Below are 55,820 nucleotides of genomic sequence, written 5' to 3'. Positions count from 1 at the left end.
CCATGAAAAAGCGTGATGCAATGAAAAAGGGCGCACGACCGAGCGTGCGCCCCCAACATCGCGCGTAGGCGATTCGCGCGATCAGTAGATGTACCAGGTCACGACATCGGTATCGAATTCACCGACGTTGATCTGGTCATCGTCATCCGCGTCGGCCTGATTGAACAGGCTTTCGCAGAACTCCGACTTTTCGATGAACAGGGTGTTGTTCGCGTCCCAGTCGGCGTAATAGGAGGTCTTGCCCAGACCGGCATCGAACTCGCGGTATTCGAGAAAGCCGTCGCCGTCGGAATCCCAGGCGCTGAACTCGACGCTGTATTCGTTGAACCAGTTTTCGTTAGCCTTGCTCCACTCGCTTTCTTCGAGCACGCCGTTGTCGTTCTCGTCCCAGTGGCGGAACAGGCCGGTGCTGTATTCGTCGTCGTCGATCAGCCCGTCGTTGTCGGTGTCCCAGTTGCTGTAGATATTGCTGGCCGGGCAGCTCTCGTTCCATTCGCTATGGCTGATATGGCCGTCGCCGTTGCTGTCCCAGTCCGACATTTCGATGGGCGTGGCCGCATTGGCGGCGGCCATGACGCCGGTCAGGCCGGCGGCGATAAGCAATTGGTTTCGCATTTTCTGCTCCGTTGATGCTTTGAAGTGCAAGCACACAGTCGGGCAGTTTCCTTAAAACAGTCTTAGGGCGTGTCAGGCAAGGCCGCGCGCCGCCGATGCGCCGCCTTGTCTCATGACGACACGCCCTAAAGCAGATCCTGCGGATCGACGTCGATCGACCAGCGCACCCGGCGCGCGCCGGGTAGTTCGCCGAGCACGCGCTGCCAGTGGTCCAGGGCCGGATGCAGACGTGCCCGATGGCTGGCATGCAGCAGCAGATGGGCCCGAAAGCGCCCGGCACGGCGCTGCATGGGCGCGGGTACGGGCCCCAGACAGGCGATCTGCTCATCGGCGCGGATCGTGGCCGCGGCCTGTTCGAGAAACGCCGTGGGCGATTGCAGATCGTGGGCTTCGGCACGCAGCAGGGCGAGATGGCCGAAGGGCGGCAGCGCGGCCTCGCGACGTTCGGCCAGCGCCGCCTGCGCGAAGGCATCGTAGCCGCCGGTGAGCAGGCGATGCAGCAGTGGATGCTCGGGATGACGGGTCTGCAGCCACACCTCGCCGGGCAAGTCGCCGCGCCCGGCGCGGCCGGCCACCTGGGTGACGAGCTGGGCCATATGCTCGGCGGCGCGAAAATCCGCCGAGAACAGGCCGCCGTCGACGTCGAGTACGGCGACACAGGTCAGGCGGGCGAAGTCGTGGCCCTTGGCCAGCATCTGGGTGCCGACCAGCAGCTGGGTCGCACCGCTGGCCACGTCGGCGAGCTGGCTTTCAAGCCGGCCCTTGCGTGCGACGCTGTCACGATCGAAACGCGCCAGCCGCACGTCCGGAAAACGGCTGCGTAGCGCGCCCGCGACCCGTTCGGTACCGGCGCCAAGCGCAATGAGTTCTTTCGAGCCACAGCTCGGGCAGCGTGCGGGGCTCGCGTCCTGGGCGCCGCAGTGGTGGCATTGCAGGCGGGTGCCGCCGCCATGCAGGGTCAGCGGCGCATCGCAGCGCGCGCAGGGCGCGATCCAGCCACAGTCGTGGCAGGACAGCGCCGGCGCATAGCCGCGACGATTGATGAAAACCATGACCTGATTGCCGGCGCCGAGATGGCGTTCGATATGGCCGAGCATGGGGTCGGACAGCCCGCCCAGCAGCGGGCGCGAACGGATATCGATGACCCGTACCGGCGGCAGGGCCGCGCCGGTGGCGCGTTCGGGCAGTTTGAGGTGGGCGAACCGGCCTTGCTCGGCGTTGTGCAGGCTTTCAAGCGCCGGCGTGGCGCTGCCGAGCACGATCGGGATATCGCGCTGCTGGGCACGGCGCAGCGCCACGTCCCGGGCGTGATAGCGAAAGCCGTCCTGCTGCTTGTAGGAGCCGTCGTGCTCTTCGTCGACCACGATCAGCCCCAGTCGCGGCATGGGGGTGAATACGGCCGAACGCGTGCCGATGACGATATCCGCGTCGCCCGCGCGCGCGGCCCGCCATACGTCGGCACGCTCGCCATCGCTGCGCTGCGAATGCAACACGCCGATACGCGCCTCGAACCGGGTGCGCAGACGTTCGATCAGCTGCGGCGTGAGGCCGATTTCCGGCGCCAGGAAAAGAACCTGGCGATTCGCGGCCAGGGTCTCGGCCATTTGGCGGCAATACACTTCGGTCTTGCCGCTGCCGGTCACGCCTTCCAGAAGGGTCGGGTGAAAGCCGCTGCCACGCTGGGCGAGTTGTTCGACCGCCTCACGTTGGCGCGCGGTGAGCGTCGGCGCGGGGCCGGCGCTGCCGTGTTCGAGCGCGCCGGGCAGTTCGACCTCCTCGATCAGCCCGCGTCTTTGCAGGGCCTTGAGCGGCGCATGGATCGAGCCGAAGCGGGCAAGCAGATGCGAATGCGCCACAGCGTGGCTGCCGGCACGAATCGCTTCCAGCAGTTCATGCTGGCGTCGCGCATGGGCGGCGGGCTCGTTTTCGCCGGCGACGTCGCAGGCTAGCCAGCCGCGATGGCGGTTGGGTGTCTGGTCCGTTCTGGCACGCCGTAGCGCGGCCGGCAGGGCGGTCGCGAGCGCTTCGCCGATAGGATGGTGGTAATAGCGCGCGGCCCAGCGCAGCAGGCCCAGCAGCGCCTCGTCGAACACGGGCGCCTCGTCCAGGCGGGCTTCGATCGGGCGCAGACGCGCACGGGGCAGCTCGCTTTCAACTTGCGCCTCGAGCACCACACCGACCAGCCGGCGTCGGCCGAAACGCACCAGCACCCGACTGCCGATCGGCGTCGTGCCGTCGTCTTCCAGATCGAGGTAATCGAAGCCGCCGTATAACGGCACGGGCACCGCCACGCGCAGTATCGGAGTTGTTTCCAGACCGCTCGTCAACGGTTTACAGCCTGTGGATAAAATCGTGGATGAATTTTTGCACGGGTGGCGCGTCGACCTGGGAAAGCGGCTTGTTTGATCGAATTTTCGTATAAAAAATACGATAAAACAGGCGTGTACAAAAAATACAGACTAATGTGCGCCGCCGCAAAATCATGTGCGCGATCTTTTCCGTCCTGTGCATATGTGGGCAAAAAATCCCTGACCTGTGGAAAAGCCCGGCACGCCAGCGTTGTGAGCCTGCACGGGCCTGTGGATACGCTGCGCCTCATCGCACAAGCCCGCACAGTTCGTCGAGCATGGCTAGGGTCAGCCCCCACAGCCGCTGGCCGTTGCCGCAGTCATAGCAGGGCATGGACAGGTTGAGCCGGCCGACGCGCCAGCGCATGGTCTGGCGGTTCGCGGGCTCGTCCAGCCAGGCAAGAGCGAGCCAACGGGTGGCCGCGATCTCGTGGTTGAGCACCGGCTCGATACATTGTTCCAGCCGGTATACGAACGGGGAGACCACCATGGGCGCGCGGCGTCGGTGGTCGAGAGTGAGACGGTCGTTGAGGCGGCCGATACCCTGTGCGCGGCTGATCTTCAGGCCGACTTCTTCACCTGTTTCGCGACAGGCCGCCCGTGAAGCGCTGGCGTCATCGACGGCGTCCACGCGACCGCCGGGAAAGGCCATGTCGCCCGACCAGGGGTCGCCGGCGCGGTGCGCGCGCAGGGCGAGCAGTACTTCGGCCCCCTGACGGGATTCGCGCAGAATGACGGCAACGGCGGCCCGCTTGAGGCGCCGCCGCATGCGCAGACGCTTTGCGCGATATTGGGCCAGGGCATGGGTGATCGGCGCGAGTTCGTGCATCGCAAGAGCTTAACCGGTTGACCGAGCAGGCAAGAAAAAAGCCGCCCGAAGGCGGCTTTTTTCGTTACGGCCGGTGCAGCCCTAGAGCTGCTTGAGGCCGTTGGCCAGATCCGTACAGACCTGCTTCGCGTCGCCGAACACCATACGGGTGTTGTCGCCGAAGAACAGGGCGTTCTGTACGCCGGAGAAGCCGGTGCCCTTGCCGCGCTTGACGACATAGACCTCGCGGGCCTTGTCGACGTCGAGGATCGGCATGCCGTAGATCGGGCTGGATTCGTCGGTACGCGCGGCCGGGTTGACCACGTCGTTCGCGCCGATGACCAGGGCCGCGTCCGCGTTCGGGAACTCGGCGTTGATCTCTTCCAGGTCGAAGATCTTGTCGTAGGGCACGCCGGCCTCGGCCAGCAGCACGTTCATGTGGCCGGGCATACGACCTGCCACCGGATGGATGGCGAACTTCACGTCCACGTCGTGCTCTTTTTCGAGCATCTGCACGAATTCCCAGAGCTTGTGCTGGGCCTGCGCCACGGCCAGACCGTAGCCGGGGACGATGATCAGGCTGTCCGAGTAGGCGAAGGAGGCCGCCGCGTCGAAGGCTTCGACCGACTTCATCTCGCCTTCCGGCCCGTCGGCCTCGGCGCCGTCATCCACGCCGAAGCCGGCGAACAGCACGTTCGAGATCGAACGGTTCATGCCGTTGGCCATGAGCAGGGTCAGCAGCGTACCAGCCGCGCCCACCACGGTACCGGCAATGATCATCGCGGCGTTGCCGAGCACGAAGCCTTCGAACGCCACCGCCAGACCGGTGAAGGCGTTGTACATGGAGATGACCACCGGCATGTCGGCGCCGCCGATCGGGTTGGTCAGCAGCACGCCGAACACGAGGCAGAGCAAGAAGAAGATCGTGACCAGCACCGGGGCACTGCCCGTGGAGGTCAGAATCCACAGACCCAGCAGCACGATCACCAGAGCCGCGCCGCCGTTGATCATCTGTTGGGCCGGCAGGCGGATGGTCTTGCTCATCTTGCCTTCGAGCTTGGCCCAGGCGATCAGCGAGCCGGAGAACGACACGCCGCCGATCAGCGCGCCCAGCACGGCCAGGATGAGTACGGTGGTGCCATGATCGAAGGCCCGCCCCGAGTACATCTCGATAAGCGCAATGGCCGCCGCGGCGCCGCCGCCCATGCCGTTATACAACGCCACCATCTGCGGCATGCCGGTCATTTCGACCTTCTTGCCGGTATACCAGGCGCCGGCACCACCAATGCCAATAGCCAGCAGGATCAGCACATAGCGGAAGAAGCCGGCATCCATCATCGGATGCCAGAGCGTTACCACGGTGGCCAGCACCATGCCGATGCCGGCCCACTTGATGCCGCTCTTGGCGGTCTTGGGCGAGCCCATGCGTTTGAGGCCGATGATGAACAGTACGGCCGCAACGAAATAACTCGCGTCTACGGTAAATTCCCAGAAACTCATATTCGGTAACCTTTTCGTGTGCTCGTTCTTGTAATGGGATCAGCGAGGATCAATCCTTGGAGGACTTGAACATTTCGAGCATGCGCTCGGTCACGACATAACCGCCGACCGCGTTGCCGGCGGCCAGAATGACGCCGATGAAGCCGATCAGGACTTCCCAGAAGCCTTCGGCATGGCCGAGTGCGACCATGGCGCCGACGAGCACGATCCCGTGCACGAAGTTGGAACCCGACATGAGCGGGGTATGCAGAATGGCCGGTACACGGCCGATGATCTCGTAGCCGGTGAAGGCCGCGAGCATGAAGATATAGAGTGCGACAAAACCTGTAATCACTGTCTTTTCTCCCGAAAGATGATGAGCCGGTGGGCGAAGGCCTAGGCGTTGCCTTCGAGCGCCTTCTTGGCGGCTTCGTTGACGGTTTCGCCGTCGTGCGTCAGCGCGGATTTGGCCAGGATTTCGTCATCCCAGTTGATTTCGAGCTTGCGCGTCTTGTCGGCCGGCTTGGCGTCGTCCTGGCCTTCTTCCTCGACCACGATCAACTGCAGGAAGTTGAACAGGTTCTGGGCATACATCTCGCTGGCATGCTCGGCCAGCAGCGCCGGCACGTTGGACGGCCCGTAAATGGTCACGCTGCCGTGGGTGACGACTTCGTCGGGCTGGGTGAGCTCGCAGTTGCCGCCGCCGGAGGCGCCGAGGTCGATCAGCACCGAGCCGGGCTTCATGGCATCGACCATCGCCTTGGAGATGATCTTGGGCGCCGGCTTGCCGGGCACTGCCGCGGTGGTGATCACGGCATCGGCATCGGCCATGTTCTTTTCCAGCATCTGCTGCTGTTTCTTCTTTTCCTCGTCGGTCAGCTCACGCGCGTAGCCGCCTTCGGCCTCGGCCTTGACGCCTTCGGCCATGAGGAAGTCCGCGCCCAGCGACTCGACCTGTTCCTTGGTGTCGGTACGCACATCGTAGGCAAACACCTTGGCGCCCAGACGCTTGGAGGTGGCGATCGCCTGCAGGCCGGCCACGCCCGCGCCGATGACCAGCACCTTGGCCGGGCGGATGGTGCCGGCAGCGGTGGTCAGCATGGGCAGGAAGCGTTCCAGCGAGTTGGCGGCCATGAGCGCGGCCTTGTAGCCAGCCGCAGAGGCCTGCGAGGACAGGGCGTCCATCGACTGGGCACGGGTGATACGCGGCACCAGTTCCATGGCGAAGCTGGTCACGCCGGCATCGTTGAGCGCCTTGACCGTGTCCGGGTTGTTGTGGGCCTGGACGAAGCTGATCAGCACCGAGCCTTTCTTCATCTTGCCGATCGACTGTGCATCGGGGGCGTTGACCGCCAGCACCACATCGGCGCCGAACACATCGTCGGCGTTGTCGGTGATCTGGACCGGCTCCTTGAAGGACTCGTCCGGGATGCGGCTGCCTTCGCCGGCGCCCTTGGCGATCTTGAGATCGACGTTGAGTTTGGCCAGCTTGTCGGCCACCTTCGGCACCATGGCGACACGGGTTTCGCCACTGGCCGTTTCTTTCGGGACTGCGATAGTTACGCTCATGTCTTCCCTTGAATTTGTTCTAATGAATACCCGGCGCGGCGCGTTGCCAAGGCGCGGACAGGCGTGTCCACTCAGGTGCCGCAGGCCGGATTAACCCCGACTGCAGTCTAACCTAAACCATTAGGCTTTCGTAGCATGAGCCGCCTGGAGCGATTTCAGCGCCCCGGCGGGGTGACCGCGGTTTCGACATAGTCCTGCGGAATACTCAGGCGCTGCCTGGACACCTCTTTATGGCTCACATCCACCAGCTGGCGGCGTTCGCCGGTGTTGGTGTCGGTAAAGCGGATCGGCATGCCGGCCAGGCTGAGATAAGGCAGGCCGGCGGTTTCGAAACCGGTGCCGGCCAGCAGCGTCTGCATGAGCGAGAACATGGAGGTCACGCTGGCAAAGGTGTCCTTGCTGATGCCCAGTGCCTTGGGCGTGGCGACGCACAGCGTTTCGGCCGGCTGGCCGTCGCGTACCACCTGAACCACCTCGCACTCCACGCCGGCGACGTCTTCCTTGCGGCCGGTGCGGTCCAGGCCGATCTTCTGATTACGGGTATCCAGGCCGGGTACCGATTGCAGCATGGCCGCCCGGGCCGTGGCGCGCTGTGCCTCGGGCAGTTGCTGGACACGATCCTCGATCTGGGCACGCAGCGAGTCCACCTGCTCGCGAATGACGCTGGCGGAATTGCGATCCAGGCGCGTATAGGTACGTTCACGCGGGTCGACTGAAAAGATGGCCTTGGCATCTTCCTTGTAGAGCTGCCACTGCGGGCTCGCATCGTCGATACGCACCGCGCCCGGACGCATGTTGACGGTGAACGCGCCGCTGGCGCCCTGGTAGGTGAGAGTGGTGTCGGCCTGGGCGATGCCCGCGACGGTGCTCAGGCCGGCCAGCAATGCAACGGCGGCCGTACGGCGGATTCGAATCATGGGCAGGGTCCTTCTAAAGCGGGATCGATAAAATACCGTGTCTCGGGGTCGACACGCAGCAGAACGAAGGCATGGTGCAGTACACTAGCGCCATGCTGCTCGTGGATGCCAGTGTCTATATTTTTCGGGCGTTCCACTCGCTGCCCTCGAGTTTGACCGGGCGCGATGAGCAGCCGCTGAATGCGGTCTACGGTTATACGACCTTTCTCGTGCAGCTGCTCGAAGCCGATGACGATCCCCAGGTCGCGGCCGCCTTCGATGAATCGCTCACGAGCTCCTTTCGCAACGGGTTCTTTGCCGATTACAAGGCCAATCGCGAGCTGCCGCCGGCCGCACTCGAGGCCCAGATCGGCGCCTGTCGGGAAATGACCGAAGCGCTGGGCGTGGCGACCCTCTCCAGCCCGGTTTATGAAGCCGACGACCTGATCGGCACGCTGGCCCGAGATAGCGATACGCCGGTCAAGATCGTGACCTCCGACAAGGATCTGGCCCAGGTCATGGGCCCCGACGACCTTCTCTGGGACTACGCCCGCGAGACCCGCTACGACGGCGCCGCGATCGAAGCCAAGTTCGGTGTGCCACCGGCGCGTATTGCCGACTATCTGGCCCTGGTCGGCGACAACGTCGACAACATTCCCGGTGTGCCCGGCATCGGCGCCAAGACCGCGGCGTCGCTGCTGCAGCAGTTCGACGGCATCGATACGCTGCTGGGCGATCTCGACGGAGTGGCTGCCAGCGGTCTGCGCGGGGCGAAATCGCTGAAGGCCAAGCTCGAAACCCATGCCGAGCAGGTGCGCCTGTCCTATCGACTGGCCACGATCGTCACCGATATCGATCTTTCGCCCGAGCAGCGCGATATCCGTCGACGTGCGCCCGATCGCGAAGCGTTGGCGTCGATCTGCGACCGCCTGGGCCTGGGCGAGCGTCTACGCAAACGCCTGGGCGTGGCGAGCTCGTGATCGATTGGGCCGCGATCGACTCGGCTATCGCAAAAGCACGGGGTGCCCCGTTCGCCGGCGAGCGGCGCACCCGGCTGGGTGGCGGCTCGATCAATACCGCCTACCGAATCGAAAACGCCGAGCGGGCTTATTTCGTCAAGCTCAACCGCGGCGAACGCGAAGCCATGTTCGCCGCCGAGGCAGCCGGCCTGGCCGAGCTGGCCCAGGCGGTGGGGCTGCGCGTGCCGTGCGTGATCGCCCAGGGTCGTGCCGGCGCCCATGCCTATCTCGTGCTCGAGCACATTGCGCTCCAGGCGCTAACGCCCGCCGCGATGACCCGCCTGGGCGAGGCGCTGGCGGATATGCACGGCATCGTGGCCGCACGCTACGGCTTCGAGGGCGACAACACCATCGGCACGAGCGCCCAGCCCAACGCCTGGCATGCCGATTGGCTGGAGTTCTGGCGCGAGAATCGGCTGGCGGTCATGCTCGATGCGCTGGCGCCCCGGGATCGGGGGCTGGCGCGTGACGGCGATGCACTGTTGGCCGTGCTCGACCGGCTGCTGGCAGGCCATCGGCCCGAGCCGTCGCTGGTGCACGGCGACCTGTGGGGTGGCAATGTCGGCATGGATACATACGGCGTGCCGGTGCTGTTCGACCCGGCGGTCTATTACGGCGATCGGGAAACCGATCTGGCCATGGCCGAACTTTTTGGCGGCTTCTCTCCGTTGTTCTTCGAAGCCTACTGGGGCGCCTGGCCGATGAGCGAGGGCTATCGCCATATACGGCGTCCGCTCTATCAGCTCTATCACCTGCTCAACCATGCCCGTCTGTTCGGCGGCCACTACGTGGCCGAAAGCCGGCGCGTGATGCAGCAGTTGCTCGCCCACGCCTGAGCTGAGCGCGCCGCGCTGTGGTTGCCGGGGCGCATGCGTACAATGACGGCCATCGCTTTCGATTTATGGCAACGCCAGGCAACGCGCCATGTCCGATATTCCGGTACTCGACACCCGCCCGCCGGCCGGCCTGACCCCGGGCTCGGTGGGCGCGAACAAGCTCGCCAAGCGGCTCAAGCGCCTGACCGGCCAAGCCGTGACCGACTACGACATGATCCGCGACGGCGATCGCATCATGGTGTGTCTGTCCGGCGGCAAGGACAGCTACACCATGCTCGACATGCTGCGCTATCTGCAGGAAGTCGCGCCCGTGCGGTTCGAGCTGCGTGCGGTGAATCTGGACCAGAAGCAGCCCGGCTTTCCGGAACATATCCTGCCGGCCTATCTGGACGAGCTCGGCGTCGACTACGAAATTCTCGAGCGCGATACTTATAGTGTCGTCACCGAAAAGGTGCCCGAAGGCGCGACCATGTGCGGGCTGTGTTCGCGCCTGCGCCGCGGCATTCTCTATCGCTACGCGCGCGAAAACGGCTTCAACCGGATCGCGCTGGGGCATCATCGCGACGATATCGTGGAAACCATGTTCCTCAACATGTTTCACGGTGCGCGCATGGCCGGCATGCCGCCCAAGCTCAGATCCGACGACGGCGAGAACGTTGTCATCCGGCCGCTGTCCTACTGCAGCGAGCGCGATATCGAAAAATATGCGCGCCTGAACCAGTATCCGATCATTCCCTGCAATCTGTGCGGCTCGCAGGCCAACCTGCAACGCCAGAACATCAAGGCCATGCTGGCCGACTGGGAACGCATCGATCCGGGCCGCAGCGAGCGTATATTCCGATCCATGACACGCATTGCGCCGTCGCAGATGGCTGATCGGGATCTCTTCGATTTCGCGGCGCTGGATTGATCCAGAACAAACCGTTGCGGTAGTCGATACGGTATCAAAACGCGAAAACGAGGCCATGGGTGGCCCTTTTTCGGAACACGGTTTTATTGAAAATCGTTCCTATTTACCGCATAATTTGACTGTAGTGAACAGTTGTGCACTGCAACGTAATACCGCAATTCGTGAGGCGAACAACGCGATGTCCGCAGAAAGGAAGTATCCCGCCAACCCCGAGTTGGACGACAAGTTCAACTGGATTGAATTCATCCCGTTCGCGCTACTGCACGTCGCGCTGATCGGTATCTGGTGGACCGGCTTCACCGCGACCTCGATTGCCCTGTGCGTGGGGCTTTACGTGGCGCGCGTGTTTGCCATCACGGCGGGCTACCACCGCTATTTCTCGCACCGTGGTTACAAGACCAGCCGTGCGTTCCAGTTCGTGCTGGCCTTTGTCGGTTCGGCGGCCCTGCAGCGCGGCCCGCTCTGGTGGGCGGCCAAGCACCGCGAGCATCATCGCGATTCCGACATGCCGGCCGATTCGCACTCGCCGCGTCAGTACGGCTTTTTCGATTCCCACGTTGGCTGGGTGTATCGCGAAGCGCGTTCGTATGCCGACATGGACCTGATCAAGGACTTCTCCAAGTACCCGGAGATTCGCTGGATCGAGCGCCACCAGTTCCTGCCGGCACTCATCGTCGCCGGGCTGTGCTTTCTCGTGGGCGGCTGGGCCGGCCTGCTGTCGGGCTTCGTGCTGTCGACCGTGCTCGTCTACCACGCCACCTTCACGATCAACTCGCTCAACCACGTCATCGGCAAGCAGCGCTATCTCACCGGTGATGATTCGCGCAACAACTGGTTCCTGGCGCTGCTGACCATGGGCGAGGGTTGGCACAACAACCATCATTACTACCCGGCTGCGGCTCGCAACGGGTTCTTCTGGTGGGAGATCGATACCACCTACTATCTGCTGCTCGGGTTGGAAAAGGTCGGCCTGGTCTGGGATCTGCGTCAGCCGCCCAAGACCATTCTTGCCAACGAAAAGGCGCCGACTCAGAAAATCATCGACAAGTGTGCGATCTATATCGCGGAAGGCTTCTCGGCCGATCGCATCAGCCGCAACATTCGTGCGCGCTGGGAAGGCAGCCATATCCTCGAGGATCTGCGCTCCCATGCCCGTGACAAATGGGATTCGGCCGAAGCCTATCTGGCCGAAATCGAACTGCCGGAACTGCCGAGCGTCGAACAGCTCAAGGCCCGTGCGCATGCGAAGTTCAAGATCCGCCACGAAGGCCTGGATCGGGCCATCGAGCGGGCGCATGAAATGCTGCGCAGCTCGGTTTCGCACCGCCTGATCGAGCAGGTGCGTTCGGAGCCGAAATCGGCCTGATGCCGCTGCGCACCGCCTGCTGATTGAAAGCCCGTCCTCGTGACGGGCTTTTTTTATCTCTGGCGTGTCACGTTGAGTGGGCGTGTGGGGCGGCTGGGCCGTCGGCTTAAAACCAACGAGCAACTTGATTTTGTATGAAGCTTAGTTGGCTGTACTCAAGCAAGCAGGTTGTCCGCAAATGAACGCGAAGGTGCGCGAATAAGGCGACAGACCAAGCGCTCGGAGTCCGGATGATCTGATGTTCATGGCACGCTGAGCTTTGTACTTGATCAAGACGGGCAATGGCCGTCATGGCCGGGTTCGACAACGCCGGTCGAATCGACACCGGAGGTTACGTCCGGTGTTGGATTACGCTGCGCTAATCCAACCTACGCCCGCGTTTGCGTGCGTCGTGAGGGGCGAACCGCCATTGTTCATTTGCGCTTTTGGCGTGCATTTGCGGACTGGCTCTTCAAGGAACGAAGCCGCCGGATGCGGGTATCGACTTATCGGGGCAGGCCCGCTAATCGAGCTTGTCGCGGTCGGCGGCCTGTTCCTTGTTGGCGGGCGGGTCCTCCTGCTCATCTTTGTCGAGATGGCCGCCGCAGAACTTGCAGTAGTGCGCGTCGATCTCGTGACCGCTGCGCTCGCAGTGGGGGCACTGGCGCAGCTGTCGCTCGTTGGAAATCTCGTTGGTCAGCTCGGCGGTGATGATGCCGCCGGTCACCGCGAGCAGGGCATAGCCGAGCATGATGGCGATACCGGCAATCGCCTGGCCGAGCGGCGTGCCGGGGGCGATATCGCCGTAGCCGACCGTGGTGATCGTCACGACCGCCCAGTACATGCTGCGGGGAATGCTAGTGAAACCGTGGGGCGGGCCTTCCACGACATACATCAACGCGCCCAGGATGATCGTCACCAGGGCCAGCACGCCCAGAAAGATCTGCATCTTGCGCTGGGCATGGCGTAACGAGCGCGTGAGCACGTTGGCGTCGTTGGCATAACGCACGAGCTTGAGCACGCGAAAGATGCGCATCACGCGCAGCGCGCGTACGGCCACGAAGTAATGCGCCGAGGGCAGCAGCAGGGCAAGATACAGCGGCAGTACGGATAGCAGGTCGATGATGCCGTAGAAACTGCGGATATAGGCCCAGCGACGCCGTGCGGCATAGATGCGCACCGCGTATTCGATGCTGAACATGAGCGTGAACAGCCATTCCAGGGTATGCAGCACGACCCCGAAGCGGGCCTCGATGGCGGCGACCGAAACCAGCATGAGGTTGACCACGCTGGCCACGATCACGACCAGCAGCACGATATCGAAGCTGCGGCCGGCGCGGGTGTCGGTACCGAAGATGATCTCGCGCAGGCGTGTACGCAGGTCCGGGGACGATGTATCGCTCATGGGTGGCTCGCCGTCGTCGCTGCGCTCAGTACGTCTGGGTGAGCAGACGCCGCGACTGCCAGTAATGGCTGCGCCAGTAGATGTTGTCGAGTCGGGACATGGTCACGCCCTGGCTGGTCGAGGCGTGCATGAAGCGCCCCGCGCCCACGTAGATACCGACATGGCGGCTGCTGTAGCCGGTCTTGAAGAACACCAGATCGCCCGGTGACAGATCGCCGGCGGATATCGGTTGGCCGATCTGTGCCTGGGCACCGGTGGTGCGCGGCAGGTTCAGCGATTCCAGCTCGCGCATGGTGCGGGCGACGAACGCCGAACAGTCGATGCCGCTTCGATCCATGCCGCCCAGGCGATAGGGCACACCGCGCCATTGGTGGTAGTAGTCGAACAGCGCATCGATCATCGCGCCCTGGTCGGGATACTGGCTCTTGCTCACCCGCGCATAAGAGGTATCAGCCCGATAGCTGGGCTGACTCGCGCAGCCGGCGAGTACCACGATTACCAGTGTGAGCAGCAATCGCGGGTACACCCCTGCGCGTCGTTGCGACATAATCGCTCGCGCCATTCCTTCGTGCCTTTGTTTGCCCGTGTTCATCGATTCCCTTATCGGCGCCCCGGCCGGCGCGCTTAAGATAGACCCATGAATCGCGAGAGCGAACAGGTCGCGCCCGAGCCGCAGACGGTCGCCGCTGTCGATCTGGGGTCCAACAGTTTTCACATGATCGTGGTCCGCGATGATGGCGGCAAGCTGCATGTCGTCGATCGGCTCAAGGAGTCGGTGCGCCTGGCCGGCGGTTTGAGCGCCGATCGCCGCCTGGACCCGGATGCCGCCGCCCGCGCGTTGGCGTGTCTGGAGCGATTCGGTCAGCGTCTTCAAGGCATTGCTCCAGGCCACGTGCGCGCGGTGGGTACCAACACACTACGGCGTGCGCGTGATTCCGATGCGTTTCTGGCCGAAGCCAGCGCCGCGCTGGGGCACCCGGTGGAAGTCATCTACGGCGCCGAAGAGGCCCGTCTGATCTATGGCGGGGTGATCCAGGATCTCGGCAACGACCATCCGCGGCGTCTCGTGATCGATATCGGCGGCGGCTCTACCGAAGTGATCGTGGGCGAACTTGCCCGCCCCGAACTCGTGGAAAGCCTGTCGCTGGGCGCGGTCGTGCAGATGCAGCGTTTCTTCGGCAACGGCAAGATCAGCCGCAAGGCCTGGCAGGCGGCGGTCACGGATGCGCGTCTGACCGTCGAGCCGATCGCCCGTGCCTATCGCCGGGCCGGCTGGGATCTGGCGATCGGCGCCTCGGGCAGCGTGAAGTCGATTCTGCGGGCGGCCGGCGCCACCAAGGCCGATGAAACCATCACCCCGGCCGACCTCAAGGCGCTGGCACGGGCCGTGCTCAAGGCCGGCAAGGTGGACAAGCTCGACCTGCCCGGCGTATCCGAAGAACGCCGCGCGATTTTCCCCGGCGGGCTGGCGGTGCTGACCGGGCTGTTCGAAAGCCTGGGCATCGAGGCGATGCGCGTATCCGACAAGGCGCTGCGTGAAGGCGTGGTGGCCGATCTGCTGGGCCGCCTGCACGATCACGATGCGCGCGAGGATGGCGTGATTGCCGCCAGCCACCGCTACGATGTCGACCATGCCCAGGCCGAACGCGTGGCCGCGACCGCGATCGCTCTGCTGGGCGATTACGACGACGAACGGGTCAGCGGCATGGCGCCGCGGCTGCTGCGCTGGGCGGCGTTGTTGCACGAAATCGGCCTGGCGATTTCCCATAAGGGGTATCACAAGCACGGCGAATACATTCTGCGCAACGCCGATCTGCAGGGGTTTTCGCGCACCGACCAGGCGGTACTGGCGACGCTCGTACGCCTGCATCGCGGGCGTTTTCGCGCCGATCTGGTGGATGCGCTGCCCACAGACTGGCGCGACCTGGCTTATCGGCTGGCGCTGGTGCTGCGCCTGGCGGTGATTCTGCACCGCGGCCGCGATCCGGACATGGTGCCGCCCGTCTGGCTGGAGGTTGAAGACGGCGATATCTATCTGCACTGCGAGGCCGACTGGCTGGAGGAGCGCCCCCTCACCCAGGCCGATCTCGCCCGCGAAGCGGAGCTGCTGGCCCGGGCCGATATTCGTTTGGAGACCGTCGCCGACGACTAGAAAATCTTGCGGCGCAACCACGCTAGGGCATGCATAGATTCCTTAGCGAAGCGGCTTGCGCATATACGCGTTGGCGAGCTCCTCGCCACGCAGGCAGCGACTGCGGCGTTCGACGACCTCGAAGCCGTAGCGGGCGAAAAAGGGCTCGGCGGTGCGGCTCACATCGGCGCACATGGCCGTAAGATGCCGTCGTTTGGCCTCGGCTTCGAGCCGGCCCATCAGCAGGCCGCCAATACCCTGGCGCGGGTGGTGACCGGATACGAAGAAGTGGTCGATATAGCCGTTGCCCTGCAGGTCGGCATAGCCGACCGGTTGCGCGCCCCGCAGGGCCACGAACGGGGCGAGGGCCCGAATAGCATCGCGCCAGGCGAGCGCATCGAGCGTGCGCGGCGCCCAGGCCTCGATCTGGCGCGGCGTGTAGTCGGCGACGGCGATGCAATGCACGGCCGAATGAAAGATCTCGAATAGCGCCGCTTCGTCGCCTTCGCGAAAGCGACGAACGCGGATCGATTCCTTCATCGGCCGAGGACTGCCCGGGGATCAGTTGGCGTTGTACTCACGGGTGGCCGCGAAGGTGATCTCCGGCCAGCGTTCTTCGGTGAGCTGCAGCTTGACCCGGGTGGGCGCCAGATACACCAGCGCGCCGCCGTGGTCCTCGGCCACGCCGTCGTCCATACGATCACGAAAGCGACGGATTTCGCGATCATCGCCGTAGATCCAGCGTGCGGTATGCACGTTGATGGGCTCGAAGGTGGCCTTCACGCCGTATTCGTTCTTGAGCCGTTCGGCCACCACGTCGAACTGCAGTACGCCGACGGCGCCCAGAATCACGTCGTTGTTGTTGATCGGGCGAAACACCTGGGTGGCGCCTTCTTCGCAGAGCTGATCGAGCCCCTTGTGCAGGGCCTTGGCCTTGAGCGGGTCGCGCAGCACCACGCGCTGAAACAGCTCGGGGGCGAAGTTGGGGATGCCGGTGAACTGCAGGTCCTCGCCCTGGGAGAAGCAGTCGCCGATGGCGATGGTGCCGTGGTTGTGGATGCCGATGATATCGCCCGGCCAGGCGGTTTCCGCGGCCTCGCGGCGATTGGCCATGAAGGTGATGGCGTCGTTGACGCGAATCTCCTTGCCGGCCCGCAGGTGCTGCATTTTCATGCCTTTTTCGTAATGCCCCGAACACACGCGCATGAAGGCGATACGGTCGCGATGCTGCGGGTCCATATTCGCCTGGATCTTGAACACGAAGCCCGACAGCGGCTCTTCGGTGGGCGCGACTTCGCGGCTGGTCGTGGCCCGCGGGATAGGCGCCGGGGCCCATTCGACGAAGGCATCGAGCAGCGGGCGAATGCCGAAATTGTTCACCGCCGAGCCAAAGAAGACCGGCGTGAGCTCGCCGGCGAGATACATCTCCAGATCGAAACCGTCACCGGCCTCGCGCACCAGTTCGATCTCTTCGAGCAGGTCGTCGTAGAAGATGCCGGCGATGTCCTTGAGGCGCGGGTCGTCGAGGCCGTCCAGGGTGACGGTCTTGCCGCCGGCCTCGTTGTCGGTGCCTTCGTAGAGATGCACCTTGTCTTCGAGCAGGTGATATACGCCCTTGAACTGGCTGCCCATGCCGATCGGCCAGGTGATGGGCGCACAGCTGATGCCGAGGACTTCCTCGACCTCGTCGAGCACCTCCAGCGGCGGGCGGCCTTCGCGGTCCATCTTGTTGATGAAGGTGAAGATCGGCGTGGTGCGCAGCCGACAGACCTCCATGAGCTTGATCGTACGCGGCTCGACGCCCTTGGCGATGTCGATGACCATGAGCGCGCTGTCCACCGCCGTGAGCGTGCGATAGGTATCTTCCGAGAAGTCCTCGTGGCCGGGCGTGTCGAGCAGATTGACGATGCGTTCGTTGTAGGGGAACTGCATCACCGATGTCGTCACGGAAATACCGCGCGACTGCTCCATGGCCATCCAGTCGGAGGTGGCATGACGCGATGCCTTGCGCCCCTTGACCGTGCCGGCGAGCTGGATCGCGCCGCCGAACAGCAGCAGCTTTTCGGTCAGCGTGGTCTTGCCGGCATCGGGATGCGAAATGATGGCGAAGGTCCGCCGCTTGGTCGCTTCGCGCGCGGTCGGGGTGTTATCGAGGGCGGGTGACGCGCTCATCGGTGACTCCGGATCACTATAAAAGGCTGTATCGACTGATAAAAATATATGTATAGTGCAACGCTATTCATAGTGATAAGAAATGCAATTATGAATAGCGATGTGCGTTGCCTATAATTCGTATCGAAGCCGGCGGGGCGCAACACCTCGCCGCTCTTCGCAGAATCGGTGTTCCCCCTTCACCGGTTTTTGCGCCAACGCAGCGTACATCCTACCCGAGCGATGACGTTGCGATGGTGGCGTCGCTTTCCCCCGAGCGGCGCTGCTCTTCAAGGCCCGGATCGGCTGCCCTCCCGATTCGGGCCTTTCTTTTTTGCAAAAGCCCGTGGTCAGGCCGGAGAGGCGACAGGCGTAACCGTGTCGCGCCGTATCCGTACCAGCACCGTGACGATATACAGGCACAGGAATACGGCGAACATCAGCTCCTTGACTTCGCCGCCGTCGATATCGAACGGGTAAGGCACATCGTCCATGGCGGCTTCGAACAGCTTTTCCGGAATCGAGGCCAGCGGCGCGATGAAGCCGATGACCACGCAGTCGAAGGTGGGCATGGCCCAGTAACCAAAGCTGTCATGAGCATAGGCGCGGCCGCTCAGCCAGCGCCGGATGGGTAGAATACAGCCGCCCACGAGGATGGCAGCAGCGAGCAGATTGCGTGGCAGCTGATCCAGGAGCGATCCGGCCAGCGAGTTCGAGTTGTGCAGGTTCGTTTCGGCCTGATTGTTCAAGGCACGCCACTGATCCGGCGTCGCCCAGCCGAACCAGTGCTGGCCCCAGCTGGCTTCCTCGCCGCCGAAATAAAGGCAGCCGAGGCTGAACAGCGCGAAAAAAATCGCCAGCGCGCGATCACTGCGTCGAAAGGCCCAGGCGGTGGCCACGAGCCCGCCTGCCAGCGCAAGCGCCAGTATCACCACCGTGCCGACCTCGGTCAGACCCGACTCGTGCAGCAGCCATGCGTCGTAGACCGGGGCGTCGAGCAGCGCGCGCGCAACGTAATGGGCGAAATAGATCGCCAGCGGTACGCCCAGCCACGCCCAGCGCGGCAAGACGGTGTCATCGGTTTTTTGGGGCATTGATACTATCTATCTCGTGGGCCGCGGGCGCTATCTCGCGGGCTGCGGTCGGCTCGAATCAGCGAACGGCGAACGGCTGGGGAAGGCTGTCCGCCTGCTCAACAGGGTGGCTATCGACGTGCTCGACCTTCGCCGATGCCGGGCCGTCCTGCAGCCAGCGGGCGAGGGCGTCGAGCTTGTCGTCGCCTGCGCTGGCCTGTACTTCAACGCGGCCGTCGGCCAGGTTGCGAACCCAGCCAGCCAGGCCCAGCTCGTCGGCGCGTTTGCGTGTGGCCTCGCGAAAGCCCACGCCCTGTACGCGGCCGCTGACGAAAAACTGGCGAGTGTTGTTCATGGCGATGTCCGTAATGCGTCATTATAGGGTCACAATTCGTATCTGGCGTGCTTCGAACCATGTTCAACCGCATTCGCCGGCGCGTGCGTCGTCTGATCGAGCCCAACGCCGCGGCCGCAGCCCCCCGAGACACGACCGTGCAACTACGCCTGCCGAGCCCCTACGGAGGCGCGCCCTGGCTGACCGCCACGGTTGCGATCAGCGCTACGCCGCGCGGCCAGGGCGAGGCGTTGCGCCTGCGTGCCCATGTCGATGGCGCGCTGCGCCTGCCGGCCGCCGGTGCCGAGCGCCCTCGCCTCGCGCTGGATGCGGGCGCGTCGCGCGGGCTGATTCGCCAGGGCCGCAGTGCGGCGGCCGCAGTTGCGCGAAACGTTATCGAGCGTTTGCCCGCGCAGCCTCTCGAGCAGCTGGCGTCAAAGCGCTGGCGCACCTGGCTGGACGTGCAGCTGAGCACGTCGCCGCTGGACGAGGGCGCCCAGGCGCTCATGCCCGAACCGCTGCGTGGCATCTACGGGGGCGGGCTGCCGCGTAGTGGTACGGGCGAGCCGCGTATCGGCGTATGGTCGGGCCCGGCCGGCGGTCGCTCGGGTGGGGTTGCTCAGCTTGTGTTGCTGCAGCTCGACGAACGCGACCTCGGGCGAAGTCGCGGCCGCAACGGGCGTTCGGCGTTCAACCTCAATGCGAGTGTTGCCCAGGTGGTCGAGCCGTTGCGCGAGGACGACGAGCGCGATTGAGCACGGCCGGTGAATTGACTCGCGCGCGGTTTTACAAGAGCATATCGCTGCGCCGCGCTCGATGGCGCAGGCTGTTTTCGGGAGATTTCGATGATTCAAAGTTGGCGTAAGGCCCTGGCGGCCTTGGTTTGTTGCGCCTTCGTGTATGGCCCTGCGTTCGCCCAGTCCGATGGCGCTGACGCGGCCGGCGATGCCGCAGCGGGTAAGGAACGCTTCTATACCTGCGTGGGCTGCCACGGCATTCCCGATTACAACAATGCCTATCCGACCTACCACGTGCCCAAGATCGCCGGCCAGCATGCCGCGTATATCGAATCGGCGCTGAAGTCGTATCGCAGCGGTGCGCGCAAGCATTCGACCATGCACGCCCAGGCATCGAGCCTGAGCGATCAGGACATCAAGGACATTGCGGCGTATCTGTCGCAGCAGAAACCGTAATGGCGGGGCGTATTACGATGAGGCATGCAGTTTCACGCGGTTTGATCTGTCTGGCGCTGTTCGGTTTTGCTGGTTCGCTTGCCGCCCAGGAAGATCACGGCAACGACAAGCCGGCCGGCAACGACTGGGTATCGCAGACCACCCAGACCTGTGCCAGCTGTCATGGCAAGAACGGCGTATCGCAGACGCCGAACTTCCCGATTATCGCCGGCCAGCACCAGGATTATCTGGTGCATACGATCAAGGCCTACCGCGACGGCGACCGCGAAAACGCGATCATGGCCGGTCAGGTTCAGGGTATGAGCGACGCGCAGATCAAGGCACTGGCCCGCTACTACAGCAAACAAAGCAGCCCGCTGCATACGGCGACGGCTGAATAAAAACGCATTCGGGCGCCACGTGCGCCTCGTACCGGGGAGTTGTCGATGTCGAATTTTGCGATCTACATGATTGGTATCGTCATCGTCGCCGGCGCGCTGGCCTACGGGGCCTACGCACTGAGCGCGCCGCCTGTGTGGATTGGCGTGGGCGTGGCGGTGATCATTGGCTTCGGCCTGATGGGCGCGGTCAAGAAGACGCGCGGCCCCAGCAACGGCCCGCGCCGCTAGTTCGAGTCTCGCCCGGGCGGCCGTTGTGCTGTCACTCCGACGTAAAACCCAGACGGGCCAGCAGGCCGTCGAATTCGTCGAGATCGTGAAAGGCGATACGTAGCTCGCCGCGGCGCCGCTCGGCGTCGTAGTCGATTCTGACCGTATTGCCGACGTGTTCGGCCAGCCGCGTTTCCAGTTCGGCCATACCATTGTCCGCACCGCTGCCGGGCGCCGGCGCAACATGCGGCTGCGCCGAACGCCGTGCCGCCTGTTCGAGCTGGCGCACGCTCATGCGTTTTTTCGCCGCCTCGCGAGCCAGCGCGATCTGGGTGGTTTCGTTCAGTCCGGCGAGGATCTTGGCGTGGCCGAGATTGAGCTCGCCGGCATCCAGATGCCGCTGTACCGGCGCGGCCAGCTGGCGCAGGCGCAGATAGTTGGTGACATAGACACGGGATTTGCCGATACGACGGGCAACGGCGTCATGGGTGAGCCCATGGTCCTCGCATAGCCGGGCCAGGCCGTGGGCGGTATCCATGACGCCCAGCGACTCGCGCTGGAGATTCTCGATCAGCCCAAGCACCGCGGCCTGGGCGGCGTCGAGGTCGTTGCGCACGATCGCGGGCAGTTCGCTCAGGCCCGCACGCTGGGCGGCACGCCAGCGACGCTCGCCGGCCAGCAGCTCATAGCCGCGGGCGTGGCTGCCACAGACCACCACGGGTTGAATCACCCCCGAGGTGGCGATCGAGGCCGCAAGTTCGTCGATGCCATCGTTTTCGAACACGGTACGGGCCTGGCTGGCGCCCGGGCGGATCAGTTCGATACTGATGGGCACGACGCGGCGGGCATCGGCCTCGGCAGCAGGGAGGGAGTCGGTCATCGAAGCAGGCCTGGAAACAGGCTCGGCACGGTCAATCTGCGTGCTAAGCTCAAAGCATTGGCGCCAGTGTAAGACCAAAAGGCGCGCCTTTATAACGCGTCGCTTCGTGCGAGGAGTCAGCATGCGCACCCGGCAGTTTCTCAAGCCGCGGACGGTAGGCCGCGATGTCGACCAGTTGGTCGATGCTTTGCCCAAACACAACATCGGCAGCCAGGGCTACGACCCCTGGGGGCTCAATCCCGATACCGCCAAGATCACCTTCACCGCGGTGCGCTGGCTCTACCAGAACTATTTCCGGGTGCAGGCCCAGGGTCTTGAGCATATCCCCGGCCAGGGGCGCCTGCTGATCGTGGGCAACCACAGTGGCCAGTTGCCGCTGGACGGGGTGATGGTGAGCTTCGCCGTGGCCAACAAGTCGGAAAACGCGCGCCTGCCGCGCTCCATGATCGAGCGCTGGTTCCCCTCGGTGCCGTTTCTGGGCAACTGGATGAACTCGGTGGGCGGGGTGATCGGCGACCCGAAGAACTGCGGCAAGATGCTCGAACGCGATGAAGCCATCGTCGTGTTTCCCGAGGGTATTCGCGGCTCGGGCAAGCCCTATCGGCTGCGCTATCAGCTGCAGCGTTTCGGCCACGGGTTCATGCATCTGGCCATGGAGCACAATACGCCGATCGTGCCGGTGGGCGTGGTCGGCTGTGAAGAAACCATGCCGTCGCTGGTGAACATCAAGCCGCTGGCGCGCATGCTGGGCATGCCGTATTTCCCGTTTGCGCCGCTCGTGCCGCTGCCGGCTCGGGTGTTTCTGAACTTCGGCAAGCCGATGCATTTCGCCAACGATGCCCGCAACGAGCGCGACGTCGAATGGCGGGTGGAAGAGGTCAAGGACGCCATTCGCGACCTTATCGATACCGGCATTGCCCAGCGCAAGAGTATTTTCTGATGAGCCAGTCGAACGAGTCCGACAACGAAGACAGCAGCGCGCAGAAAGCACAGGACAAGAAGTCGACCCCCAGGCGCAAGACCCCGGCGCGGCGCCAGAGTGAGCCCGCGACGCCGAAAACGAAGCAGTCGGCCGCCGGTATTGGCAGCAATGCCCGCGGCAAGGTGCTGGTCACCGGTGCAGCCGGGGCGCTGGCCCAGCACGTGATCGCGCTGCTCAAGGAGAACTACGACGTGGTCGGCGTCGAGTTTCGCGGCCTGCAGGCAGATTATCCGGACACCGTCGACTATGTGGTCGACTTCAACCAGTGGCCGTTCGAGGACGTTTTCCGCGAGCACGGTTTCATGGGCATCATCCATCTGGGCCGGATTCGCTTCACCCAGTCGACGCGCAACCGACGCTATTCGGCGAATGTGGTGGGCACCGCCCGATTGCTGCGCCTGGCGTTGAAATACGGCGTGGAGAAGGTGGTCGCGCTATCCACCTTCCATGTCTACGGCGCGGACGCGCGCAACCCCTCGCTCATCGACGAGGAATACCCCATGCGCGCGGCCAACCTCATGCCCGAGGTGGTGGACGCGGTCGAGCTGGAAAATCTGTTCAATATCCATCTCTACAAGAACCCCGAACTCAACATCACGATCCTGCGTCCCTGCAATATCGCCGGGCCGGGCATCAACAACGAGATCAGCCGCATGCTGGCCCAGCCGGTGGCGCCCTGTCTGCTCGGTTTTTCGCCGCTGATGCAGTTCCTGCATGTCGAAGACATGGCCGAGGCGGTGATGCGCTCGTTCGAGCGTAACCACCCGGGCGTATATAATGTCGCGCCAGACGATTACGTGGCGTATCAGGACGCATTGCAGCTGGCCGGGTGTCGGCGGCTGTTTCTGCCCTCGATACCGCCGGCGCTGGCACGGCGCTCGGTTCGGGCGCTGGGGCGGTATGCGCCGCCGGATTATCTGATCGATTTCTTCAAATACGCGGTGATCATCGATGGCGGGCTGTTTGCACGTACGTTCGACTTCACCCCGCAACATTCGCTGGCGAATCTTCTGGGCCATTATCGAGCCCAGAAGTGATTCGCCTCACGTAACCGCTTCGAGGTATCAAATGACCACACGCCTGTCGCAACGGCTGCCGTTTCTGTCTGGAATTCTGTGTCTGATAGTGCTGGGCGGCTGTGTGCACAGCCCGCCGTCCGACCCCTGGGATCCGATCGAGCCGGTCAACCGTGCGGTCTACAAGTTCAACGACACGGCCGACCGCTACGTGCTGCAGCCGGTTGCCCGCGGCTACGACAAGGTCACCCCCGATCGCGTGCAGACCAGCGTCGGCAACTTCTTCGACAACCTCGGTGAGCCGGTCAATATTGCCAACAGCGCCCTGCAGCTCAAGTGGGGTTCGTTCAACACGTCGCTCGGGCGTTTGATGATCAACACCACGGCCGGCGTTGGCGGACTGTTCGACGTGGCCAGTGCGGTCGGGGTTGCCGAGGTGGACGAAGACCTCGGGCAGACGCTCGGTTACTGGGGGCTGGGCCAGGGCCCCTACCTGGTACTGCCGTTCTTTGGCCCGAGCTCGGGCCGAGACCTGACCGGTCGTGTCGGCGATCAGTTCCTGCATCCGACCACCTATGTCGATGACGATTACGACTATGTTGTATGGAGCCTGCGTGCGCTCAGGATCATCGATTACCGTGCCGGCCTGCTCGGGTTCGAGGAAACGCTCAACCAGCAGTTCGATCCCTATGCGTTCATGCGCGGTTACTATCTCGAAAACCGCCTGAAAGCGGTCTACGACGGCAACGTGCCGCCGGAACGGCTGTATCAGGACGCCGGCGCGGACGACGAAGACGCCGGCTGACGCGGCGCCGATGGCGGTACAGTCGACGGATCTGCAGATGCTCGAAAGTCTGGATCGGGCTCAGCTGCATGCGCATGCCACCCGCTATTACAAAAGCGGCGGGCAGACCGAGCCGGAGGTCGCGCTCGTGGTCTACGGCGATGCCTGCGCGGTGCTCAAGGACTATGCGCGTACGCCCGGCTGGTTCGGTCGGCTGATCGCGCCGGTACTGATCTGGCGTGAAGCGACTGCCCTGCGGCGGCTCGACGGCATCGTGGGCGTGCCGAAGCTGTATCGTCAGCTGGATGCTCGGGGCGTGCTCATCGAGTATCTGCCGGCCACGCCCTGGCCCCAGGCCAAGCCGGCGGAGGCCGCGTATGAGCGGCTCGACGCGCTGGTCGAGCAGATGCATGCCCGCGGCGTGGCCCACTGCGACCTGCGCGCGCCGAGCAATATGCTGGTCGACGAGGGCGGTCAGCCTTATATCGTCGATTTCGTGGCCCGGGTCTGTCGTGGCGGCGCCTGGAATCTGCCCTGGAACTGGTTGTTTCGACAGTTCGTGGGTGCCGACGAAAGCGCCCTGGCCAAACTGCGTGTGCGCTTTGCCCCGCAGCTGGCCACCGCCCGGGATCGTGCCCTGCTCGAAGAGCGTGGCCCGGTCGAGCGTATCGCCCGTGGCATCGGCGAGCGTACCCGCTCGATCGTGCGTTATTTTGTAGGTTCCTGAATGGCCTGGCTTCTACGGATCCTGTCGCTGTTCACGCCGTTGCTGCGCTGGCCGGTTCGTGCATGGATCAATACGCATGCCTCGCCGTCGGATCTGTCCGAGCTCGCCCTCGATCGCGACAAGCCGGTCTGCTATGTGCTGCCGGTGGCCAGCGTCATGGACTGGCTGGCCCTCGAAGCCGTATGCGCCGAGCGGGGCCTGCCGAGGCCTTATCTGGCGACCCACGGTATGCCGAGCATGCAGCGTTCGATGGTGGTGGCGTTACCGTCCGGGCGCCGCGGCGAACGGGCCGATCTGCACCGTATCGTTTCGCGTGGCCTGCACGACCAGAACTACGATGTGCAGCTGGTGCCGGTATCGGTGTTCTGGGGGCGCAATCCGGTCAAGGAAACGTCGCTGTTTCGTATCCTCTTTGCCGACAGCGAGCGCAGCGGGCGGCTTCGCAAACTGCTGATCGTGCTGGCGAACGGCCACAACACGCTGGTGCATTTCGGCCAGCCCCTCGATTACCGAGGGTTTCTCGACGAGGCCGAGTCCGCAGCGCCCGATCTGATGGTGCGCAAGCTCGTACGCGTGCTGCGTATTCATTTTCGCCGCCAGCGCGCGGCCACGCTCGGCCCGGCGTTGTCGCGTCGCAGTCAGCTGATCAATTCCCTGCTCGCCGACGCCGATGTGCAACAGGCCATCGAGGATTCGGCCCGCCGCGACAAGGTAAGCACCGACGCGGCCCGGGCCCGGGCACGCGACTATGCCAACGAGATCGCGGCCGACTACTCGAATATCGCCATCGGCTTCATGCTGCGGGTGCTGACCTGGCTGTGGCACCGGATCTACGACGGCGTGGATGTTCGTCATCTCGCCCGCCTGCGTGCGACCACCCACGACCGGCGCGAGGTCATCTATCTGCCCTCGCACCGCAGTCATATGGACTATCTGCTGGTCTCCTACATCCTCTATAAGGAAGGCCTGGCGCTGCCGCAGATCGCGGCCGGCGTGAACCTCAACTTCTGGCCGGTCGGCGCGCTGTTGCGCCGCTGCGGTGCGTTCTACCTGCGCCGCAGCTTCAAGGGCGACCGGCTTTATACCGCCGTCTTCCGAGCCTATGTGGATGCGCTCATCCAGCGCGGCCAGCCCATGAAGTTCTACCCCGAAGGCGGACGCAGTCGGACCGGGCGGCTGCTGTCGCCCAAGACGGGCATGCTGTCGATGGCGGTGACCAGCGCGCTGGGCGGCAAGGGCGCGCCGGCGGCGATCGTGCCCGTCTATATCGGCTACGACCGGGTCATGGAGGTCAACAAGTACTTCGACGAGCTGCGCGGTACCCGGGTCAAGAAAGGCGAGTCGATGGGCGACCTGGTGCGCGGCTCGACCAAGGTGCTGAAGCGCAAATACGGGCGGGTGTTCGTGTCGTTCGGCGAACCGATCGACCTGCAGGCCTATGCCGATAGCCATCTGCCGGACTGGCGCGAGCGCATGCGCGGCCTGGAAATGGATGCACGCCCGAACTGGCTGCAGGAGTTCGTCGCGAACCTGGCCGAGCGGGTGATGGAAAGCATCAATGCCACCGCCACGCTCAATGCCACGGGCCTGGCCTCGCTGGTGCTGCTGGGCAGCCCCCAGAAGGCCGTTGCCGAAGACGAAATGGTGGATACCCTGGCCCTGCTCGCCGAACTGGCACGGCGCTGCCCTTATTCACGCGATGCCACCGCCCCCGAACAGACCGATGGGCGCGAGCTGCTCGCCGAGGCGGAACCGATGATGCGCCTGGTGCGGGTGCCGCATGCCTGGGGCGATGTGCTCACCGTGGAGTCACGACAGGCGGTATTGCTGACCTATACGCGCAATAACGTCATGCATCTGTTTGCGCTGCCGTCGCTGGTCGCCAATTTCCTTGCCCATGCCGAGTCCTGCGGGCGAGCGCGGCTGCTCGACGACGCCGTCGAGTTGTATCCGCTGCTGGCCTCGGAACTGTTCTTGCGCTGGCCGCCCGAGCAGGCGCGCGTCGCCTTGAATGAATCGATCGACGGCCTGTTGGAATGCGGCCTGATACGGGCCGACGAGCATGGCCGGCTGCTGCGCCCCGAGGCGGGCACGCGCGAATTCGCGGCCCTGATGAGCCTGGCGCGCATCATGCGTGAATCACTCGAACGCTATGCCATGACGGTGATGCTGCTCAGCCACAATCTCGAAGAGGGCCACGTCGAGCGCGGCCGCTTCGAGCGCCAATGTCAGCTCATGGCCGAACGCATGGCGATCCTGACCGGGCGCAACAGCCCCGAGTTCTTCGATTCGCGGCTGTTTCGCAATCATCTGCAAACGCTGGTGCGCGTTGGGCTGCTGCATCCGCAGGGCAGCCAGCTGGCGATCGACCCGGCGCTACGCGACGTGGCCGAGCATGCGCTGCAGCTGCTTGGCGCCGACCTGCGCCAGTCGCTGGCTCATCTCACCTCGCTGCCGCATCTCGATGACGGCAGCGATGGCAGCGCCGCTGGTGGGGCGAGCAAAGCCGCCGAGTAAATCGCGGTTCGACAGAACTAGGGCGTGTCGTCATGAGATATGACGTCGCATTGCCCGCATCGGGCGTGTCAGGCAAGGCGCGGGCCGACGAGCGTGGCCGGCCACGGTCAAGGTCCGCAACGCCGCATGGCGCGTCCGACGCGGGCAACCCCCCAACGAATAACGATCGGTCGGCCGCCAAGCCCCGGCAATCCGGCGTTATCGTTCGCTTACGTGGAACAACCACGCGACGCTCGCGATGCCTTGTCTTGCCGGCGCTTGGCTGCCGATGCGCCGCCTTATCTCATGACGACATGCCCTAGGGCCGCCAGAGATAGAGCGGCTGGGCTGCCGCCTGGCTCTCGAACGACAGATCGACCGGCATGCCGCCCGCCTGTAATCGCAGCCCGCCCGCGGCGGCGGTTTCCGACAGGATCGAGGTCGGCGCGTTGCGGCCCTGGTAGTAGCGGATCACCCGGGCGGAATCCGTGCCGGCGGCTTCGCGCGCCAAGGCCAGTACGTCATCGATATGGCCGATCCTGTCGATCAGGCCGAGCCGCAGGGCATCGTCCGCTGCAAAGATGCGCCCGTCGGTGATTTCGTCGAGATGGGCCCGGTCCAGATCCGGGCGCCCGGCTTCGACGACGCTCACGAAACGCGCGAACAGCGAATCCACCACGGTCTGAATGATGGCGCGCTCCTCGGGCGTGGCATCGCGCAGCGGCGACATGATGTCCTTGTGTTGCGCGCTCACATAGCTGGCGTTTTCCACGCCGATCTTGTCGAGCAGGCCGCTGGCGTTCACGCCCGGAATGATGACGCCGATGGAGCCGGTGATGGAGGTCGGCTGGGCGATCATGGAATCGGCCGCCATCGCCACGTAGTAGCCGCCGGACGCGGCCACGCCGCCAAAGCTCGCGATCACCGGTACGCCGGTTTCGCGGCGATAGCGCGCGATCCGGGCATGGATTTCGTCGGCGGCGGCCACGGTGCCGCCGGGGCTGTTGATCCGCAGTACCACCGCGCCGATGGCATCGTCCTCGGCCGCCTTGTCGAGCGCGCGGCTGATCGTGGCCAGCGTCGAGGGCTGCTGTACCAGTCCCAGCGCGCGCTGCGAGGGGGCATCGGAGATGAAGCCCGATACCGGCAGCCACAGAATCTTGCTGTGGCCCTCACCCTGGACGGTGGCTTCATGCAGGTCGTTGTCGCCGCGGCCAAACGGCGAAACGACTACACAGCCGGACAGGGCAACGATAACAACCAGCAGCGACAGCCGTCGCAGGGCCGTCAACGCACGGGCGCCCACGTCAATGAACCTGGGTCTGCCAGGCCTCGATCGCGGCGATGGTGCGCTCGATCGCCTGTTTCAGGCATTTTTCGGCCTCCTCGCGCTGTTCGTCCTCCAGATGCTCCCAGGCCATGGCAATGAACGGGCGCGCCTCGTCGAGCACTTCGTGTTCGTAGAGCTGTCGGTAGGCGGTTTCGAGGGCGGCTAGGCACTGGCCGATGGCATCGGCGGGCAGTTTGGCCTGCTGGAACACCATCACGCAGGCCCCGGTAGCCGCGTGTTCGAGCATGGGCTCTTGCTTTGCGGTATCGGGGTAGTGCTCGCTGAACAGATCCGCCAGCCGCGTGACCATTTCCACCAAGGCAAGCATGGCCGGCATGTCGTCATGCAGGGTGGGATGGCCCCGCTTGGCCGCGGCATCGGCGGCTACCTTGAGGGCCGGGCCGATCACGCGATGGTAGGTGCGCGGATCGAGCGCGTCCGGATCCAGTTGTTCGGGGTCGAGACGGCGGGCGGTATCGGAATTGTCCATGCTGAATCCGTCGGTTGATCTTCAAAACAGGCACGCGCGGCGAGCAGTCGGCCGGGGCGCGCAAGGGCTGTGCGGCCGCCTGGTCGGCCGAGGCGGGCCGGCGCCCGTGGCTCATCCTATCACTCGGCCGGGAGCACGATCTCCACGCGGGCCCCGCCTTTTTCGCAGCGGGTGAGGGTGATGTCGCCGGTATAGGAACGTACGATTTCGGCGGCCACGGCAAGCCCCAGGCCCTGGCCCTCGCGACTGGTGTCGGCGCGTACGCCGCGTTCGAGCAGGCGTTCGGTGGAGCCCTCGCCAAAGCCGGCGCCATTATCGTCGATCTGCAGGTACAGGTCGCCGTCGCGCATGCCGGCGCGCACCTCCACCTCGCCGTCGCCGTATTTGGCGGCATTGTCCATCAGCGTACCCAGCAGTTCGGTCAGGTCGCCTTCGTCGATCGGCGCCTTGACCGTGTCCGGGATATGCACTTCGAAACGCGTGCCCTGTTCGGCATAGACCTTGGTCAGCGCACGGGCCAGTTTGTGGGCCACCGGGGCGATGGCGATCGACACCGCCAGGCTGCGCTTGCCGGCCGCGGCCGCTTTTTGCAGCTGGTAGTCGAGAATATCGTTCATTCGGGCCAGCTGGGTGCGCAGCCCGTGGCGCTGGGCTGGCTCGAGCTTTTCGTCTTCGGCCAGGCCGCGCAGCACCGCCATCGGCGTCTTCAGGCTGTGGGCCAGATCGCCAAGTGCATTGCGATAGCGGGTCAGGCGGGCCTGATCGTTGGAGAGCATCGTGTTGAGGTTGCTCACCAGCGGCTGGATTTCATCCGGGTAGCGGCCTTCGATACGTCGTTTCTCGTGCGCCTGGAGATTGGCGAGATTGCGGGCAAGCCGGCGCAGCGGCGCCAGTCCCCAGCGCAGGATGAACAGTTCCACGATCAGCAGGATCAATGCCGATGCGCTCAGCAGCGTCCACAGCACACCGCGAAAACGCTGCATCTGCTTGATGAAGGTGCGGGCGTCTTCGGCCACGACCAGCGTGTAGCGATAGTCCGTGCCGGCATCGGTAACCCAGCGAAAGCCGAACGAGAGGGTGATGAGCGTATTCTTGCCGGGGTAAATGCGCATGAACTGCCATTCGCCGACAGCCGGCAGCGTATCCAGCTCCAACGGGTCGAGCAGAGAAGGGGAGCGCCAGATCGATTCGCCGTTTTCGTCGAGCACCATGGCGTACAGGCCGGAGTCGGGCCGGGTGAGATCGGATTCGGGCAGCACGCGCGGGGCGACCTTGAAGCTGCCGTCTTCGGTGATCTCGGCGCTGCCCAGCAGCGCATAGCTCAGCCCCTGCAGGCGGTCGTGCTCGGCCTGATCGGCGCGCTCGCTGACCGCGGTTTCCAGCGCCACGCCGGTCAACCCGATAAAGGCCAGCAGAAGAACCGCGGTGGCGGCCAGCAGCCGCGCCCGCAGTGAGTTCATCACGAGGGCTGGGCGGAGTCGCTCGTCGGCGTGCGCGCATCCCGTGCCAACCGATAACCTCGCCCGCGCAGCGTTTCAATGGGTTTGCGCACGCCCTCGGGGTCGAGTTTGGCGCGCAGGCGGCGTACGAATACCTCGATCACGTTGGAGTCGCGCTCGGCGTTCTCTTCGTAGATATGTTCGGTGAGCGCGGTTTTCGACACCACTTCGCCGGCATGCAGCATCAGATGTTCGAGCACGCGGTACTCGTAGGCGGTCAGCTCCACCGATTCACCGGCCACGAATACCTCCTGGCGGGCGGTATCCAGCACGATATCGCCGGATTCAAGCTTCGGCTGGGCCCAGCCACGCGAACGTCGAACCAGTGCCTGAATACGGGCGGTGAGTTCTTCCGGCTGAAACGGTTTCACCACATAGTCGTCGGCGCCGGTCTCCAGGCCTTCCACCTTGTCCTGCCAGCGGCTGCGGGCGGTGAGGATAAGCACGGGATAATCGAGCCCGGCTTCGCGTACCTCGCGGATGATGTCCAGGCCGGTAGGCCCGGGCAGGCCGAGGTCGACGATGGCGATATCGATGGGATACTCCAGCGCAAAGAACAGGCCTTCTTCGCCTTCGCCCGTGGCATCGACCGCAAACCCGTCGCTGCGCAGCTGCGCACAGATCTGTTCGCGCAGGTCCACATCGTCCTCGATAACCAGTGCTCGCATAGCGTCCCCGTGTTTTACTTGGGTCTAATGGCGTGCTTCCACATGCACAATATGCACGCGCCCGCCGTCCAGTAGCTTCACACGATAGTAGGGGCCGCCGGGGCCGTCTTCCAGTACCACGTTGAGCACGCGCCCGCCGTATTCCCGTGAGGCGCGCCGGGCGGCTTCTGCCGGCGCGACATTGGGTTCCGGGCGGGCTTCGCCTTTGGCCGCCTCAGGCGCCGAGCTGTGGCCCGGCCCGGCCTGTTCGGCCAGCGGCGCGCTGAGCGCGTTGCCCTCGAACTGGGCCAGTGCGATCGGGCAGACGAGCAGCATGAGCACGGCCAGTGCGATCAATCGCAGGCTCGCGAATGCAATATCGGCGTCGATCGTGGGGCGCGTCATGGCGATACAGGGCTGGCCTTGCCGGTGCTAGAAGCTGCTGCGAAAACCGGACGGCGACGCATTCCCGGCGGGCGCGGTATTGCGATAGCCGTTGCTGCGCTGCAGGCAGTCATTGAGCCGGTTGTTTTCCATGCGCTGGGCGTTCCAGGCACCGGCGCCCGCGCCGGCCAGTGCACCCAGGCCGGTGGCGATATCACGCCCGGAACCGCCGCCGAACTGGTTACCCACAACGCCGCCCGCGGCCGCACCGATCAGGGCCTGGCCGGCCTTGCTGGTCGCGCCCTTGACCGCGACGTTGCGATCGTCGTTCTGGTAGTAGCATTCGTACTGACCGCCCGGAACCGCCTGGAAGATGGGGTCGACCTGAGGGCGGGGATTGCTGGCGCAACCGGCCACGAGCAGGGAGGACGCGGCCATGCCGACTGCAAAAAGATAACGAAACGGCAGAATGTTCGATTTCATGATGTGTCCCCTAGCGTCGCAGTAAAACTAAGCGTAAAGCGCTGAACACATCCTTAATTCTGGCCGGCGCAGCCCATTCATGGCGGATTCACGCGGCCGTGCGCACGCTGGCGTTTGCACAGGCAGCATTCGCTGCAGGAGGCACCCCATCATGCGGGCGAAAATCTTCATCGGTGCCATGGCATTCGGCGGCGCGTTGATCGCGGCGCCCGGCGCCATGGCGGCCGACAACTCCGGCATCGTGATCATCGATCAGCAGCACCGATCGACGCCGTTTGGCAGCTACAACAGCCAGCGGCGTACCGAAGTGTATGGCCCCTCGAGCGGCTTTCGCTACGAGGAATACCACACGCCGGTGGTACCGGTGTATCCCCAGTATCGTCGCTATGGACGCGGCGGCTATGCCTACGGTCCGAGCTATGGCGGGCACGGCCGCGTGTTCGAGCATCCCGGCGCGGGCGGGCGCTACGGCGCGCCGGCTGCCCCGGGCGTTCACGGCTGGGGACAACAGGCTGGCGGCGACTATCGAAACGAGGGCCATCGCCGTAACAGCGCCCAGCCGAGCTATAACCGCCCGGATACCGGTCGCAAGGTGGCCCCGGCACAGCGCGCCGTCAGCCCGGCGCAGCGCCAGATTAAAGACTAGCTCATTCGCTGCCCGGCATGAGATTGCACTGGCGCATCGCCTGCTGCCAATCCTGCGTGTGCCGCTGGATGGCGGCGTCCAGATCGGCCCATACGCCGTGATCGGCGCTCAGCGTGTGCTGTCTGTAACGCGTGAACGCGGCCCCGGGCGCCACGCCCTGGGCCTCGATCAGCTCGTCGACCGCGGCGCGCCATAGACGCCCGGCCCTGACCAGATCGGCGAGATAGGACTGAACCCCTGTGCCGTAGATTTCGAGCAGGATCGTGCGCAGTACCCGTGCGCGCCGGTTCGGCTTGTTGTTGAAGCACAGCGGTCGTGCGGCCAACCGCGCACGAATGAGCTGACTTGCGCGCTCCAATTCGGCGCTCGCCTCAAGGGCGGCGATCTGCAGACTGCCGCCGTATTCGCTGGCATCGAGCGTTTCGTAGGCATCGGCAAGCCGTGCCTCGTCGACCGGCTTGTCTTCGCGCAGTCGTCGGGCGGCCGTGGCCAGCTGGGCGAGTGCCGCCCGCGGCGCGCGACCGGCAAGACTGGGCGCAAGCCCCGCATCGCCGCCCGCGACGCTGAACAGATGCGCCATCGGCGCACTGGCAAAGGTCTGATTCCAGATCATCGCACCCCGGGCCTGGTGTTTGAGCGCGATCAGTTCGTCCAGATGGGCCACGAAGTCGCGCTCGTCGTCATCGGCCGCGGCGAGCGTGTCGCGATCGAAGCCGGCCCGACAATGCGTCAGGCCGGCCAGAAGCTGGGCCTCGTAAGCCAGGCGTGCCTGGGGCGGTGCGACCCGCCCGAGAATGCTGTTGCGCTCGGACACGAGATTCACCAGCCCGCATCGATGCAGCCTGAAAAAGCCGATCCAGCCGGTGCGCGGCGTTTCCACCGGGCGCAGCAGCCGGCGTCGCGCCGGATAGTGGCGGCGCGCGTCGGGCGTGGCCGGCGTCAGGTCCTGGCCCAGCGTACGGGCCAGGCGGGTGAGATAGTCATCGAAGCGGGCCGACGGGCTGTCTGCAGCACTGCAGCCGGCGATCGCCGCCACCAGGAGACAGCCGGCCAGCACGATCGCGGCCACCGATGCCGTGCGGCAGGGCTGGTATTGCCGGAAGAGTTCGTTTGCCGCCATGGGTCGGGATACGCTCGTGCGCGACAGCCAGTTGCCACAAACGAGGCATGGTCGCGGTGGGGGCCTTCAAAGAGCAAGCACCCGCCTGGCTTTCGCCGTGGCCGGCGCGCCCGTGCGCCAGGGCGTTCGAGCGGCTATGCTCGACAAAGCAACAACCCGACCGCAACGAATGCAATGCCCGCCTGCAGCCATTCGATCCTGCGGCCCATGAAAGCGAACGCTGCCATGTCGAACTCGTCGAAAGATGCCGTCGCCCGTCTGCGCGAACCGCTCGTGCTGCCCTGTGGCCAGTCGCTGCCCAACTGCATCGCCAAGGCGGCGATGACCGAGGGACTGGCCGATGCCCGCATGAATCCCACGTCTGAGCTCGCAACACTCTATCGGCGCTGGTCTCACGGCGGCGCGGGCCTGTTGATCACCGGTAACGTGCAGATCGATCGCTGGGACCTGGAGCGCCCGGGCAATGTGGTTATCGACGGCGATGCCGATCGCGAAGCACTCGCGCGTTGGGCCGCGGCCGCAAGAGAAGGCGGCAGTCGGGTCTGGATGCAGCTGTCGCATGCCGGGCGCCAGGCGCCACTGTACTGCACCCCGCGCCCGGTTGCGCCGTCGCCGGTGGGCCTCAAGCTACTCGGCGCCTACCGCACGCCGCGCGCGCTTACCGAACAGGGCATTGCCAGCGTGATCGAGCGCTTCGTGAACGCGGCGACCGTCGCTCGCGAGGCCGGCTTCGACGGTGTGCAGATCCATAGTGCGCACGGCTATCTGCTCAGCGAATTCCTGTCGCCGGTAACCAATCGGCGCCGGGATGCCTATGGCGGCAGTCTGGAAAACCGGGCACGGCTTCTGCTTGCCGTGGTACGGGCAGTACGCGAGGCCGTGGGCAAGGATTTCGCGATCGGCGTCAAGCTCAACTCGGCTGATTTTCAGAAGGGCGGCTTCAGCAACGACGAATGCATTCAGGTCGTGCGCTGGCTGGGCGACTGCGATATCGATCTGCTGGAGATATCGGGCGGCAGCTACGAGCAGCCGCGCCTGCTGGGCCACAGCGGCGACGAAAGTCAGGCCGAAGCGCCCCGTGCGAGCACCCGCCGTCGCGAAGCCTATTTCCTGGAATATGCCGCGCTGATCCGTGAAGTGGCGACCATGCCCCTGATGGTGACCGGCGGTTTTCGCTCGCGCGATGCCATGCTCGAGGCGCTCGACAGCGGCGATACCGACATCATCGGCCTGGGCCGGCCGCTGTGCGTGGACCCGAACTTCGTGGCACGCCTGTTCGATGGCACCACGGTCGAAGCCACCGACCCGGGCGCCGATCTGGCCTATGGCCAGGGCATATTCGGGCCGCGCTCATCGATGTCGGCGCTACGCTTTCTGAATATCTTTTCCCAGATGGGCTGGTACTACATGCAGCTCATGCGCCTGGGGCGGGGGCTGGAGCCCGACTGGCGCATGCCGCTGGCCCGAGGCCTGTTCGGGCATATCCGTTCCGAGCTGGCCGCAGCACGGCGAATTCGGGCGTTTCAAAAACAGGCGAAAACGCTCGACGCCGAATAGGCCGGGCGCCGCCGTTGCATCACTAGCCGAATACCGCAACCGCGAGCAATAGAACGCCGAGGGCGTTGAGTGCGCCGTGGCCCAGAACCAGGATGCGCGGCGGCGCCTGGTGCTTGTAGATGACGCCGAAAAACACCGCGCCGGCGCTGAAGCCGATCGCGGTGAGCGCAAAGGCACTCCACACCAGCGTGCCGGGATGCATGAACGCGCCGACGAGCAGGCAGGCCAGCCCGGCGCCCGCGATTACACCGTGGCCGATACGAAGCGGGCGCATGGCGGCGTCCAGCGCCGCCATGGCGACGCCGCCGACGGTGGCGATGAGCAGCAACCAGAAGGCGGCGGCCAACATCGCTTATGCCGTCGCGACGTGGGCGCGTGCCTGCGTCGCCGAGGCCGAGCCGCCGCCGTCGTTGGGTGCCATCGGCGGCTTGGGCGTGTCGCCCTGCGGCTTGCTCTGGGTATTGCCCTGATCGTTGCTCTGGGCGTTCGATTCGGGCTGCTGCGGTGCCGACTGGCCGGATTCCGGCTGCGGTGCGGGCTGTGCCTGCGACTTGTCCTCGGCCTGTTCCGGTTTCGCCTGCTTGGCCTTGGCATCCTGCTCGGCCTTCTGATCCGGCTTGGCAACGCTGCCGGCCGAGGGCGCACGGGGCTCGCCCTGTTCGTCTTCAAGCTGGAGTTCGTCGACCACGTCTTCGACCCCGGCCTGTGAACGCGCTTTCTCGAGTGCGAGTTCGCGGGTTTCCTCATCCGGCACCACGCCGGTCAGCGTGACCACACGATCCTTCACGCCCACCGAGATCGCGGACTTGTCGAACGATTTTTCGTTGAGTACGTCGCGCTGGATGGTGCGGAAGAGCACTTGATCGTTAACCGTCTTGTTCACGGCCTCCGAGGCGGCCGCGACTTTCTGACGCGCTTCCTGCAGTTCGTTTTCCGACTCGTTGAGGTTGGCCTGAAGCTCATTGAGCTCTTCTTTCTTTTCGTTCAGAGCTTCCTGGGCTTCATTGCGCGACTCGCGCGCTTCCTTGAGCTGTTCGACCGCGTTGTCGTATTTCTCCTGCGGCGTTTCGGAGCAGCCTGCAAGCAGGCTTGCGCCCAGTACGAGCGAAGTCAAAACAGTGGCGAAACGGATCTTGGCGTTGTTCATCGAAAACGAAAGGGTTGAGCGGATAACCGAAAATAACATGTTTCTACGAACCTGCTTCGGCGACTAGAATGCTCGGCGTGCGTATCGCTGGTTATACATTCGCCCACGGCCTCGCTGCCGCGCCCATGGCCGGCGTGAGCGACCGCGTGTTCCGCGCCCTGTGCCGAAGCCTCGGTGCGAACGTGACCACGGGCGAAATGGTATCGGCCCGGCCCGAACTGCGCGCTACACGCAAGTCCCGGCTGCGCCTCGACCAGGGCGGCGAACCCGCGCCGCGTATCGTGCAGATCGCCGGCGGCGATGTCGCGGATCTGGTGCATGCGGCAAGGGTCAACGCCGACGACGGCGCCGATATCATCGATATCAACATGGGCTGTCCGGCCAAGAAGGTGTGTCGCAAGGCGGCAGGCTCGGCGCTGATGGCCGACGAAGATCGCGTGGCTGCCATTCTCGATGGCGTGGTGAACGCGGTCGATATCCCGGTGACCCTGAAAATGCGTACCGGTGTGAGCGCGGAGCGTCGTAATGCCGTGGTCATCGCCCGTCGTGCCGAACAGGCCGGCATCGCCGCACTGGCGGTGCACGGGCGCACGCGTGACCAGCACTACACCGGCGTGGCCGAGTACGACACCATCGCCGCGGTCAAGCGGGCGGTGTCGATACCGGTCTGGGCGAACGGCGATATCGACTCGCCGGCCAAGGCGCGGGCGGTGCTGGCCGCCACCGGCGCGGACGGGCTGATGATCGGCCGGGCGGCCTGTCGGCGGCCGTGGCTTTTTCGCGAGATCGCCATCGAGCGGGCCACGGGCCTCGTGCCCGCACCGCCGAGCGTGGCCGATGAGCGGGAGTGGCTGCTCGGTCTGATTGAGCAGATCCATGACTTCTACGGCGAGCAGCAGGGCGTGCGCGTGGCCCGCAAGCATATCGGCTGGCTCAACGAGCGTCGGCCGGTATCGCCCGCGCTGTACATGGACATGGTTCAGGCGGATACGGCCGCCCGCCAGCTGCGCCTGCTCGACTGTTATTTCGATGCTGCCGCCACCGTCGAACAACGGGCCGCGGCGTCACGAAACGAAAAAGCGGCCGAGCGAGGTATCGACACGGCCGCCTGAAGCGAAGCGCCGGCTTACATGCCGGGCGCGGTGCCCGTCGGTCCGGCGATGCCGCCGATCAGAGCCATGATCAGCAGCTGGATCAGCCAGCCGATCACGCACACGCCCACGGCCCGCAGGGTGCTTTGATAATCCAGCGCCTGGCGTACCGCGATGATGGTCGTGGCCAGCATCCAGATCGAGGCCACGAACCATACGATGGCGCCGATCACCGGGATGATGCCGAATACGCGCAGCAGGCCGGGCGTGGCGGCAAAGCCGAGGGTGCGCAGCAGCTGGCCGACATCGGCCTCGGTCTGGGCTTCGGGCAGCATCTTCGTGCCCACCGCCCAGATGATCGCCGCCCAGATCAGCCAGCCAAGCAGGGCGGCGACGGCGTTGAGCAGCAGAAAGCCGATCGTGCCGCCCCCGAGCGCGCCGATACCGGCGGCCAGCGATGCCAGCACCACGATCAGTGCGGCCTGGCCGGTGGCACTGCGGTCGTGTTCGACTTCCTCATAGGTGGGCACCTGCAGTTTGGCGGCGCCGATCATTCGTTGGGTCAGGCTTTGCATGACACGGTCATTGGTTGGATTTCGCTGTGATCTTGGCTGAGAAGCGCATTGCGCGCCAGCCCGTGAATAATGCGGATTGCGCTTGTCTCGGGCGGCACTTACGCTGTCGCTACGACTATTCGCAATGGGTGAAGATTCTGCGCGCGCTACTGCTGATCAATCAGAAATCCCGCCAGGGCGAAGCCAACGCCGAGGCGGCCCGCGACGCGCTCGAAGCGCTCGATGTCCAGATAACCCTGGGCAAATTCGAAGAACCCGACGACGTCCCCGCCGAGATCGATCGGCATGCGCCGAACGTGGATATCATCGTGCTCGGCGGCGGCGACGGCACCCTCAATCTGGCTGCCGCGGCGGTCATGCGCGCAAAGCGCCCGTTGGGTGTGCTGCCGCTGGGCACGGCCAACGATTTTGCCCGGACGCTGCTCATTCCCACGGAGCTCGAGGCGGCTTGTCGCAACGTGGTCGAAGGCGTGACCCACGGTATCGATCTGGGGCAGTGCAACGACGTTCATTTCGTCAACGTCGCCAGTATCGGCCTGGCCGTGCGCGCCTGTGAGTATCGCTCGGACGCGGCCAAGAAGATGTTCGGCTCGTTCGGCTATGCCAGCAACGTATTCAAGGCTTATCGCGATACCGAGCCGTTCGATGCGGTGGTGCGCTTCGGCGATGAAACCCATCGCCTGCATTCGATCCAGCTGGCCATCGGCAACGGGCGCTATTTTGGTGGCGGTCTGGCCGTCGCCAGCGATGCCGCACTCGACGATGGCCGGCTTGATCTGTACAGCCTCCAGCCGCAGTCGCTTGGCAAGCTTGTCGGCATGCTGCCCACGCTGGTGCGCGGGCCGGACAAGTCCATTCAGGGCGTGCAACTGTTTGAAGGCACCGAGTTCGAAGTGGATACCGGCAAGCCCATGCCAATCAACACCGACGGCGAGATCCTGACCGAAACCCCGGCGACTTTTCGTATTCACCCGGGCGCGCTGCAGGTGAAGGTGCCGCAGGAATATCTCGACCGTTACGGCCGTCACAACAAACAATAACGAACCGCAGCCGGGCGCAGCGGTTTCACTGGCGAGGAACAGGCGATGAGCGAGCGACCGCAACGATTCACCGATGCCGAGGCCACGATCGATTGGCTCATCGACACCGTCGGCCACGATATCCATGTAGGCGCGCCGCTCGGGCTGGGCAAACCAGCCACGCTGCTCAACGCGCTCTATGCCCGGGCCAAGGCCAACCCCGAGATCAATCTCAAGATCCTCACCGCGCTGTCGCTGGACGTGCCGCAGGCCGGCAGCGAACTCGAACGCCGCATCATGGACCCGATCGTCGAGCGCGTGTTCGAGGATTATCCGGGCCTGGACTATGTGCGCGATCTGAATGCCGGCACGGTGCCCGACAACATCACGATTTCGGAGTTCTTCTTCCAGCCGGGCGCGATGCTCGGCAACGATGATGCCCAGCGCCACTATCGCTCGGTCAACTACACCCACGTCGCACGCGACCTGATCAACGCGGGCGTGAACGTTTTGATGCAGATGGGGGCACCCGGCCCGGACGACAGCCGGTTTTCGCTGTCCAGCAACACCGACGTCACCCTCGATCTGGTGCCCGTGGTCGAAGCCATGCGCGAGCGCGGTGAACCGATCTGGGTGGTCGGCCAGCTCAATGCGCGCATGCCGATGATGACCCGCAGCGCGCTGGTCGACGCCGCGCTGGCCGATGCGGTGTTCGAGGGGGAGAAGGCCACCTTCAAGCCGTTCGGCGCGCCGGCCATGCCGGTGGCCGACGCCGACTATGCGATCGGGCTGCGCGTATCGAGCCTGCTCGAAGACGGCGGCACGCTGCAGATCGGCATCGGCTCGTTGTCGGATGCGATCGCCTATTGCTGCGATCTGCGCCACAACCACAACGCCGACTACCGCACGCTCATCGATCGGCTCAACCGCAGCGATCACGAGCGCACCCTCGCCGAGGCGATCGGCGGTGAGGATGTCTTCGAGCGTGGCCTGTACGGCTGCACCGAAATGCTCGTGGATGCCTATATCCAGATGTATCGCTCGGGGGTGATCTCGCGCGCGGTCTACGACGATATCGATATCCAGCGCCTGCTCGATGCCGGCACCATCGGCGAACGGGTCGATGCCACTACGCTGGCCGCGCTGCGCGACAGCGGCGCCATTCGTGCCCAGCTCGACGGCGACGATGTGGCCCGCCTCAGGAACGTGGGCGTGTTCAAGGCCGGCGTGAGCTATGACAACCGCACCCTCGATGCAGGCGATGGCGGTGAGCCCATCGCTGCCGATCTGGACGACGACACGGCCCGCGCGGCGATCGTGTCGCGCTGCCTGGGTGACCGGCTCAAGGGCGCAACGCTCGTGCACGGCGGCTTCTTTCTCGGGCCCAACAGCTTCTATCAGGCGCTGCGCGATCTCGACGACGACGAGCGCGAACTGTTTCATATGACCAGCGTCGGTCAGATCAACGAGCTGTACGGAAACGAGGCCCTGCGCCGGGTCCAGCGGCGCGGCTCGCGCTTCGTGAATACCGCGATCAAGGCCACGCTCGCCGGGGCCATCGCCTCCGACGGGCTGGAGAACGGCCAGGTCATCTCCGGCGTGGGCGGGCAGTACAACTTCGTATCCCAGGCGCATGCGCTCGAAGACGGGCGTTCGATCATCTGTGTACGCGCGGTGCGCCAGTCCTCGGATGGGCCCGAATCCAACGTGGTGGCGCACTATGCGCATACCACCATCCCCCGCCATCTGCGCGATATCGTGGTGACCGAATACGGGGCGGCCGATCTGCGCGGCAAGACCGACGAAGAAGTCGCCATGGCCATGATCGAGATCGCCGACGCACGTTTTCAGGACGAACTGCGCAGCGCGGCCGTATCCGCCGGCAAGCTGCGCCGCGATTACCAGGTGCCGGCGCATGCGCGTAACAACACGCCGGACAATCTGCGTCGCCTGCTCGCCCCGGAAAAAGCCAAGGGCCGGTTCGAGCCCTATCCCTATGGCAGCGATTTCACCGAAATCGAGCGTACGCTCATCGCCGCCCTCAAGAAGCTGGCGGGCGGCTCGCACGGCAAAACGCTGTCGAGCTTTGCCCGGCATGCCTCGCGTCTGGCCACACTGCCGGCCAGCGCCGAGCCCTATCTTGAACGCATGGGCCTGCAACGCCCGCGCGGCCTGCGCGAATCGCTGTATGCCCGGGTGGTCGCCCTGGCGCTGATCAACGACGGCGTGATCGATACCGACGACGAGCCGGAAGACGAACCCAGCGATTCATGAGCGATATGCAATCGCGCCCGCGCTTCGACAGCCCCGAGGCGCTCGACGCCGCGCTGGCCGGCGAGGGCTACGTCAGCGATGCCGATCTGCGCATGACCCTGTATCTGGCCATGGTCCTGCACAAGCCGCTGCTCGTGGAAGGCCCGGCCGGCGTCGGCAAGACCGAAATCGCCAAGGCGCTGGCGGCCACGCTCGACACACGGCTGATTCGCCTGCAGTGCTATGAGGGTCTGGACGCAGCCCAGGCTCTCTACGAATGGGACTACCCGCGTCAGCTGCTGGAAATCCGGGTGCAGGAAGCGGCCGGCGCGTCCACCGACAGCCTGCGCGACAACCTCTATTCCGACAGCTTCCTGCTCGAACGTCCGCTGCTGGCAGCCCTGCGCCACAGCCCGCCGCCGGTGCTGCTCATCGACGAGCTCGACCGCGCCGACGAAGCCTTCGAGAGTTTTCTGCTGGAGATCCTGTCGGACTGGCAGATCAGCATCCCCGAGTACGGCACCGTGCGCGCCGAGGTGCCGCCGCTGGTGGTCATCACCGGCAACCGCACGCGGGCGCTCGCCGAAGCCACGCGCCGGCGCTGTCTCTATTTGTGGATCGACTACCCCGACCGCGCCAAGGAACGGGCCGTGCTCGAACGCCGGCTGCCCGGCATCGATACGCGCCTGGCCGATACCATCGCCGATTTTCTGGCCTGGGCACGGGAACAGGATCTGGCCAAGACGCCCGGGCTGGCGGAAACGCTGGACTGGGCCGCCGCCCTGATCGAACTCGGCGTTGCCGATCTCAACGACGAGCGCGTGCCCGCCACGCTCGGCGCCCTGTTCAAGGACGCGGCCGATATCGACGCCATGCGTACCCGTCTGGATGCCTATCGCGGCGAGCGATGAACGACTGGTCGCTGGCCCGCACCATGGCCGCCTTCGCCGATGAGCTGCGGCACGCCGGCATCACCGTCAGCCCGGCCGAAAGCGCGGATGCGCTCAGCGCGCTTGCCCATACGCCGCTACAACGACGCTCGGATTTCGCCCGGCTGCTACGCGCATGCATGGCCAAGACGCCCTCCGATCGGGCACGTTTCGATGCCGTGTTCGCCCGCTTTTTCGACGCGCGGCCCGCCGAGGCGGCCGAAAAGGTCGAGGCCGAGGACGGCGAACAGGGCAGCCAGGCCGCCGAGGGCGTCGGCGAGGCCGAACCGGCGCCGGCAACAGCCACCACGACCGACGACGATCGCAGCGAAGACACCCGCAGCGGTGCCAGCGCCACGCGTTATGCCATGCAGGCCGATCTGGCCGCGATCGATGCGGGCGAACGCGCGGCCATGGAGCGTTTGATACGCAGCCTCGGTCGTCAGCTCGCGCGGCGTACGGCCCGGCGCTGGCGAGCGCGTAGGCACGGCACGATCGATCTGCGCAACAGCCTGCGCGCTGCGATCGCCCGCGGCGGCGAGGTGTTCGAATTCCGTCGTCGATATCGTCCACGCGAACGCCCGCGGCTGGTGGTATTCGCCGACGTCAGCTATTCGATGGATGCCTACAGCCGCTTCTTTCTGTGTTTCATCCATGCCTTCGCGCGCGTGTTCCGCTCGGTGGAAAGCTATGTCTTCAGTACCGAGCTGTCGCGGGTGACCGATACGCTGGCGCGTTCGGCCTCGGTCGAAGCCGGGCTGGCGCGTCTGCCTGATAGCGTCGAGGACTGGGCCGGCGGAACGCGTATTGCCAGCGCGCTCGAAACCTTCATGCAGCGGTTTGCCGATCAACAGCTCGATCGTAATACCGTGGTGATGATCGTCTCCGATGGCTGGGACAGCGACAAGCCCGAACGGCTGCAGGCCGTGCTCAAGCGCCTGCGCGGGCGCTGCCGTGCCCTGGTATGGCTCGATCCGCTCATGGGGCACCCGCGTTTTTTCAGTACCGCGCTGGGTGCACAGCACGACTCGCCCTACGTCGATCTCTGCGCGCCGACGCGCAATCTGGCCGGGCTCGTGGCGCTGGTGGAGCGGCTGTCGCGGGCGCGGGTTGTTTAATAACCCGTCACCAGAACAGCTAACTCTGTCAGCCGTTTTCAACGCTGTGCCGGGTTAAGAATCATTGCATGTGGGCGTGCTTGGCGGGTTCACGCCACGCGTCTTTCGGCACTCTAGATTTCGGCTATCCCACGGTTTCGCGCTGCAGCGCGAGGCACTTTTCGGTTGCGCGTCGAACAAATAGCAGCCAAAAGGAAAGACGACTGGGTTATGGGTTGGCACTGCGTGTCTCGTTCGCTCCAAACGGGGCTCGAATACGGCCCTTAACCCGCCGTGGTGAGTCGCAACGCCTGCATATCGGAATCCGTGGGGTTGGCTACGTTCTTGTCGGTTTACGCCTTCGGCTAATTCGACCTACAAAAAATGTGGCCGTTAGCGAGCGCCGGCCACGTCGTTTGGCTTAGCCCGGCATGCCGTAAACCAAAAGGGAACAGGCTTCTTGGCTGGGTCGAACTATCCCGTTCGAATCCGCCCGAGGGGCTGGGTTCTTTGCTGGATCACGCTGGGCTAATCCACCTACGCCGGTCGTCCGGTGATGGTTGAATCGCCACCTGTCATTTGCGCGTTTGGCGTTCATTTGCGGGCTGTTTTTGAAACAGCGCGACGCCCACCACGGTGTTTCACGCGGGTCTGGCGGGCACACGATCTACGCGTTACTCCACCGTAAACCGCCGCGCACCGATCATCTGCCCGTCGTCGGTGATTACCGTCACGCGCCAGTGGCCGCTCGGGTCGTCGCCGAGGGCGAGTTTGTGGCTCCAGGCGCGGTAGCCGTTTTCCGGGCCGCCGCCGGTGATTTCCAGCGGGATGCGGTCGACCACCTCGCCGTCGTGCCACCACACATGCAATACCTGCTGTTGCAGCCCGCGCGGGGCGGCGATGGCGGTGAAGGCATAAAGACCGTCGCCGGCGAGTTCGTCGGCTTTGAAGTGGGTACGGTCCTGGCCGGGCTCGCGGTTGGCGACGTCCACCCGCAGGGTGATCGCCATATCGGTGGCGCGCAGGGTGGCCGGCGGAATCCAGAAGCGGCCGAACCAGGCGAGGCCCCCAAGGGCGATCGAAAGCGCGGCCAGCAGCAGCCAGCGCCACCACTGGCGGGCGCGAACGGCATCGTTGAAGCTGGGCAAGGCACAGACCCCCATGGCAACCGAGGCGATAGCGACACTCTCACCGGTGGTCAGCGACAGCATGATCGGCCCCGCCGCCAGAAGCGCAACAAAAAGCGTAAAGCCGTGAAATCCCAGGAACAGCCACCGGCGCTCGGCGATGCCGTGTAGATAGATCGGGTCCACCGTGGAGGCCGCGGCCGCGACGATCAAAAGACCGGTAAACAGCGCCTGGCCGCTCAGCCAGGTGGTCGTGGCCAGAAAGAACGGCAGCACGAAGAACAGCGTTTCCTGGTGCAGGCACTGGGCGCCAAAGCGTACGGCCGCCTGGGGGATGCGTTCGCCGAAGTAGCGGCCGAGCAGGCGGCACAGCAGGCCTTCGAACAGCAGCGCCAGCCAGCCCAGCAGCATGAGCGCGGTCACCCACTGGGCGAGCGCGGCCTGGCGTTCGACCAGGAAGAAACTGGCCGCGCCCATGGCAAACGATGCCACCGGCAACAAACGGCGATAGCGGTAGGCGATACGCCCCGCGCGACTGCTCAGCAGGCGCGTGAAATACCGCTCGACCGGGCTTTCGACCGAACTGTCGCTGGCTTGGGTTTCGCTGGCCACGGTACTCGCTTGTATCAATCCAGACAGATGGCCGCCGCCCGACCTGCGGGCGCGGCGGCGCGATCATAGCAGCGGCCTGGCTGTACGCCGGCTGACTGGCGGGCCCGGGCGGTGAATATCGTCGGCGACGGGGCTTGCAACGGTTATCGGCGCCCGCAACGTAGGGTTGAACGCGCCCGACGAGGCGGGGCCGATGCGGGTGTTATCATCGAACTCGGTCAGCGACACAGTACGAACGACGGTCGAAGACGGCATGAGCGATTTCAAAGGCATTCCCGTGGTCACGGGCAGCAAGGTCCAGAAGCCCAACGGCACGCGGGCGATCAAGAACGGCATGAAGGCGAACAAGAACGCCGCGGCCGTACCGATCGGGCGCAAGCCGGACTGGCTGCGCGCGCGTCTGCCCACGGGCGACACCTATCAGGCTGTAAAGAAGAACGTGCGCGAGCACAAGCTGGCCACGGTCTGTGAAGAATCGATGTGCCCGAACATCGGCGAGTGCTGGAGCCACGGCACCGCGACTATCATGATCATGGGCGATACCTGTACCCGCGCCTGTCGCTTCTGCGCGGTGGATACCGGCAACCCGCGCGGCTGGCTGGATGCCCAGGAGCCGGAGCACTGTGCCGATTCGGTCGAGATCATGGGCCTGAACTATATCGTGCTCACCTCGGTGGATCGCGACGACCTGCCCGACGGCGGTGCCCAGCACTATGCCGACTGTGTGAAGGCGATCAAGGCACGCACTCCCAACGTAAGGGTGGAAGCGCTGGCGCCGGATTTCCGCGGCGTGGCCGAATACGTCGACAAGGTCGTGGATTCCGGGCTGGAAGTGTTCGCCCAGAACGTGGAAACGGTCGAACGCCTGACCCACGTCGTACGCGATGCCCGGGCCGGCTATCGCCAGACCCTGGATGTGCTCGAACACGCCAAGAAGCACAATCCCGACGTGCTCACAAAGACCAGCGTCATGCTGGGGCTGGGTGAGACCGAAGACGAAATCGCGCAGACGCTGGACGATCTGGCAGCGATCGGTGTCGATATCGTCACCTTCGGCCAGTATCTGCGGCCCACCGTCAACCACCTGCCGGTCGAGCGCTATGTGCCGCCGGCCGATTTTGCCAAGTATCGGCAGTGGGGCCTGGCCCGCGGTTTCCTGGAAGTCGTCTCCGGGCCGCTGGTACGCAGCTCTTACCGCGCCGATCGGGTGTTCGACAAGAACAACGCCGGGCTCGACCAGACGGCATAACGCGGCCCAGCCGGGCCGTGCAGCCCGGCCGCGGGGTTAGTGCTCGGGTGGGGTCTGTCGAACGTTGTCGAGTTCTGCATGGCGTTCGGACAGGAAATCGCCGAGGTTATGCAGCGCTTCGATATGCTCGCAGAGCGTCTTGAGGGCCACGAGCAGCGGTAGCGCCACGATCATGCCCACCGCCGACCAGAGCCAGGCCCAGAACGTGACCGTGATGAATACGATCACCGTGTTCAAACGCAGGCTACGCCCCACGAAATAGGGCGTGATGATCTGACCTTCGAGCGTGGTGAGCGCGAAATACACGCCCGGTACGATCAAGGCCCAGCCCACCCAGTCGAAGGTGATGAGCGCGATCATCCCCGCGATCGCAACGCCGCCGAGCGCGCCGAGATAGGGGATGAAATTGAACAGAAAGGCGATCACCCCGAACACGGCCGGATAAGGCATGCCGAATGCCCACATGGTCAGCCCGACCGCCACCCCGAGACCGGCATTGATCGTGGTGATCGTCAGCAGATAGCGCGAGAGCTTGCGCTCGATATCGTGGGCGATCTGGGCGGCGCGGCGCTTGTCGCGAAAGCTCGGCATCACGTGCACGAGCTTTTCGTAGAACATGTCGCCCGAGGCGAGCAGAAACAGCAGCAGCACCATCGTGAACACGAACTGGGCAATCGCGTTGGGTGCGAGCAGTGCAGCCTGGGTCGCCGCGCTTTCGCCTTCGATTTCCACCGTTTGAACGTCCGGCGTGTCGCTGCGGGTCATGGACTGCAGCTTTTCGTTGGCCTCGAAGATGGCGCTGAACGGGCCGGCAATATCGGACAGCTGCTGCTCGATGCGTTGCTCGATACGCGGGGCGTTCTCGATCCAGCCCGTGGCGGGCACGGCCAGTGCCGCGATCGCAAACAGAAAACTCACCAGCAGTACGCTTACGATCACAAGCGACGACAGGGCGGGCGGCACCCGACGCCGGTCGAATACGCGCCGAATCGGCGCGAATACCATCGACAACAGAAAGGCGAGCACGATGGGCACGAAAAAGCTGCGTGCCTGGCTCAGCACCGAAATGGAGGCATAGACAAACAGGGCGACGAGTATCCACTTCACCAGCGGACTCGCGCCCGGCTCGACCGAGTCGTGGCTGTCACTGGATTTCGTGTCGGTTTCAGCCATTCGAGACTCGGGTGGGGGGCGATATCGCTGGCGCGGCGTCCGTCGCGCGGCAGCGCCTAGCTAACCACGAAAATCGAAGTTTTCGTATGATTTCGGCAAAAAACAGGCGATCGGCCCGGATGGCGCGATCGCCTGTGTGATGACCCGCGGCCGGTATGGCCACGGGCGAGCCGGTTTGCGCGGCGCGCGTCAGACCTGGGGCGGTTGACCGTTGGAGGCCATCAGCCCGCCGTCGACCGGCAGGTTCACGCCGCTGATGAAGCGGGCGTCGTCGCTGGCCAGAAACGCGATGGCCGCGGCGATGTCTTCGGGCTCAGCGCCCGCGCCCAGCGGCATGCGCTCGGCGAACTTGTCGAGCAGGTTGTCCTTTTCGAACACGCCACTGGCCATGTCGGTACGGGTCAGGCTCGGGCAGACCGCGTTCACGCGTACCCCGTCGCCGCCATGATCCAGTGCCAGCGCCCGGGTGAAGTTGCTAACCGCGCCCTTGCTGGCGTTGTAGACGCTCATGGCCCAGTCACCGCCGAGGCCGGACACCGACGAGGTGTTGACGATGTTGCCGCGGTTTTCGATCAGATGCGGCATGGCGGCGCGACAGCAGTGGAAGACGCCATCGACGTTGATCGACATGATCTTGCGCCAGGTGTCGTCGTCGGTATCGGTAATCCGGCTCTGGGTGGCCACGCCGGCGTTGTTGACCAGAATATCCAGCCGCCCGCAGGTCGCGATGACGTCGTCGACGAGCGCATTCACCGCTTCGGCGTCGGCCACGTCGGCCGGGCGCACGTGAACCTGCTCGGCGGGCAGATCCTTGGCGACCTCATCGAGCTTTTCCTTCGTACGGCCGACGAGCACGACGGTCGCACCTTCGTCGACGAGGCGTTTGGCGGTGGCCGCCCCCATGCCGGAGCCGGCGCCGGTGATCAGAGCGATCTTGTCCTTGAAGCGTTGCATGCCTGCGGTTCCTGTATTGGGCGTTAAAACTGAACGACCCCGGCCGGGCTAGCCTGGCTGGCCGTTGTCTCATGCAACCAAAGCTGACGATGAACGCGCCTGAATCAAGCCCGTACGCGATTATTTACAGGATTCACCGTGCGGCGTGCACAGACCATCTGGGCTTCGAGCGATCGGTCTTTCGCCGTATTCGCGTGTCTTCGCGTTCATTTGCGGACACGCTGCTTGCTTGAGTACGGCCAACGGCTTTTCACACATCTACAATCACTGTAGGGCCGATTCAGCGCTTGTCGAAGACCATGATGCCCCAGGCCAGATGGCCGGCCTTGCCGGCCTCCACCCAGTGCTGCAGGCCCTTTTTCATGTTGTCGATATAGGCTGTCGAGATGGCCGAATCGCGCAGCTCGTCTTCGCGTTCGACAAGTGTGTCGTGAATGCCGCCGTAGTGTCGCGGTATCTGGCGGGTATGGTCTTCGAAGGCGCGACGGGTGAAGCCGCGGCGTTCAAGTGCTCGTGTATAGAAACCGGGCGAGCCCATGGTATCGAGCTGTATGCGATCGAGCACCGGCTGCAGCACCCCGTCAGGACAGTCGTCGGCCTGCATGGGATCGGTGAAGATGAACGTGCCGCCGGGTGCGAGCACACGGGCGACTTCGTCGAGCACACGCTCGCGATTGCCGGAATGCAGCATGGCATCCTGCGACCAGACGATATCGAAATAGCCGTCGTCGAAGGGGATGTTTTCGAAGTCGCCGTCGACGACGCGCACCCGATCGTCCAGCCCGCGTTCGGCGTTCTTGCGCCGTGCGCGCTCGTTCTGCACTTCCGACAGGTTCAGCGACACCACCGTGGCGTTGTGGCGTGCGGCGACATGGCGCGCCGAGCCGCCGTAACCGCCGCCGATATCCAGCACGCTCGCGCCGTCGAGCGCGGGCCCGAGTGCGTCGCACATGCGCTCAACGGTGCGATGGCTGGCATCGAGCACGGCCTCGGAGGCGGATTCGTACAGGCCGATATGGATATCCTCGCCGCCCCACAGGCGCGAGTAGAAGTTCTCGGCGTCGTCGCTGTTGTAGTAGGCCTGGGCCGTGCGTACGGCCTGGGAATACTGCGTCATGTTCGCTCCTTACGAGTTGTCCGTTTCGGCTTCGCGATAGGATTTTTCGGCGACGTGGATGAAGAAGTCCGGCTCGGTTTCCCGGTAGCTGCTCTGGAAATCGCCGTAGGTGGTCACCGACTGAAAGCCCACCTGGTGCATCAACTCGTGCACATAGCCCTTGCGTAACGGGAACATGTTGAGGTGGTAGACCTCGTCGCCCGGGAAGGTATAGCGAAACCGGGCGAGGCCATCGTCGACATGCTCGGGCGCGGCCGAGACATCGGCGCCGCAGTAGTAGTACTTGTGCCCGGGTTCGGCCTTGCCGTCGAGCAGGGCGTCGTAATTGCGCTGATCGAGGATGAGAATGCCGTCATGCTTGAGCATGGCGTAGAACTCGGCGAGCGTGCGCCGACGGTCGTGCTCGGAAAAGATATGGGTGAAGGAGTTGCCCAGACAGATGATCGCGTCGTAACGTCCCACCACGTCCCGCGACAGCCAGCGCCAGTCGCTGTGCACCGTGGACAGGATCATGCCGCGCTGGCGGGCGTTCTCGAAGGCCTTGGCCAGCATCTGCGGACTGCCGTCGATACTGGCAACCTCGAAGCCGGCCTTGAGTAGTTGTACGGAATGAAAACCGGTGCCGGTGGCCGCATCGATAACGGATTGGCAGCCGTAACGCTTGAGCACGTCGATGAAGAAACTGCCTTCGCTGGCCGCGCGCCCGTCCCAGTCGATGAGATCGTCCCAGCGTTCCACGAAGTCGTGGACGTATTCGTATTGATAGTGGTCGGTTTCGCGCACGTCGGTCGGTTTCGCGCCGAAGGTCTGGGTGCGCTGGAATATCGGGTTGTTCTGGGTCGCTTCTTTCATACACGAAAGTCCCCGTCACGGTGGCGCCGGTCGCCGACGTCTCGCCGCAAGCTTTTCAAATGGAATGACTACGTTATGCAACCCGCGCGCCAGGCTACAACCGCTGTTCGCCAGGTCGTTGATGCGACAGTAAAGACGTCGTTCCGTTGTGCTTACCCGCCGACGACAGGTTTTGCACAGCGTCGAAATTGCACCATCGTCGTGCCGTCACTTGCGATGGATGGGCACTAGCCGTGCGTCGGTTTACCGCGCTCTACACGCGCCTGGACGCGAGCACGGCCACCAACGACAAGGTCGCGGCCATGCGCGACTATTTCGCGGCCGCGCCGCCCGCGGATGCGGCCTGGGCAGTCTCGTTTCTGTGTGGGCGGCGCATCAAGCGGCTCATCCCGTCGGCACGGCTGCGCGAATGGACCGCCGAGGCGATCGACATGCCGTTGTGGCTGGTCGAGGAAAGCTATTCGGCGGTCGGCGATCTGGCCGAGACCGTCACCCTGCTGCTCGATGAAATCGAAACCGGCGATACCGGCCTGGAGATCGCCCTGCACGACTGGGTGGAACAGCGCATCCTGCCGCTGCGGGATATGGACGACGAGGCCCGCAAGGCGCGCATCGTCGGCTTCTGGCGGGAACTGCCCACCGATGCCCGCTTTACTCTCAACAAGCTGCTCACCGGCGCGTTTCGCGTGGGCGTATCGCGCCGGCTGGTCACCCGGGCGCTGGCCGAGACAGCCGATATCGAACCTGCCCGGATCGCCCATCGGCTGATGGGCCGCTGGCGGCCCACGCCGCAGTTCTTCGAACGCCTCATCGACCCGGAAGATCGTGGCGAGGACGCCGCCCAGCCGTACCCGTTCTTTCTGGCTTCGCCGATCGAACAGGCGCCGATCGAAGCGATGGCCGATCTGGGCGCGCGCAGCGACTGGCATGCGGAATGGAAATGGGACGGCATACGCGCCCAGCTCATCCGTCGCCAGGGCCAATGTCATATCTGGTCGCGCGGCGAGGACCTGATGGAAGGGCGTTTCCCGGAGCTCGAGGCCGCGGCGGCCGATCTGCCGGATGGCTGCGTGCTCGACGGCGAGATTCTGGCCTGGGCCGAGGGCGAGCCGCGGCCGCTGCCGTTCGCGCGCCTGCAGCGGCGTATCGGCCGGCTCAAGCCGTCGGCGAACATGCAGGCCAAGCACCCGGTGCGTTTTCTGGCCTACGACCTGATGGAATACGACGGCAGCGATGTTCGCGAGTCGCCGATCGAGGATCGCCGGGCGAAGCTGCAGGCGTTGGTCGACGGACTCGAGTCGGATACGCGCATCGCGGTATCGGCGAACGTGGAATCCACCGGCTGGGACGAACTCGCCGCCCTGCGCGAGCGCAGCCGCGAATTCGCCACCGAAGGCTTCGTGCTCAAGCGCGCACGCTCGCCGTATCGGGTCGGGCGCACCCGCGGGGACTGGTGGAAGTGGAAGGTCGACCCCTATTCGATCGATGCCGTGCTGCTCTATGCGCAGCCGGGCAGCGGCCGGCGTTCCAACCTGCTCACCGACTACACCTTCGCGGTCTGGGACGGCGAGAATCTGGTGCCGTTTGCCAAGGCCTATTCGGGGCTGACCGACGAAGAGATCGGCCAGGTCGATCACTGGATTCGTCGCAACACACGCGAGCGCTTCGGCCCGGTGCGCTCGGTCGAGCCGACGCATGTGTTCGAATTGCACTTTGAGGGCATTCAGGCGTCCAACCGCCACAAGTCCGGCATTGCCGTACGCTTTCCGCGTATCGCGCGCTGGCGACACGACAAGCGGATTGAAGACGCTGACACGCTCGACGGCGTCAAGGCGCTGCTACCGATCGAGGAACGTATCGAATGAGCTGTTCAAGCCAGATGGCCCCTGCGCGGCCCGCGCCATGACCGCCCGCCATTCCGAGTCCGAATCGCAGGCGCCCGAACCCACGCGCATTCGTTTTGCCGACATGACCTGGCGCGACTATGTGCGTATTGGCCTTGGCGTGTTCTTCTTTTTGTTGGGGCTTGCCGGCTTGGTGCTGCCGATCCTGCAGGGCGTGCTGTTTCTGATCATTTCGGCGATTCTGCTGGCGCCCTATTCGATCTGGGTACAGAAACAGCTGCGCCGTTTCGAGCGCCGTTTTCCCTGGGTGGCCGAACAGGCGCGGGCGGTGGCCGCACGCTGGAACCCCGGCAAGCGCGACTGAATGGAGTCGGCCGAGGCGCGTATCGAGGGCTGGTTCGCCGCCCGCGACTGGCAGATATTCGATTTCCAGCGCGAGGCCTGGGCGGCCTATGCTGCCGGCGAGTCGGGCCTGATCCATGCGCCCACCGGCACCGGCAAGACGCTGGCGGCCTGGTTCGCAGCACTTGGCGACTGGCTGGCCCGCGCCGACGACCCCAACGACAATCCCGGCCTGACTCTGCTGTGGATTACGCCGCTGCGCGCGCTGGCAGCCGATACCACTGCGCACCTGGCTGCGAGCGCGGGCGAACTGGGGCTGAACTGGCGCGTGGAACAGCGCACCGGCGATACCAAGAGCCATATCAAGGCCCGCCAGCGCAAGAAGCTGCCCAGCGCGCTCGTGACCACGCCGGAAAGCCTGGCGCTGCTGTTGTCCTATGCCGACCACGAAACGCTGTTCGGCCAGCTCGACGGGGTGGTCGTCGACGAGTGGCACGAGCTGTTGTCGAGCAAGCGCGGCGTCCAGCTCGAGCTGGCCCTGGCCCGGCTGCGCCGTCTGCGTCCGAACCTGCGGACCTGGGGATTGTCGGCCACGCTGGCCAATATCGACGAGGCCGCGGATGCGCTCACCGGCGGGCGTGCCGCGCGTGAAATTCGCGGCCTGGTACCGGCCGAAACCCGTATCGAAGCGCTCATCCCCGACACGATCGAACGTTTTCCCTGGGCCGGGCATCTGGGTACGCGCCTGGTCGAGCCGGTCATCGATGCGCTGGAGGCCGCCGAAACCACGCTGCTGTTCACCAACACCCGCTCGCAGGCCGAACTCTGGCACCAGGCGCTGCTGCGTGCCCGGCCGGACTGGCTGGAGCGTATCGCCCTACATCACGGCTCGCTGGATCGCGGTCTGCGCGAGCAGGTCGAGGCCATGATCGCCGACGGGCGCCTGGCCTGCGTGGTGGCCACGTCGAGCCTCGATCTGGGGGTGGATTTCTCGCCGGTCGATCAGGTCATCCAGATTGGCAGCCCCAAGGGCGTGGCCCGTCTGCTCCAGCGGGCCGGGCGTTCCGGCCATCGCCCGGGCGCGGCCAGCCGTATTCTGTGCGTGCCCACCCATGCCTTCGAACTGGTCGAGATCGCCGCGGCTCGGCGCAAGGCGCTGGCCGGCGATATCGAAGCACGTACACCCCTGACCGGCGCGCTCGACGTGCTTTCCCAGCATATCGTCACCCGCGCACTGGGCAGCACCCGCGAAGGCGGGGTGGACGAAAACGCGCTGCTCGCTGAAGTGCGCAGCAGCCGGGCTTATCGCGACCTGTCCGACGCCGAATGGCAGTGGACGCTGGACTTCGTCACCCGCGGCGGCGCGGCGCTGTCGGCCTACCCGGAGTTTCAGCGCGTCGAGCAGGTGGATGGCCGACTGCGGGTGACCGATCGGCGCATCGCCCGCCGTCATCGCATGACCATGGGCACGATCACCTCGGATGCGGCCATGAGCGTGCGCTTCATGAAAGGCGGGCGCCTGGGCACGGTGGAAGAACGCTTCATCGCCCAGCTCAAGCCGGGCGACGTATTTCTGTTCTCCGGACGCCTGCTGGAGCTGGTGCGGGTACGCGAACTCACCGCCTATGTGAAAGCGGCGACGCGCAAGAACCGCCAGGTGCCGCGCTGGGCCGGCGGGCGCATGGCGATTTCCGGCACCCTGGCCGATGCCATCCGTCACCTGCTGGAAGCCGCCCGCGACAACGACTACCGCGAGCCGGAACTGGCCGCGATCCGCGACCTGCTCGAAATCCAGCGCCGCTGGTCGGCACTGCCGGCCGCCGATGAGCTGCTCATCGAGCACGTCACCAGCCGTGAAGGCCGACACTGGTTCTTCTACCCCTTTGCGGGCCGGCTTGCCCATGAAGGCCTGTCGGCGCTGGTGGCCTGGCGGCTGGCGCAGATGCACAAGGCCTCGTTCCGGTTTTCGGTCAACGATTACGGCTTCGAACTCGTTACCCGCAACAAGGTCGATTTCAGCGAGGCCGAGCTGCGCGCTGCACTCTCGCCGGATAATCTGGTGGACGACCTGCTGGCCTGCCTGAACGCCGCCGAGCTGTCCAAGCGGGCATTTCGCGATATCGCCCGGATCGCCGGGCTGGTGTTTTCCGGCTACCCCGGCGCCCACAAGAGCGCGCGCCAGGTCCAGGCCTCCAGCGGGCTGGTGTTCGATGTACTCACCCGCTACGACGCGAACAATCTGTTGCTCGACCAGGCCCGGCGCGAAGTGCTGGAACGCGAACTGGAGTTCAATCGGGTGTCCGCCGCACTCGAGGCCATCGCCGGCCAGTCGCTGTGCATAGCCAACCCGCCACGGCTCACGCCGCTGGGTTTTCCGCTCTGGGTCGAGCGGGTGGCCAGCCAGGTGTCGAACGAATCCTGGCGCGATCGCGTCGAGCGCATGACCGTACAATTGGAAAACGCCGCGGATAAGCCGAAGAGAGCGAACCGCAAATGAACGCGAGCTGCGCCACTGCACGGCACATGTAAGGCGGGAAGACATTTTTCCGCAGATCGACGCAGATCGACGCAGATCAAGACAAGCGAAGATATTGACCAGCCTGTGGTTCGATATTGAAGTCAGCTGCTTGCAACGCGACAGCGTTTAACTGGGCTCAAAGTCGCGCACGAGCCTTATACGCACCTTCCCGTCGATCTAC

Annotated in this window: 54 protein-coding genes; 25 read left to right on the top strand and 29 right to left on the bottom strand. The window is 64.7% G+C overall.

What is annotated here, in order from left to right; translation table 11 throughout:
• Positions 1–81 precede the first annotated feature (81 nt).
• The 7 genes from CMN27_RS08400 to CMN27_RS08370 form a co-directional block, all read right to left on the bottom strand.
• Entirely contained in the window at positions 82–615 is a 534-nt protein-coding gene (locus tag CMN27_RS08400) for a hypothetical protein (protein WP_293625580.1), read from the bottom strand.
• A 125-nt stretch (positions 616–740) separates the two neighbouring features.
• Complete coding sequence (locus CMN27_RS08395) at positions 741–2,942, bottom strand: primosomal protein N' (protein WP_293625579.1); 2,202 nt, start codon at positions 2,940–2,942, stop codon at positions 741–743.
• Between the two features lie 268 nt (positions 2,943–3,210).
• Positions 3,211–3,792: a CoA pyrophosphatase gene (locus CMN27_RS08390; RefSeq protein ID WP_293625577.1), complete on the bottom strand. Its 582-nt coding sequence runs from the start codon at positions 3,790–3,792 to the stop codon at positions 3,211–3,213.
• Positions 3,793–3,873: 81 nt separating this feature from the next.
• Positions 3,874–5,271, bottom strand: coding sequence for an NAD(P)(+) transhydrogenase (Re/Si-specific) subunit beta (locus CMN27_RS08385; RefSeq protein ID WP_293625575.1), 1,398 nt, complete (start codon positions 5,269–5,271; stop codon positions 3,874–3,876).
• 49 nt (positions 5,272–5,320) lie between these two features.
• Positions 5,321–5,605, bottom strand: coding sequence for an NAD(P) transhydrogenase subunit alpha (locus CMN27_RS08380; protein ID WP_293625573.1), 285 nt, complete (start codon positions 5,603–5,605; stop codon positions 5,321–5,323).
• A gap of 41 nt (positions 5,606–5,646) precedes the next feature.
• The gene (locus CMN27_RS08375; RefSeq protein ID WP_293625571.1) at positions 5,647–6,819 is read right to left on the bottom strand and encodes an NAD(P) transhydrogenase subunit alpha; all 1,173 of its coding nucleotides are present in this window, start codon (positions 6,817–6,819) and stop codon (positions 5,647–5,649) included.
• A 155-nt stretch (positions 6,820–6,974) separates the two neighbouring features.
• Entirely contained in the window at positions 6,975–7,736 is a 762-nt protein-coding gene (locus tag CMN27_RS08370) for a DUF4412 domain-containing protein (protein WP_293625570.1), read from the bottom strand.
• 71 nt (positions 7,737–7,807) lie between these two features.
• On the opposite strand from CMN27_RS08370, the gene CMN27_RS08365 reads away from it, so the two are divergent.
• From CMN27_RS08365 to CMN27_RS08350, 4 genes are all read left to right on the top strand, one after another.
• Complete coding sequence (locus CMN27_RS08365; RefSeq protein WP_293625569.1) at positions 7,808–8,695, top strand: 5'-3' exonuclease H3TH domain-containing protein; 888 nt, start codon at positions 7,808–7,810, stop codon at positions 8,693–8,695.
• Positions 8,692–9,570 (top strand): fructosamine kinase family protein, encoded by an 879-nt coding sequence (locus CMN27_RS08360; protein ID WP_293625568.1) that lies wholly within the window; start codon positions 8,692–8,694, stop codon positions 9,568–9,570. The genes CMN27_RS08365 and CMN27_RS08360 overlap by 4 nt, the downstream gene beginning before the upstream one ends.
• Before the next feature lie 88 nt (positions 9,571–9,658).
• The gene (gene ttcA, locus CMN27_RS08355) at positions 9,659–10,480 is read left to right on the top strand and encodes a tRNA 2-thiocytidine(32) synthetase TtcA (RefSeq protein WP_293625567.1); all 822 of its coding nucleotides are present in this window, start codon (positions 9,659–9,661) and stop codon (positions 10,478–10,480) included.
• A gap of 178 nt (positions 10,481–10,658) precedes the next feature.
• Complete coding sequence (locus CMN27_RS08350; protein ID WP_293625566.1) at positions 10,659–11,846, top strand: acyl-CoA desaturase; 1,188 nt, start codon at positions 10,659–10,661, stop codon at positions 11,844–11,846.
• A 502-nt stretch (positions 11,847–12,348) separates the two neighbouring features.
• Here CMN27_RS08350 and CMN27_RS08345 read toward each other — a convergent pair.
• A complete protein-coding gene (locus tag CMN27_RS08345) occupies positions 12,349–13,230 on the bottom strand; it encodes an ion transporter (RefSeq protein ID WP_293625565.1) in 882 nt (293 codons plus the stop codon).
• A 25-nt stretch (positions 13,231–13,255) separates the two neighbouring features.
• Complete coding sequence (locus CMN27_RS08340; RefSeq protein WP_366515429.1) at positions 13,256–13,756, bottom strand: NlpC/P60 family protein; 501 nt, start codon at positions 13,754–13,756, stop codon at positions 13,256–13,258.
• Between the two features lie 111 nt (positions 13,757–13,867).
• Between CMN27_RS08340 and CMN27_RS08335 the strand changes: the two genes are divergently transcribed.
• Positions 13,868–15,382, top strand: a complete 1,515-nt coding sequence (locus tag CMN27_RS08335) for a Ppx/GppA phosphatase family protein (protein ID WP_293625562.1) — start codon at positions 13,868–13,870, stop codon at positions 15,380–15,382.
• A 42-nt stretch (positions 15,383–15,424) separates the two neighbouring features.
• Here the strand turns inward: CMN27_RS08335 and CMN27_RS08330 are convergent, their stop codons facing one another.
• From CMN27_RS08330 to CMN27_RS08315, 4 genes are all read right to left on the bottom strand, one after another.
• Entirely contained in the window at positions 15,425–15,901 is a 477-nt protein-coding gene (locus tag CMN27_RS08330) for a GNAT family N-acetyltransferase (RefSeq protein ID WP_293625560.1), read from the bottom strand.
• Between the two features lie 21 nt (positions 15,902–15,922).
• Complete coding sequence (locus CMN27_RS08325) at positions 15,923–17,533, bottom strand: peptide chain release factor 3 (RefSeq protein WP_293625558.1); 1,611 nt, start codon at positions 17,531–17,533, stop codon at positions 15,923–15,925.
• Between the two features lie 329 nt (positions 17,534–17,862).
• Positions 17,863–18,606, bottom strand: coding sequence for a hypothetical protein (locus CMN27_RS08320; RefSeq protein ID WP_293625556.1), 744 nt, complete (start codon positions 18,604–18,606; stop codon positions 17,863–17,865).
• A gap of 58 nt (positions 18,607–18,664) precedes the next feature.
• Entirely contained in the window at positions 18,665–18,940 is a 276-nt protein-coding gene (locus tag CMN27_RS08315; RefSeq protein ID WP_293625554.1) for an acylphosphatase, read from the bottom strand.
• Between the two features lie 59 nt (positions 18,941–18,999).
• On the opposite strand from CMN27_RS08315, the gene CMN27_RS08310 reads away from it, so the two are divergent.
• From CMN27_RS08310 to CMN27_RS08295, 4 genes are all read left to right on the top strand, one after another.
• Positions 19,000–19,674 carry a hypothetical protein gene (locus CMN27_RS08310; RefSeq protein ID WP_293625552.1) on the top strand — a complete coding sequence of 225 codons (675 nt, stop codon included), beginning with the start codon at positions 19,000–19,002 and terminating at the stop codon, positions 19,672–19,674.
• A 90-nt stretch (positions 19,675–19,764) separates the two neighbouring features.
• Entirely contained in the window at positions 19,765–20,112 is a 348-nt protein-coding gene (locus tag CMN27_RS08305) for a cytochrome c (RefSeq protein WP_293625550.1), read from the top strand.
• Between the two features lie 17 nt (positions 20,113–20,129).
• Positions 20,130–20,492 carry a cytochrome c gene (locus CMN27_RS08300; RefSeq protein WP_293625548.1) on the top strand — a complete coding sequence of 121 codons (363 nt, stop codon included), beginning with the start codon at positions 20,130–20,132 and terminating at the stop codon, positions 20,490–20,492.
• A gap of 45 nt (positions 20,493–20,537) precedes the next feature.
• Positions 20,538–20,720 carry a hypothetical protein gene (locus CMN27_RS08295; protein ID WP_293625546.1) on the top strand — a complete coding sequence of 61 codons (183 nt, stop codon included), beginning with the start codon at positions 20,538–20,540 and terminating at the stop codon, positions 20,718–20,720.
• A 31-nt stretch (positions 20,721–20,751) separates the two neighbouring features.
• On the opposite strand, the gene CMN27_RS08290 is transcribed toward CMN27_RS08295, so the two are convergent.
• Complete coding sequence (locus CMN27_RS08290) at positions 20,752–21,579, bottom strand: ParB/RepB/Spo0J family partition protein (RefSeq protein WP_293625544.1); 828 nt, start codon at positions 21,577–21,579, stop codon at positions 20,752–20,754.
• A gap of 121 nt (positions 21,580–21,700) precedes the next feature.
• Here CMN27_RS08290 and CMN27_RS08285 point away from each other — a divergent pair, with 121 nt between their 5' ends.
• The 5 genes from CMN27_RS08285 to plsB are packed head-to-tail and all read left to right on the top strand — an operon-like array spanning position 21,701 to position 27,605.
• Positions 21,701–22,519 carry a lysophospholipid acyltransferase family protein gene (locus tag CMN27_RS08285; RefSeq protein WP_293625542.1) on the top strand — a complete coding sequence of 273 codons (819 nt, stop codon included), beginning with the start codon at positions 21,701–21,703 and terminating at the stop codon, positions 22,517–22,519.
• Positions 22,519–23,598 (top strand): NAD-dependent epimerase/dehydratase family protein, encoded by a 1,080-nt coding sequence (locus tag CMN27_RS08280; protein ID WP_293625540.1) that lies wholly within the window; start codon positions 22,519–22,521, stop codon positions 23,596–23,598. The genes CMN27_RS08285 and CMN27_RS08280 overlap by 1 nt, the downstream gene beginning before the upstream one ends.
• Positions 23,599–23,629: 31 nt before the next feature.
• On the top strand, positions 23,630–24,382 hold the full coding sequence (locus tag CMN27_RS08275) for a VacJ family lipoprotein (protein ID WP_293625538.1): 753 nt from the start codon (positions 23,630–23,632) through the stop codon (positions 24,380–24,382).
• A gap of 10 nt (positions 24,383–24,392) precedes the next feature.
• Complete coding sequence (locus tag CMN27_RS08270; RefSeq protein WP_293625536.1) at positions 24,393–25,088, top strand: hypothetical protein; 696 nt, start codon at positions 24,393–24,395, stop codon at positions 25,086–25,088.
• The gene (gene plsB / locus CMN27_RS08265; RefSeq protein ID WP_293625535.1) at positions 25,089–27,605 is read left to right on the top strand and encodes a glycerol-3-phosphate 1-O-acyltransferase PlsB; all 2,517 of its coding nucleotides are present in this window, start codon (positions 25,089–25,091) and stop codon (positions 27,603–27,605) included.
• Between the two features lie 298 nt (positions 27,606–27,903).
• On the opposite strand, the gene sppA is transcribed toward plsB, so the two are convergent.
• The 6 genes from sppA to CMN27_RS08235 all read right to left on the bottom strand — a co-directional run bounded on the left by sppA (position 27,904) and on the right by CMN27_RS08235 (position 32,417).
• Complete coding sequence (sppA, locus tag CMN27_RS08260; RefSeq protein WP_293625533.1) at positions 27,904–28,890, bottom strand: signal peptide peptidase SppA; 987 nt, start codon at positions 28,888–28,890, stop codon at positions 27,904–27,906.
• A 1-nt stretch (position 28,891) separates the two neighbouring features.
• Positions 28,892–29,404 (bottom strand): hypothetical protein, encoded by a 513-nt coding sequence (locus tag CMN27_RS08255; RefSeq protein ID WP_293625531.1) that lies wholly within the window; start codon positions 29,402–29,404, stop codon positions 28,892–28,894.
• 119 nt (positions 29,405–29,523) lie between these two features.
• Entirely contained in the window at positions 29,524–30,864 is a 1,341-nt protein-coding gene (locus CMN27_RS08250; protein WP_293625639.1) for an ATP-binding protein, read from the bottom strand.
• Complete coding sequence (locus CMN27_RS08245; protein WP_293625529.1) at positions 30,864–31,571, bottom strand: response regulator transcription factor; 708 nt, start codon at positions 31,569–31,571, stop codon at positions 30,864–30,866. The genes CMN27_RS08250 and CMN27_RS08245 overlap by 1 nt, the downstream gene beginning before the upstream one ends.
• Positions 31,572–31,595: 24 nt before the next feature.
• On the bottom strand, positions 31,596–31,955 hold the full coding sequence (locus tag CMN27_RS08240) for a hypothetical protein (RefSeq protein WP_293625527.1): 360 nt from the start codon (positions 31,953–31,955) through the stop codon (positions 31,596–31,598).
• Positions 31,956–31,982: 27 nt separating this feature from the next.
• Positions 31,983–32,417, bottom strand: a complete 435-nt coding sequence (locus CMN27_RS08235) for a glycine zipper 2TM domain-containing protein (RefSeq protein WP_293625525.1) — start codon at positions 32,415–32,417, stop codon at positions 31,983–31,985.
• 151 nt (positions 32,418–32,568) lie between these two features.
• Here CMN27_RS08235 and CMN27_RS08230 point away from each other — a divergent pair, with 151 nt between their 5' ends.
• Complete coding sequence (locus CMN27_RS08230) at positions 32,569–33,063, top strand: hypothetical protein (protein WP_293625523.1); 495 nt, start codon at positions 32,569–32,571, stop codon at positions 33,061–33,063.
• A gap of 1 nt (position 33,064) precedes the next feature.
• Here CMN27_RS08230 and CMN27_RS08225 read toward each other — a convergent pair whose 3' ends face one another.
• Positions 33,065–34,183, bottom strand: a complete 1,119-nt coding sequence (locus CMN27_RS08225; RefSeq protein WP_293625521.1) for a DUF3080 family protein — start codon at positions 34,181–34,183, stop codon at positions 33,065–33,067.
• Positions 34,184–34,390: 207 nt separating this feature from the next.
• Between CMN27_RS08225 and CMN27_RS08220 the strand changes: the two genes are divergently transcribed.
• Positions 34,391–35,740 (top strand): NADH:flavin oxidoreductase/NADH oxidase family protein, encoded by a 1,350-nt coding sequence (locus CMN27_RS08220; protein ID WP_293625520.1) that lies wholly within the window; start codon positions 34,391–34,393, stop codon positions 35,738–35,740.
• Between the two features lie 22 nt (positions 35,741–35,762).
• Here the strand turns inward: CMN27_RS08220 and CMN27_RS08215 are convergent, their stop codons facing one another.
• A complete protein-coding gene (locus CMN27_RS08215) occupies positions 35,763–36,089 on the bottom strand; it encodes a hypothetical protein (protein ID WP_293625519.1) in 327 nt (108 codons plus the stop codon).
• Between the two features lie 3 nt (positions 36,090–36,092).
• Complete coding sequence (locus tag CMN27_RS08210) at positions 36,093–36,887, bottom strand: BON domain-containing protein (protein WP_293625518.1); 795 nt, start codon at positions 36,885–36,887, stop codon at positions 36,093–36,095.
• A gap of 77 nt (positions 36,888–36,964) precedes the next feature.
• On the opposite strand from CMN27_RS08210, the gene dusB reads away from it, so the two are divergent.
• Positions 36,965–37,999, top strand: coding sequence for a tRNA dihydrouridine synthase DusB (gene dusB, locus CMN27_RS08205; RefSeq protein WP_366515428.1), 1,035 nt, complete (start codon positions 36,965–36,967; stop codon positions 37,997–37,999).
• 14 nt (positions 38,000–38,013) lie between these two features.
• Here dusB and CMN27_RS08200 read toward each other — a convergent pair whose 3' ends face one another.
• A complete protein-coding gene (locus CMN27_RS08200) occupies positions 38,014–38,553 on the bottom strand; it encodes a YIP1 family protein (RefSeq protein ID WP_293625516.1) in 540 nt (179 codons plus the stop codon).
• 128 nt (positions 38,554–38,681) lie between these two features.
• On the opposite strand from CMN27_RS08200, the gene CMN27_RS08195 reads away from it, so the two are divergent.
• The 4 genes from CMN27_RS08195 to CMN27_RS08180 are packed head-to-tail and all read left to right on the top strand — an operon-like array spanning position 38,682 to position 43,872.
• The gene (locus tag CMN27_RS08195) at positions 38,682–39,593 is read left to right on the top strand and encodes a lipid kinase (protein WP_293625515.1); all 912 of its coding nucleotides are present in this window, start codon (positions 38,682–38,684) and stop codon (positions 39,591–39,593) included.
• Between the two features lie 45 nt (positions 39,594–39,638).
• Positions 39,639–41,846: an acetyl-CoA hydrolase/transferase C-terminal domain-containing protein gene (locus tag CMN27_RS08190; protein WP_293625513.1), complete on the top strand. Its 2,208-nt coding sequence runs from the start codon at positions 39,639–39,641 to the stop codon at positions 41,844–41,846.
• The gene (locus CMN27_RS08185) at positions 41,843–42,736 is read left to right on the top strand and encodes a MoxR family ATPase (protein ID WP_293625512.1); all 894 of its coding nucleotides are present in this window, start codon (positions 41,843–41,845) and stop codon (positions 42,734–42,736) included. Before CMN27_RS08190 ends, CMN27_RS08185 begins: the two co-directional genes overlap by 4 nt.
• Complete coding sequence (locus tag CMN27_RS08180; RefSeq protein WP_293625511.1) at positions 42,733–43,872, top strand: VWA domain-containing protein; 1,140 nt, start codon at positions 42,733–42,735, stop codon at positions 43,870–43,872. The genes CMN27_RS08185 and CMN27_RS08180 overlap by 4 nt, the downstream gene beginning before the upstream one ends.
• A 653-nt stretch (positions 43,873–44,525) precedes the next feature.
• On the opposite strand, the gene CMN27_RS08175 is transcribed toward CMN27_RS08180, so the two are convergent.
• Complete coding sequence (locus CMN27_RS08175) at positions 44,526–45,590, bottom strand: DUF5924 family protein (protein WP_293625510.1); 1,065 nt, start codon at positions 45,588–45,590, stop codon at positions 44,526–44,528.
• 253 nt (positions 45,591–45,843) lie between these two features.
• Here CMN27_RS08175 and lipA point away from each other — a divergent pair, with 253 nt between their 5' ends.
• Positions 45,844–46,839 carry a lipoyl synthase gene (gene lipA / locus CMN27_RS08170; protein WP_366515427.1) on the top strand — a complete coding sequence of 332 codons (996 nt, stop codon included), beginning with the start codon at positions 45,844–45,846 and terminating at the stop codon, positions 46,837–46,839.
• 36 nt (positions 46,840–46,875) lie between these two features.
• Here the strand turns inward: lipA and CMN27_RS08165 are convergent, their stop codons facing one another.
• From CMN27_RS08165 to CMN27_RS08150, 4 genes are all read right to left on the bottom strand, one after another.
• A complete protein-coding gene (locus CMN27_RS08165; RefSeq protein ID WP_293625508.1) occupies positions 46,876–48,012 on the bottom strand; it encodes an AI-2E family transporter in 1,137 nt (378 codons plus the stop codon).
• A 189-nt stretch (positions 48,013–48,201) separates the two neighbouring features.
• Complete coding sequence (locus CMN27_RS08160; protein WP_293625507.1) at positions 48,202–48,966, bottom strand: SDR family oxidoreductase; 765 nt, start codon at positions 48,964–48,966, stop codon at positions 48,202–48,204.
• A 280-nt stretch (positions 48,967–49,246) separates the two neighbouring features.
• Positions 49,247–50,083: a methyltransferase domain-containing protein gene (locus tag CMN27_RS08155; RefSeq protein WP_293625506.1), complete on the bottom strand. Its 837-nt coding sequence runs from the start codon at positions 50,081–50,083 to the stop codon at positions 49,247–49,249.
• Between the two features lie 9 nt (positions 50,084–50,092).
• Entirely contained in the window at positions 50,093–50,935 is an 843-nt protein-coding gene (locus CMN27_RS08150; RefSeq protein WP_293625504.1) for a class I SAM-dependent methyltransferase, read from the bottom strand.
• A gap of 233 nt (positions 50,936–51,168) precedes the next feature.
• Here CMN27_RS08150 and CMN27_RS08145 point away from each other — a divergent pair, with 233 nt between their 5' ends.
• Genes CMN27_RS08145 through CMN27_RS08135 form a run of 3 tightly spaced genes read left to right on the top strand, consistent with a single transcriptional unit; the run spans position 51,169 to position 55,618 of the window.
• The gene (locus CMN27_RS08145) at positions 51,169–52,800 is read left to right on the top strand and encodes an ATP-dependent DNA ligase (RefSeq protein WP_293625503.1); all 1,632 of its coding nucleotides are present in this window, start codon (positions 51,169–51,171) and stop codon (positions 52,798–52,800) included.
• A 37-nt stretch (positions 52,801–52,837) separates the two neighbouring features.
• Positions 52,838–53,143 carry a hypothetical protein gene (locus CMN27_RS08140; RefSeq protein ID WP_293625502.1) on the top strand — a complete coding sequence of 102 codons (306 nt, stop codon included), beginning with the start codon at positions 52,838–52,840 and terminating at the stop codon, positions 53,141–53,143.
• Positions 53,144–55,618 (top strand): ligase-associated DNA damage response DEXH box helicase, encoded by a 2,475-nt coding sequence (locus CMN27_RS08135; protein ID WP_293625501.1) that lies wholly within the window; start codon positions 53,144–53,146, stop codon positions 55,616–55,618.
• The last annotated feature ends 202 nt before the right edge of the window (positions 55,619–55,820 follow it).

The sequence above is a fragment of the Salinisphaera sp. genome (genome assembly GCF_002729955.1).
Lineage (GTDB): Bacteria > Pseudomonadota > Gammaproteobacteria > Nevskiales > Salinisphaeraceae > Salinisphaera.
Note: the sequence above shows the minus strand (reverse complement) of the source record. Positions and strands in the feature narration are given on the sequence as shown.

Excerpts from the sequence above, each read along its gene's own strand:
- CMN27_RS08400 (WP_293625580.1), bottom strand. The coding sequence starts at position 615 with ATGCGAAACCAATTGCTTATCGCCGCCGGCCTGACCGGCGTCATGGCC.
- CMN27_RS08390 (WP_293625577.1), bottom strand. The coding sequence starts at position 3,792 with ATGCACGAACTCGCGCCGATCACCCATGCCCTGGCCCAATATCGCGCA.
- CMN27_RS08385 (WP_293625575.1), bottom strand. The coding sequence starts at position 5,271 with ATGAGTTTCTGGGAATTTACCGTAGACGCGAGTTATTTCGTTGCGGCC.
- CMN27_RS08375 (WP_293625571.1), bottom strand. The coding sequence starts at position 6,819 with ATGAGCGTAACTATCGCAGTCCCGAAAGAAACGGCCAGTGGCGAAACC.
- CMN27_RS08370 (WP_293625570.1), bottom strand. The coding sequence starts at position 7,736 with ATGATTCGAATCCGCCGTACGGCCGCCGTTGCATTGCTGGCCGGCCTG.
- CMN27_RS08365 (WP_293625569.1), top strand. The coding sequence starts at position 7,808 with ATGGTGCAGTACACTAGCGCCATGCTGCTCGTGGATGCCAGTGTCTAT.
- ttcA (WP_293625567.1), top strand. The coding sequence starts at position 9,659 with ATGTCCGATATTCCGGTACTCGACACCCGCCCGCCGGCCGGCCTGACC.
- CMN27_RS08350 (WP_293625566.1), top strand. The coding sequence starts at position 10,659 with ATGTCCGCAGAAAGGAAGTATCCCGCCAACCCCGAGTTGGACGACAAG.
- CMN27_RS08345 (WP_293625565.1), bottom strand. The coding sequence starts at position 13,230 with ATGAGCGATACATCGTCCCCGGACCTGCGTACACGCCTGCGCGAGATC.
- CMN27_RS08335 (WP_293625562.1), top strand. The coding sequence starts at position 13,868 with ATGAATCGCGAGAGCGAACAGGTCGCGCCCGAGCCGCAGACGGTCGCC.
- CMN27_RS08330 (WP_293625560.1), bottom strand. The coding sequence starts at position 15,901 with ATGAAGGAATCGATCCGCGTTCGTCGCTTTCGCGAAGGCGACGAAGCG.
- CMN27_RS08325 (WP_293625558.1), bottom strand. The coding sequence starts at position 17,533 with ATGAGCGCGTCACCCGCCCTCGATAACACCCCGACCGCGCGCGAAGCG.
- CMN27_RS08320 (WP_293625556.1), bottom strand. The coding sequence starts at position 18,606 with ATGCCCCAAAAAACCGATGACACCGTCTTGCCGCGCTGGGCGTGGCTG.
- CMN27_RS08315 (WP_293625554.1), bottom strand. The coding sequence starts at position 18,940 with ATGAACAACACTCGCCAGTTTTTCGTCAGCGGCCGCGTACAGGGCGTG.
- CMN27_RS08310 (WP_293625552.1), top strand. The coding sequence starts at position 19,000 with ATGTTCAACCGCATTCGCCGGCGCGTGCGTCGTCTGATCGAGCCCAAC.
- CMN27_RS08305 (WP_293625550.1), top strand. The coding sequence starts at position 19,765 with ATGATTCAAAGTTGGCGTAAGGCCCTGGCGGCCTTGGTTTGTTGCGCC.
- CMN27_RS08300 (WP_293625548.1), top strand. The coding sequence starts at position 20,130 with ATGAGGCATGCAGTTTCACGCGGTTTGATCTGTCTGGCGCTGTTCGGT.
- CMN27_RS08295 (WP_293625546.1), top strand. The coding sequence starts at position 20,538 with ATGTCGAATTTTGCGATCTACATGATTGGTATCGTCATCGTCGCCGGC.
- CMN27_RS08290 (WP_293625544.1), bottom strand. The coding sequence starts at position 21,579 with ATGACCGACTCCCTCCCTGCTGCCGAGGCCGATGCCCGCCGCGTCGTG.
- CMN27_RS08285 (WP_293625542.1), top strand. The coding sequence starts at position 21,701 with ATGCGCACCCGGCAGTTTCTCAAGCCGCGGACGGTAGGCCGCGATGTC.
- CMN27_RS08280 (WP_293625540.1), top strand. The coding sequence starts at position 22,519 with ATGAGCCAGTCGAACGAGTCCGACAACGAAGACAGCAGCGCGCAGAAA.
- CMN27_RS08275 (WP_293625538.1), top strand. The coding sequence starts at position 23,630 with ATGACCACACGCCTGTCGCAACGGCTGCCGTTTCTGTCTGGAATTCTG.
- CMN27_RS08270 (WP_293625536.1), top strand. The coding sequence starts at position 24,393 with ATGGCGGTACAGTCGACGGATCTGCAGATGCTCGAAAGTCTGGATCGG.
- plsB (WP_293625535.1), top strand. The coding sequence starts at position 25,089 with ATGGCCTGGCTTCTACGGATCCTGTCGCTGTTCACGCCGTTGCTGCGC.
- CMN27_RS08255 (WP_293625531.1), bottom strand. The coding sequence starts at position 29,404 with ATGGACAATTCCGATACCGCCCGCCGTCTCGACCCCGAACAACTGGAT.
- CMN27_RS08250 (WP_293625639.1), bottom strand. The coding sequence starts at position 30,864 with ATGAACTCACTGCGGGCGCGGCTGCTGGCCGCCACCGCGGTTCTTCTG.
- CMN27_RS08245 (WP_293625529.1), bottom strand. The coding sequence starts at position 31,571 with ATGCGAGCACTGGTTATCGAGGACGATGTGGACCTGCGCGAACAGATC.
- CMN27_RS08240 (WP_293625527.1), bottom strand. The coding sequence starts at position 31,955 with ATGACGCGCCCCACGATCGACGCCGATATTGCATTCGCGAGCCTGCGA.
- CMN27_RS08235 (WP_293625525.1), bottom strand. The coding sequence starts at position 32,417 with ATGAAATCGAACATTCTGCCGTTTCGTTATCTTTTTGCAGTCGGCATG.
- CMN27_RS08230 (WP_293625523.1), top strand. The coding sequence starts at position 32,569 with ATGCGGGCGAAAATCTTCATCGGTGCCATGGCATTCGGCGGCGCGTTG.
- CMN27_RS08225 (WP_293625521.1), bottom strand. The coding sequence starts at position 34,183 with ATGGCGGCAAACGAACTCTTCCGGCAATACCAGCCCTGCCGCACGGCA.
- CMN27_RS08220 (WP_293625520.1), top strand. The coding sequence starts at position 34,391 with ATGAAAGCGAACGCTGCCATGTCGAACTCGTCGAAAGATGCCGTCGCC.
- CMN27_RS08215 (WP_293625519.1), bottom strand. The coding sequence starts at position 36,089 with ATGTTGGCCGCCGCCTTCTGGTTGCTGCTCATCGCCACCGTCGGCGGC.
- CMN27_RS08210 (WP_293625518.1), bottom strand. The coding sequence starts at position 36,887 with ATGAACAACGCCAAGATCCGTTTCGCCACTGTTTTGACTTCGCTCGTA.
- CMN27_RS08200 (WP_293625516.1), bottom strand. The coding sequence starts at position 38,553 with ATGCAAAGCCTGACCCAACGAATGATCGGCGCCGCCAAACTGCAGGTG.
- CMN27_RS08190 (WP_293625513.1), top strand. The coding sequence starts at position 39,639 with ATGAGCGAGCGACCGCAACGATTCACCGATGCCGAGGCCACGATCGAT.
- CMN27_RS08185 (WP_293625512.1), top strand. The coding sequence starts at position 41,843 with ATGAGCGATATGCAATCGCGCCCGCGCTTCGACAGCCCCGAGGCGCTC.
- CMN27_RS08180 (WP_293625511.1), top strand. The coding sequence starts at position 42,733 with ATGAACGACTGGTCGCTGGCCCGCACCATGGCCGCCTTCGCCGATGAG.
- lipA (WP_366515427.1), top strand. The coding sequence starts at position 45,844 with ATGAGCGATTTCAAAGGCATTCCCGTGGTCACGGGCAGCAAGGTCCAG.
- CMN27_RS08165 (WP_293625508.1), bottom strand. The coding sequence starts at position 48,012 with ATGGCTGAAACCGACACGAAATCCAGTGACAGCCACGACTCGGTCGAG.
- CMN27_RS08160 (WP_293625507.1), bottom strand. The coding sequence starts at position 48,966 with ATGCAACGCTTCAAGGACAAGATCGCTCTGATCACCGGCGCCGGCTCC.
- CMN27_RS08155 (WP_293625506.1), bottom strand. The coding sequence starts at position 50,083 with ATGACGCAGTATTCCCAGGCCGTACGCACGGCCCAGGCCTACTACAAC.
- CMN27_RS08150 (WP_293625504.1), bottom strand. The coding sequence starts at position 50,935 with ATGAAAGAAGCGACCCAGAACAACCCGATATTCCAGCGCACCCAGACC.
- CMN27_RS08140 (WP_293625502.1), top strand. The coding sequence starts at position 52,838 with ATGACCGCCCGCCATTCCGAGTCCGAATCGCAGGCGCCCGAACCCACG.
- CMN27_RS08135 (WP_293625501.1), top strand. The coding sequence starts at position 53,144 with ATGGAGTCGGCCGAGGCGCGTATCGAGGGCTGGTTCGCCGCCCGCGAC.